Genomic DNA, 56,509 nt, shown 5'->3' with positions numbered 1-56,509 from the left:
GTCAGCCCGACAGGGTCCGGCGACCTCCCCGCATCCGCTGGCGGGGCGGTGGAGCGGCGGGCTTCGGCCGCTTGAGGTGGTAGCGGTGCAGTTCGTGGTTGCCGGGCAGCGACGGGTCCTCGCTCATCGCGACCAGCTCCCAGCCCTGGTCGCCGGCCCGGTTGAGGTGGGCCAGCGACGTGTCGCCGTACGGCGTCACGTCGACCATCGAGCCGTCCGGGCCGTACCAGACGAAGACGACCTCCCAGCCGAGGTCGTTGGTCGCCGCCTGGCGGCGGCGGACCAGCAGGGCGTACTCCCACTTGAGCATGGCGTCATTCTCACCCCGCGCCGGTCCGCGGGCCCGCATCAATCCTCGGCGATCCGCCCGGCGTCGACCCGCAGCCGTCGGTTGGTCTCGACGGCGGCCAGCATCCGCCGGTCGTGCGTGACCAGCAGCAGCGTTCCCGGGTAGCTGGCCAGCGCCGATTCGAGCTGTTCGATGGCGGGTAGGTCTAGGTGGTTGGTGGGCTCGTCCAGTACGAGCAGGTTGACCCCACGCCCCTGGAGCAGGGCCAGCGCCGCCCGGGTGCGCTCGCCGGGCGAGAGGGTCGCCGCCGGTCGGGGAACGTGTGCCGCGCGCAGGCCGAACTTGGCCAGCAGGGTCCGCGCGTCCGCTGGCGACATGTGCGGTACGGCGGCGTGGAACGCGTCGATCAGCGGCGCGTCGCCGAGGAACAACCCGCGGGCCTGATCCACCTCACCGACCACCACGCCCGGCCCGAGCGAGGCGGTCCCCTCGTCCACCGGCAGCCGCCCCAGCAGCGCGGCCAGCAGGGTGGACTTGCCGGAGCCGTTCGCCCCGGTCACCGCCACCCGGTCCGCCCAGTCGATCTGGAGGTCGACCGGCCCGAGCGTGAAGCCTCCCCGGCGTACCACCGCGTTGCGCAGCGTGGCCACGACGGCGCCGGCGCGGGGCGCGGCGGCGATCTCCATCCGCAGCTCCCACTCCTTGCGGGGCTCCTCGACCACCTCGAGTCGTTCGATCAGCCGCTCGGTCTGCTTCGCCTTGGCGGCCTGCTTCTCGGTGGCCTCGCTGCGGAACTTGCGGCCGATCTTGTCGTTGTCGGTGGCCTTGCGGCGGGCGTTCTTCACGCCCTTCTCCATCCAGCCGCGCTGGGTCCGGGCCCGCGCCTCCAGACCGGCCTTCGTCTCGGCGTACTCCTCGAAGTCGGCACGGGCGTGCCGCCGCGCCACCTCGCGCTCCTCCAGGTAGGCCGCGTAACCGCCGCCGTAGTGGTTGACCTGCTGCTGCGGCAGGTCCAGCTCCAGCACCCGGGTCACCGTGCGGGTCAGGAACTCCCGGTCGTGGCTGACCAGCACCGTGCCGGCCCGCAGCCCGGTGACGAACTCCTCCAGCCGCTCCAACCCGGCCAGGTCCAGGTCGTTGGTCGGCTCGTCGAGCAGGAAGACGTCGTACCGGCTGAGCAGCAGCGACGCCAACCCCGCCCGGGCCGCCTGGCCGCCGGAGAGCCCGGTCATCGGGTGGTCCAGGTCGACCGTGAGCCCCAGATCGGCGCTCACCTGGTCGGCCCGCTCGTCGAGGTCCGCGCCGCCCAGGGCGAGCCAGCGCTCCAGCGCGTCACCGTACGCGTCGTCGGCGCCCGCCGACCCGGCCGTCAGCGCCTCGGTCGCCGCGTCCAGCGCCGCCTGCGCGCCGGTCACCCCGGTCCGGCGGGCCAGGAACTCCCGTACCGTCTCGCCCGGCCGCCGCTCCGGCTCCTGCGGCAGGTGCCCGACGCTCGCGGTCGGCGGGCTGAGTCGCACGGTGCCGGCCTCGACCGGCAACAACCCGGCGAGGGTACGCAGCAGCGTCGACTTGCCGGCCCCGTTCGGCCCGACCAGGCCGACAACGTCGCCCGGGGCGACCACCAGGTCCAAGCCGGCGAAGAGTGCGCGGTCGCCGTGCCCGGCGGCCAGGTCCTTGACGATCATCGTGGCGCTCATCAGGACGGCAGCCTATCGGGCCGCCCGCATGAGACCGGCCGCGAGCGGGCAGACTCCATGACGTGGTGACCACACTGGCGATCGACTGCGGTGGCGGCGGCATCAAGGCGTCGGTGCTCGACGAGGCCGGCACGATGCGCGCCCGACCGCTGCGGGTGCCGACCCCGTACCCGTTGCCGCCCGCCCTGTTCGTGCGGACCCTGCTGGACCTCGGTGGGCGACTGCCCACGGCCGACCGGCTGACCGTCGGCGTCCCCGGGATGATCCGGCACGGCGTCGTGGTGGCCACCCCGCACTACGTCACCCGCAGCGGACCCCGGTCCCGGGTCGACCCGGACCTGCTGGCCGAGTGGTCCGGCTGGGACGCGCGGGGCGCGCTGGCCGACGCGTTCGGAGTGCCGGCGCTGGTGCTCAACGACGCCGAGGTGCACGGGGCGGGTGTGGTGGCCGGCACCGGCTGTGAACTGGTGTTGACGTTGGGGACGGGGTTGGGCAGCGCCCTCTTCGACGGCGGCGTCCTCGCGCCGCACCTGGAGCTGTCGCACGCGCCGGTGCGCTGGGGCACCACCTACGACACGTACGTGGGTGAGCCGGAGCGGCGGCGGCTCGGCGACGCCTTCTGGTCCCGTCGCATCCGGCAGGTGGTGGACGGGCTGCGTCCGGTGTTCCGGTGGGACCGGCTCTACCTGGGTGGGGGCAACTCCCGGCTGATCCGACCGGAGCAGCTCGCCCGCATGGGCGACGACGTGGTGGTGGTGCCGAACACGGCCGGCATCGTCGGCGGCGTCCGGGCCTGGGAACTGTCCGCCGGGCGTCGCGACGCGCGTACCTGACCCTATTTCGACCCGGGGAACAGTCGCCAAACGCCGAGTGTTGTGCCAGCGTCGGAACAGGTGACGGCGCGACCCGAGGAGGTGGGCAGATGGATCTTCTGGCGGACTACCGGCGGGCGACCATGTTCTTCGAAGCCGGTGACCCGAGCGGAGCGGCCCGACTGCTGGAGCCGATCGTGGACGCCGAGCCCGGCAACGCCGCCGTCCGGCAGCTGCTGGCCCGGGCGTACTTCCAGTCGGCCCAGCTCAACCGGGCCGAGGAGCAGTTGCGGGAACTGGTCGACCGGGACCCGAGCGACCACTACGCGCACCACGTGCTGGGCCGGACGTTGGAGCGGCTGAACCGGCACACCGACGCGCTGCGGCACCTGCGGATCGCCGCGGCGATGTACGCGGCCAACGACGACTACCGGATCGCCTTGCAGCGGGTGGAGACCCGCGTGGGCGGCACGCGCTGAGCGCAGAGCAGGCGGTGTACGAAGGGGCGGTCCCACGGGGCCGCCCCTTCGTCGTCGCGCGGGGCCTGCCGAAGCGGCGTGCCTAGGATGGCGGACATGGGACCTGACCGGCCGGGGGCTGCGGCATGAAGCTCAAGCTGGACCTGCACGACATCTTCAACAAGGGCCACGACATCGACCGCGCGCTGCGCGGGATCATGGACGAGGCGGTGGCGAAGAAGGCCACCCTCGTCGAGATCATCCCGGGCAAGGGTTCGGGGCAGCTCAAGAAGCGTGTGCTGCGGTTCCTCGACCAGAAGGACGTCAAGCAGCTCTACCACCGGGTCGAGAAGGACTCGAAGAACTTCGGCCGCCTCTTCGTCCACTTCCGCTGGAAGTAGTGACCAGACAGACCGGACGACCATGACGCATCGTCAGAGGTCCAGGACGCCGACTATCTGTCCGCCGCTTTGCTCGCCTGTCGGCCGGAAGCCCAATTTCAGGTAGAACTTCTCGGGCCCTCCTGCCCGGGACTCCCAGGTGACGTATGCCCGGGTGCCGCCTCTGGCGCGGATCTCGGCGCAGACGGCCTCTGCGGCGAACCGGCCGTAACCGCTCCCCTGTGCGTCGGCTGCGATGTTCAGCCGCCAGAGGCCGGAGCGCAGGTCATCGGGATTGTCGCCCCACGGTATGGCGAGGAAGGCCATGAGAAAGCCGACCAGCCGGTCGCCGTCGTAGATCAGCCTCGGCCAGGCGTGATCGGGGAAGACGTACGCCTCGGCCAGGGACTTGACCACCGGCTCGACCAGATCCTCCTGATCGGGGCGCACCGACACTTCGAGAGCCGCCTCGTAGTTCTCCGGGGTGATCTTCTCTAGCCGCATGCCGCGGACCATAGCGGGCGGATGTGGCCCCGGCGACCGGATTGTTCGCGGTCTGCTTCAAGATCGCCGTCTGATCAGCCGCCGGGCTGGCCGGTCGGCAGCGGTGGGCCTGCGGTGACGAACCGCCCCGTCGGTTTCAGGTTGGCGCAGAGCTTGCGGGGGAAGGCCGGAGCCGCCTTGAGGATCGCACCGCACCCGCCCGACGTGGTCCGGGTGACGGTCGACCATCCGGCCGGCTCGTTACGCAGGAAGTAGCGCCGTACGGCGGTGTTCACCTCGCACCCGGGGCGCGGCTCGACGCCGCACGCGGTCGGGTCATCGGCCACCGTCATGACCAGCCAACGTCCGTCGCAGGCTTCGACATGGCCAGGCGAATGGCGGGACACGTCCATCCCCTGTACGGCCGCACGCGTCCAGGTCGGGTCGCAGCGGTCCTCCGGTGGCTTGCAGCCAAGGTTCTTGTCACAAAGGCTGTACGCGCCGTTCTTCAGCGCCCACGTCTTCTGGTTGAGCGTCAGCAGGCGGTCGCCGATCGGCTCCGCCGACGTGAGGGTCACCTCGGCCGGCGCGAACGTCGGGCAGGCGCCGACCGTGGCCGCCTCGGCCGATTCCTGCTCGATGTTGGCGAAGATGACGCCGTTCTCCTCCTGGTGGTAGCCGACCCGGACATTGCGCGAGCAGCCGTCGCGGCCGGCGAGCGCCTTGACGTGCACGGTGACCGCCTGGGGGCCCGGGCCGGGCGTCACGCCGGTCACCTCGGCCTGGTAGGAGCCCCACACCGGGCGCGGTTTCGAGGCGCAGGCGGCGGCTCCCGGGACCACGGCGGTCAGCAGGGCGAGAATGATGACGAGCCGGCGCATGGATGGCATCTTGCACGTCCGCGCCCGATTTCGTGGTCCCGGTCGAGGGACGGAAACCCGATTCACGAATCGGTGGCCCGGCGGCACACATCGGCCGCCGGGCCACCGATTCGTCGTTCTCAGACCGGGTAGGTGCGGGCGACGGCCAGCATCTCCGAGCTGTGCGACCCGACGACGCCGACGGCCGGCGGCCGGGGCCGGAAGCCGGGCAGCGCGTCCAGCCCGTCGCTGGCGTCCATCGCCCGCAGCGCCACCTGTGCGGCGATCGGTCGCAGCGTCAGCGTGACCTCGACGCCCTCCGGCGGCGGGGCGTGGAAGACCAGACCGAACCCCCACCTGCCCGCGCGCGGCTGCACCGGCGCCGCCCGCCCGCCTACCTCGGCGCGCAGCACGGTGGCGGTCGTCGTGTCCACGTGCAGGGTGGCGAGGCGGACCGCCCGCTGTGGGGTGAGGCGCAGCCGCAGGGTGCGTTCACCGCCGGCGCTGGTGTCGGCCAGCACGTCGAGCTTCGGCGCCGGCAGGCTGGCCGCCTGGGCCGGGCCGACCCGCAGGTCACCGTCGCCGAGGCCGGGGAAGTCGTCCGCCACGCTGACCACCCCGTCCACGTAGCCGTCCGTCCACGGCTGCGGGTCGGTCTCGTGGCTCAGCCAGCGGGCCTGCCCGGTGCCGGCGTCCATGGCGTACATCAGGTGGGTGGGCGCGGGGTGGGCGGCGTCGAAACGGTCCACGGCCAGCCCGACCCCGGCGAGCACCACCGCCGCCACGGCGGCGGCACCGGCCGGCAGCGCCGCGCGTCGCCGGGCCCGCAGCGCCTGCAGGCCGCGCTGCCCGCCGGCCTGCGGGTGCAGCAGGTCGACCACCGGCAGCGCGGTCAGGCCGAGCAGCACCGCGACCAGCGCGGCCACCCCGCCCATCGCCATCCCCAGCGCGGGGAAGAGCAACACCACCGTCGGCAGGAGGATCAGCACGCCGACCGCGGCGGCGGCGGTCACCGCCACCACCGGCCACGGCCCGGTCTGCCGGGTACGGAGCGCGACCAGGCCGCCGAGGGCGCCGGCCAACGCCGGCAGGGTGGTCAGGTACGCCCCGCCGGGTACCGCCACGGCGAGCAGCACCCCGAGCAGCGCCAGCCAGGCCAGGCCGCCGACGGCCAGCGCGGCCGGGCCGATCCAACGGCGGGTCAGCGCGTACCAGCTGAACAGGATGGCGGCGGCGAGCGCCAACACGGCCATCCGGTACCAGACCGGGCGGTACGGGTCGAGCAGCTCCGCGTAGCCCGGCCGGATCGTGGTGATCGCCAACCAGAGCAGTTGGGCGGCGACCGGCGCGGCCACGATCGGCACGAGGGCGAGGCCGAAGCCGGCGAACAGGCGGCCCGTGCCGGCCCGTCCGCTGCGGCGGGTCAGCCACCCCAGAGCCGCCACCGCGAGCACCGCGAGCAGGGCCAGCGGCAGGGCGAGCCAGCCCGGGTAGCGGGCCAACCCGCCCGGCAGCGGGAAGTAGGTGGCGTCGTGCCCGGAGCGCAGGTCGGTCAGGTCGACCGCGCCGAACTCCCGGGCCAGCCCCAGCGCGTTGTCCCCGTGCTGCTGGAGGCTGCCCCGGTCCATCGCTGCCGGAACGTCCAGCGGCGTGTGGTAGATCGCGCCGCCGTCGATGTACGCCGAGTTCAACCCGACGAACTTCTGGTCGAGGAAGGCGGTGAAGTCGGTGTCGTTGGGCAGCGCCCGATAGATCTCCACCGCGAACGAGGTGCCCACCGGGTGGGGGGCGGCCCGGCCGAAGACGTCCACCAGCTTCGCGTTGTTCTTCGAGGTCTCGAACATGATCACCGGACCGGTGGAACCGCGCGCCTCCAGGTTGAGCACCACACCGCCGTCGGCGGCGAGCGGGTGGCTCGCGGCGAACGCCGCCGCGCCGCAGAGGCACGCCTCCTCGGCGTCGGTCAGCACGAAGACGACGTCGTTGCGGGGCCGGGGGCCGGTGGACAGCGCACGGGCCACCTCGAGGATGGCGGAGGTGCCGGCCGCGTCGTCGTTGCCACCCGGTCCGGTCTGCACCGAGTCGTAGTGGGCCACCAGGAACACCCGGCCCGTCGGATCCGTCCCGGGTAGCCGGGCCACCACGTTGCGGACCCGGGCGAAGGTCGCTCCGCCGGCCGCCCCGCTGAGCTGGCCGGCCTCCGGCGCGACGGTGTCCTGCACCTGCGTCTCCAAGCCCAGCCCGCGCAGCTTCTGCTCGACATGCGCACGAACCTGCTCGTTGGCGGGGCTCCCGGCGACGTGCGACCGGGCCGCGATCACCTGGACGTCCGCGTAGGCCCGGGCGGCGCTGAACTCGCCGGCCGGCGCGTCCGCCGGCCGTGGCGCCGGGGTCCGCAGGTCGAGCAGGCTGCCGGCGCCGACGGCCGCCAGCGCGACCAGCGCCGCCGCGGCGGCCGCAAGGCGCCGTCGCGGTCGGGTCAGCGCGCGGTCGGCAGGGGGTACGCCCGGAGGTGGCTTGCGCGGTACGTCCGCGGTAACGGCGGTGGGGGGTGCGCCCATCCGAACTCCTCGAAGGTAGTGGGGCCGACCGGCAGTGATCCTGCCCATCCACGCCCCGTGCCGCGGCCATCGTGTTGTGTGCGACCGTTGTCTAATACAGGATCAGCAGGGCACTCGGAAGGAGCCCGACATCACCAGCGAACTCCCGCGTCTCGCGGCGGTGACCCGGCCGCACCGGGGAGGCGGCCTGGCCGGCTCCCCTGTCGTGCCGTACCCGCACGGCGGGCTGGCGCGGCACGGCAACCTGCCGCCCGGCGAGCGGCTGCGGGTGCTGCTGGTGGAGGACGACGAGGGCGACGCCTTCCTGGTCGGTGAGCTGCTCGCCGAGACGAACTCGATGATCGATCTGGTGGTCGCCACCAGCCTCAGCGAGGCGCGGCAGCGCATCACCGGGGTCGACTGCGTCCTGCTCGACCTGGGCCTGCCGGACGCCCAGGGGCTGGACGGGCTGCGCCAGGTGCTGGAGATGTCCAGCGGTGCCGCCGTCTGCGTCCTGACCGGCCGCTCGGACGAGCACCTGGGCATCGTGGCGGTCGCCGAGGGCGCGCAGGACTACCTGGTCAAGGGTCAGGTCGACGGGGTGCTGCTGACCCGGGCGCTGCGCTACGCGGTCGAACGTAAGCGCGCGGACGAGAACGCCCGCCGGCTGCGCGAGGTCGAGCTACGCCAGGCCGAGTCGGCCCGCCTCGAACGCGGCCTGCTGCCGCAGCCGCTGATGACGACCGACCAGGTGGCGGTGCACACGTTCTACCGGCCGGGTCGGCACGCCGCGCTGATCGGCGGAGACTTCTTCGACGTGGTGCAGACCCGTCCGGACCGGCTCGACCTGATCGTCGGGGACGTCTGCGGGCACGGGGTGGACGAGGCCGCGCTCGGTGTGGAACTGCGGGTGGCCTGGCGGGCCCTCGTGCTCGCCGGAGTGCCGGACGACGAGGTGCTGCCCGCCCTGGAGCAGGTGCTGATGAGTGAGCGCCGCCTTCAGGAGATCTTCGCGACGGTGGCCACCACCCGACTCGACCTGGACGCCAACCGGGCTACCGTCCGACTCGCCGGGCATCCGCCGCCCCTGCTGCTCTCCGGCGGCCGGGTCGTCCCGGTGCCCGCCCCCGGCGGCCTGCTGCTGGGCGTACGACCCCGCCGGCCGATCGCCTTCGACCTGGAGTTCGACACCGATGACTGGTCCCTGCTGATGTACACCGACGGCCTGATCGAGGGACGGGTGGGCACGGGCAACGAACGGCTCGACGTGCCGGGCCTGAGTGGGCTGCTCGACGAGCCCGCTAACCGGGAGGTGTCGCTGCCCGAGCTGCCCGCCTGGTTGGTGGGCCGGGCCGAGCAGATCAACGGGGGTCCGCTCGCCGACGACGTGGCGATGCTGCTGGTCAGCCGCGGTGGTGGCCGGTGAAGCCGGTGATCGGCGGCTGGAGTCTGCGCCGCCGGGTCATCGCGCTGCTCACGGTCGTGGGTGTGTTGCTGATCGGTCTGGCCGTCGCGGAGGCGGCCATCGCCGCCCGTAACCGCACCCAGATCGACGCCATCCTGAACCAGACCGGGCCGCTGCGGGTGCAGTCGCAGGAACTGCTCAACGCGGTGCTCGACCAGGAGACGGCGGTTCGCGGGTACGCGGTCAGCGGTGACCCGGCCGACCTGGCTCCGTACGACGCGGGTCTTGAGCAGGAGAAGGCCACCGTCGCCGCGATGCGGACCCTGCTGGACGACTATCCGCAGATCGGTCAGGAGCTGCGGATCGTCGAGGAGCGGTCGGCGCAGTGGCGGGAGACCGTCGCCCAACCGGTGATCACGACGACGGAGCGGGAGGGCACCCGGGCCGGTCAGGCGTTGGTCACCGAACAGGCCCGGCAGCGGTTCGATGAGGTCCGGTCGGCGGTCGGCGACCTCCAGCAGGAGATCCTGGACGCCCGGGAGCAGGCCGCTGCGAATGTCCGCAGCAGCAGCAACGTCCTCGTCGTCCTGCTGATCATCGCGGCACTGGTGGTGGTCGTGGCCGGCGCGCTGCTGCTGCTCTCGCTGGACCGGATGGTGGTCCGGCCACTGACCGGGCTCGCCGACCAGGTCCGCGAGGTCGCCGAGGGCGACTACCAGCACCGCGTCACCACTCACGGCCCACCGGAGTTCGTCGGGCTGGCCGGGGACGTGGACGCGATGCGTCAGAAGATCGCCTCCGACCTGGCCGAGGTGCGGGAGGCCCGGGAACGCATCGAGTGGGTCAACAGCCAGCTCCAGAAGCAGGCCGAGGAGCTGACCCGGTCCAACCGTGACCTGGAGCAGTTCGCGTACGTGGCGTCCCACGACCTGCAGGAGCCGCTGCGCAAGGTGGCGAGCTTCTGCCAGTTGCTCCAACGCCGCTACGCGGGGCAGCTCGACGAGCGGGCCGACCAGTACATCGCCTTCGCGGTGGACGGCGCGCAGCGGATGCAGCGCCTGATCAACGACCTGCTCGCGTTCTCCCGGATCGGCCGGCTCACCACCGGCTTCGTGGACGTCGACCTCAACAAGGTGATGGGCGACGTGGCCGGCCAGACCGAGGCCGCCCGGCAGTACGCCGACGCGGAGCTGACCTGGACCGACCTGCCGGTGATCCGTGGCGAGGAGCCGCTGCTCACGAACCTGCTGGCCAACCTGGTCAGCAACTCGATCAAGTTCCGTCGTCCGGACGTGCCACCGAAGGTGCAGATCTCGGCTCGGCTGGTCGGGGCCGAGTGGGAGATCAGCTGCCAGGACAACGGCATCGGTATCGAGCCGGAGTTCGCCGACAAGATCTTCGTGATCTTCCAGCGGCTGCACTCGAAGGACGCGTACCCGGGCACGGGCATCGGGTTGGCGATCGTCAAGAAGATCGTGGAATATCACGGCGGTCGGGTGTGGGTGGACACCGACGTGCCGGAGGGCACCGCCATCCGGTTCACGCTTCCGGCGCGTCCCGAGGACGTGGAGGCGGCTGCCGCCAGCGAACCGGGTGAGGAGTCGCAGGAGGCCCCGGCGGACGACGCCACGCCCGCGGACGAGGCTTCTCCCGCGCCGCCGGAGCACTCCGCCGGGGCGGACCAGCCGGACCAGGCCGACGGACCGCCGCAAGGCGGTAGAACGGGTGACATGAGGGAGACGGTGGGATGACCGCGCCGGCGGACGGCAAGAGCCCGATCGAGGTCCTGCTCGTCGAGGACGACCCGGGTGACGTGCTGATGACCCAGGAGGCGTTCGAGGAGCACAAGCTGCGCAACCGGCTGACCGTCGTCTCCGACGGGGCCGAGGCGCTGGCCTACCTGCGGCGGGAGGGCCCGTACGCGGACGCGGTGGCGCCCGACCTGATCCTGCTCGACCTCAACCTGCCCCGCCGTGACGGCCGGGAGGTGCTGGAAGAGATCAAGAAGGACGAGGAGCTGCGCCGGATCCCGGTGGTCGTCCTCACCACCTCCCAGGCTGACGAGGACATCCTGCGCAGCTACCAGCTGCACGCCAACGCCTACGTGACCAAGCCGGTCGACTTCGAGCGCTTCATCTCGGTGGTCCGGCAGATCGACGAGTTCTTCGTCAGCGTGGTCAAGTTGCCGCCGCGTGGCTGACACCCTGCTCGACGATGTCGGCGACCTCCTGCGCGAGGCCGCGGACCAGGTCGTGCTGCCGCTGTTCCGCAAGCTCGACGACGACGACGTGTCGGAGAAGGCGCCCGGCGAGGTGGTCACCGTCGCCGATCGTCGTGCCGAGGAGTTGATCTCCGCTGGGCTGCGTCGGCTCCGGCCGGGTTCGCTGGTGGTGGGCGAGGAGGGCGTCGCCGACGATCCGGGGCTGCTGGGCCACCTGCGCGACGCCGGGGACGTGTGGCTGGTCGACCCGGTCGACGGCACCGCCAACTTCGCCGCCGGGCGTCGTCCGTTCGCCCTGATGGTCGCCCTGCTGACCGACGGGCAGCCGCAGGCGGGCTGGATCCTCGATCCGCTGGCGGAGACGCTCGCCGTCGGCCGCGCCGACGAGGGCACCCTGCTCAACGGTCAGCCGGTCGGCACCGCCGACGTCGTGCCGTCCGTGGGTGACATCCGCGGCGTGGCGATGACCCGGTTCCTGCCGCCGGAGGCCCGCGACCGGGTCCGTGCCGGTGGTCGCCGGCTCGGCGAACTGCTGCCCGGCCAGCACTGCGCCGGCCGGGAGTACCTGGACATCCTCACCGGCGAGCAGCAGTTCGCCCTCTTCTGGCGCACCCTGCCGTGGGACCATGCGCCGGGCACCCTGCTGGTGCGCGCGGCGGGTGGCGTGGCCCGTCGGTTCGACGGCGTCGACTACCACCCGGCCGACGAGGGTCGCGGGCTGCTCGTCGCGGCCAACGAACAGATCTGGGACGAGGTCCACGAGGCGCTGCTCAGCTCCTGAACCGAGGCTCTCGGGTGCGGCCCGCTACGGCGCTGGCACGCTGCGTCGACACCGGGGCCGGCGGGGGAGTCAGGGGACTGGTCACCGGCGCGCGTTCCGGTATCGTGACCGGCGGTCTCCGCCAGCAGGCCGCCGCCCGGCGCCGGCGGGGACGCCGCCGCGCAGCGTGTCACCCGGGGGCCGGCGGTCGACGGAAGGACGCTTTCGTGCCCAGGACCAGGCTCAGTCAGCCGCGCGTTCGCCGCGTGCTGCTTCCGCTGCTCGCCGCCCTGGCGCTGGTGCTCGCTCCAGGTGTGCCCGCGTCCGCGGAGCCGGACGAGGGCGGCACCAAGAAGCTGCGGGACGCGCTGGAGCTGACCGCCAAGGGCCACATCGAGGCCAAGGCCAAGCTGGACAACTCCAAGCGGCGGCAGACGGCGTTGAACGGCGAGCTGAAGACCGTCGAGGTTCGGCTGGTCGGGTTGACTGCCCAGGTCGGCGAGGTGGCCGCGCAGTCGTACCGGGCCGGCCGGCTCACCCCCACGGCGATGCTGCTCAACACCGCGACGCCGCAGGCGTTCCTGCAACGGGCGGCCGACCTGGACCTGATGGCCCAGCGGGACAGCAAGCGGTTGCGCGATCTCACCGAGGCCCGGCAGCAGGCCCAGCAGGCCAAGATCGCCATCGACGCCGAGGTCCGTGAGCAGCAGAAGCAGCTCGCCGTCATGGCCAAGAAGAAGAAGGAGGCCGAGGCGGCGCTGGCCGAGGTCAGCTCGGGCGGCAGCAACGGCTTCAGCGGCGGCAGCTCCACCTCGGCGAAGCCGGCGCCGCGCAACTCCGACGGGTCCTGGCCGTCAGAGTCCTGCTCCGTGAAGGACCCGACCACCTCGGGGTGCATCACTCCGCGCACCCTGCACGCCCTGAAGGAGACCCAGGCGGCCGGCTACAAGCGGCACGTCTCCTGCAAGCGCAGCGGTGGCGGCGGCGAGCATCCGAAGGGTCGGGCGTGCGACTTCTCGGCCGCCACGAACGGCTTCGAGGACAAGAACGCCACCGGCGGCGACAAGGCGTACGGGGACAGCCTGGCCGCCTGGCACGTCCGCAACGCCGAGCGGCTGGGTGTGCTCTACGTGATCTGGTACCGGCAGATCTGGCATCCCGGCACCGGGTGGCGTGCCTACAGCGGCAGCGGCAGCCCCGCCGCCTCGCACACAAACCATGTTCATCTCTCGATGTACTGACCCGGAGCGGCAGCTTCGCTGCGTACCATCGCGACGATGAGCTCTCCATCGTCCGACGTAGCGGCTCCCGAAGCTTCGCCCGTGCCGGTCACCGGCCGGGCGCTGCCCAACGGTCTGGCCGCCTTCCTGGTCTTCTTCTCCAGCGGCGCCGTACTGGTGCTGGAGACGGTCGCGCTGCGCCTGGTCGGCCCGTACGTCGGGGTGACCCTTCAGGTGACCAGCTCGGTCATCGGCATCGCGCTCGCCGCCATCGCGTACGGCGCGTGGTCCGGTGGCTGGCTGGCCGACCGGCGCGACCCGCGCGGCCTGCTGGCGCCCGCTCTGGTGCTGGCCGGGATCGCCACCGCGATCACCCTGCCGGTGGTGCGCTACGCCGGCGAGGTGCTCCGCGGCGGGGCGGCCAGCGCCATCCTGCTGTTGGTGGCGCTCGCCGTGTTCGTGCCGGCGGCGCTGCTGGCGGCGGTCACTCCGCTGGTGGTGAAGCTCCAGCTCGCCGACCTGCGCCGGACCGGTCAGGTGGTCGGCCGACTGTCCAGCATCGGCACCCTGGGCGGCATCACCGCCACCCTGCTCACCGGCTTCGTGCTGGTCGCCGCGCTGCCCAGCACGGTCATCCTGCTGGCGCTGGCGATCTCTCTCGGCCTGGTCGGGCTCGGTCTCGGCTGGTATCTGCGCCGGCAGGCGCGCACCGACCTGCCCGGTCCGGCTCGGACCCGAGCGGCGCTGGCCGTCCTCGGCCTGCTCGGGGCGGGGCTGAGCACCATCGCGCCGAACCCGTGTGACATCGAGACCGCGTACCACTGCGCCCGTGTCGTCACCGACCCGAACCGGCCGAGCGGCCGGACGCTGCTGCTCAACTCGGCTCACCACTCGTACGTCGACCTGGCCGACCCGAGACACCTGGAGTACGCGTACACGAAGTGGATCGGCGCGGTCGCCGACGTGGCCACCCCGGCCGGGCAGCGGCTGGACGCCCTGCACCTGGGCGGCGGCGGCTTCACCGTGCCGACGTACCTGACCGCCACCCGGCCGGGCACCGACAACCTGGTGTTCGAGATCGACGGTGGGCTGGTCGAGCTGGGCGAACGGGAACTCGGCGTACGCCCGGGTCAAGGGCTGCGGGCGGTGGTGGGTGACGCCCGGATGCTGGTCGCCGGTGAGCCGGCGGACAGCCGCGACCTGATCGTCGGCGACGCGTTCGGCCACCTGGTGGTGCCCTGGCACCTGGCGACCCGGGAGATGGCCGCCGAGATCCGGCGGGTGACCCGACCCGGCGGGGTGTACGTGCAGAACGTCATCGACTACCCGCCGCTGCGGTTCATCCGCGCCGAGCTGGCGACGGTCGCCGCCGAGTTCACGAACGTCGCGCTGATCGCCCCGCCGGAGGCGCTCGCCGAGCAGCGGGGCAGCAACTTCCTCATCGTCGCGTCCGACGCGCCGCTGCCGCTGGCCGCCATCCGCGCCCGCCTCGACGTGGTCGACGCGACCGTCAGCCTGCTCTCCGGCGCGGACCTCACCGATTTCGTCGGTACGGCGATGGTGCTGACCGACGACTACGCCCCGGTGGACCAACTGCTGGCGACCGCCTGATCGGGTGATATTCCTGACCGATTCCGATCCTTCAGGTGTAGCCCGGCCCGTGGTGGGCAACAACGGCCACCATGGGCGGTGGGGACCGTAATAGCGCGCAACTCCTCGACGAGCGGTATCGGCTCGTCGAGCAGCTCGGCGCGGGTGGCATGTCAGTGGTCTGGCGCGGTTACGACGAGGTGCTGGGCCGCCAGGTCGCGGTGAAGGTGCTGGCGTCACGGCTGGCCACCGACCGGGCCTTCCGGCACCGCATCCGCGTCGAGGCGCAGGCCGCCGCGCGGCTCTGCCATCCCAACATCACCAACGTGTACGACTACGGCGAGTCCCACCAGGTCGGCCTGACCGTGCCGTACGTCGTGATGGAACTGGTCGACGGCGGTTCACTGGCGACCCGGCTCGGCCGCGAGGTACGGCTGCCGTGGCGCGAGGCGGTGACGATCGGCGCGGAGGTCAGCTCGGCGCTGGCCACCGCGCACAGCCGCGGGGTCGTGCACCGCGACGTCACCCCGGGCAACGTGATGCTCACCTCGACCGGGGTGAAGGTCGTCGACTTCGGGATCTCCGCGCTGGTGGGGGAGAGCGAGAAGGGGCCGGACGGCGCGTTGCTGGGCACGCCCGCGTACCTCGCGCCGGAGCGGCTGGACAACGGCCAGGTGTCCCCGGCCACCGATGTATACGCCGTAGGGCTGCTGCTCTACCGGATGCTCACCGGTCGGTTGCCGTGGGAGGCGACCACGACCACCCAGATGCTGCGGGCGCACATGTACAGCGACCCGGAGCCGATGCCCCCGGTGCCGGGGCTGCCCGACGAGGTGACCGACCTGGTGCGGCGCTGCCTCGCCAAGCGCCCCGCCGACCGGCCGACCACCGCCGAGCTGGCCCGGACCCTCGCCGAGGCGGCCGGCATGCTGGCGGCGGTACCGGTCTCTCCGGCGGGCGGTCCGCTGGACGCGGCCGCGCTGGCCAATGCCGGCACCACGATCCTGCCCTGGTCGGCGGAGACGGACGCCCTTCCGCTGTCGCGGACCCGGCGTGGCCGCATCCGGCAGGCGAACCGGCGACGGCGGGTGGAGGCGGGGGTGGCCGCCGTCGGGTTGATCGCGGTCACCGGGGCGATGTGGGGGCTCACCTCCCGCAGCCCGGCCAGCGGCCAGGACCGGCCCACCACGGAGGCGCGGATGGGTCTGCCGGAGAAGGCGCCCTGCGAGGTGGCGTACGCGCTGCGCACCGACTCCGGCAAGGACTTCACGGCCGAGCTGACCCTGACCAACACCGGCGACCGGGCGCTGAGCGACTGGACGATGAGCTTCACGTTCCCCGGCCAGCAGAAGGTGACCAAGGCCGAACCCGCCCCGGCGCAGCAGCAGGGCGGGGCGGTGCAGATCCGCCCGGCGGCGCAGGCGAAGACGCTGGCGCCCGGCGCGGCCGAGAAGCTGACCCTGGCCGGCACGTACACCGGGGCGAACCCGCTGCCGGTGGAGTTCCGACTCGGCGACGCGACCTGCGGGGTACGCGTCTCCGGGGTGGCCGGGTCGACCCCGTCCACCGCCCCGGCCGTCAAGGTCGCCCCGACCAAGGCCGCACCGAAGAAGACGACGAAGACCACCACCAAGGTCGCCCCCAAGGCGCCCACGCCGCCGAAGGCACCCGAGAAGGCGCCGAAGCCGAACAAGGGCAAGGGGCCGGGTGGTCCGGGAAAAGGGTGAAAGCGCCTGAGGGGCACGCGCACCACCCGAAGTGACCTGTCAGCGCCGCCCCGCGAACCGCTGCACCTGGTCGATCCCGCCCTCCACGACCAGCACTCCGCCGTCCACGAGCGCCGTGTCGTCCGAGGCGTACCGGAAACGCTCGCCCGGCACCTTCGCGCCGATCACCCGGACCCCGTCGCGCTCGTGCGGACGCAGGTCGTGCAGCGTACGACCGACCAGGGACGGCGGAACCCGGACGGTGGCGATCGCGAAGTCGTCGTCGAACTCGATGAAGTCGAGCAGCCGACTGACGATCAGGTGCGCCACCCGGTCACCGGTCTCCGCCTCCGGAAAGATCACGTGGTGCGCGCCCACCGACGACAGGATCTTGGCGTGCTTCTGCGACGTGGCACGGGCCCAGATCTGCGGCAGACCCAGCTCGACCAGCGCCAGCACGGTGAGCACGCTCGCCTCGACCGACGCACCGATGGCCACCACCGCCCGACCGAAGCTTGCGACGCCGAGTTGCCGCAACGCGCCCTCCTCGGTGGCGTCCGCCTGCACCACCCGGTCGAGCTGGGCCGAGAAGCGCTGCACCTGGTCCGGATTGCGATCGACGGCCAGCACCTCGCGGCCCATCCGGGCGAGTGACCCGGCCAGGTGGCAGCCGAACCGGCCCAGCCCGATCACGACGACGCCACCGCCGTCCGCTCGTCTCGTCGACACCTCGGCCTCCTCGTCGTTAGCCGACAATCGGCTGTTCCTGGGGATAGCGGTAGAGCCTGCGGCGGGTGTTCAGGGCGATCGCCGACCCGAGGGTGAGCGGCCCGACCCGACCGATGAACATCAACACCGTCAGCACCACCTGACCACTGCTCGGAAGGTCGCCGGCCAGGCCGATGGTCAGCCCGGTGGTGCTGAACGCGGACGTGACCTCGAACAGCACCGCGACGAACCGCACGCCCTCGGTGAGCAGCAGCAGGAGCATCGTCCCGGCCGTGACCAGCGCGACGCTCAGCAGAGCGACGGTGACGGCCTGCCGTTGGCTGGCGGTGGCCACCCGACGGTGCCCGACCGTCACGTCGGGCTCTCCGCGCAGCTCCGCCCAGATGGTGAACGCCAGCAGGAAGAACGTGGACACCTTGATGCCGCCGGCCGTGCTGGCGCTCCCGCCACCGATGAACATCAACACGATCAGCAGCGGATAGCTCTCCTCCTGGAGATCGCCGATGTTCAGCACACTGAACCCGCCGGTCCGGCTCAGCGCGATCTGCGTGAACGACGCGAGCGTCTTTCCGGCGGCGTCGTACGGGCCAATGGTGCTGTCGTTGGTCCACTCGGCGGCGAGCAGGCCGACGAAGCCGAGCAGCAGCAGCGCCACGCTGCCCCAGATGGTCAGCTTGGTCGCGACCGCCCACCCCGCCGGCCTGCGCCACTCGCGCACCGCCTCGAACAGGGCGGGGAACCCGAGACCGCCGACGATGGCGCCGAACGCCAACGGCAGCGACACCCAGGGGTCGCGGTCGAAGGCCAGCAGGCCGTCCGAGTAGAGCGCGAACCCACCGTTGTTGAACGCCTGGACGGCGTGGAAGACACCGGACCAGAGGGCCCGGCCGGGCGGGTAGTCGTACGCCCACCAGAGGCGGCCGGCGACGAGCGCCGTCATCACCGCCTCGCAGGCGAAGACCGTCACCGCGATCCGGCTCAGCAGCCGGGTCACGTCGGCAACGCCGAACTCCGCCGTCTCGGCCTGCACCAGCAGCCGGTTACGCAGGCCGAGCTGGCGGGAGACCACGAGGATGACAAGCGCCGCGACGGTGAGGATGCCGAGACCGCCGAGCTGGGTGAGCAGGGTGATCACCAGCAGGCCCCAGCCGGACCAGTAGTTGGGGGTGTCGGTGACCGCCATCCCGGTGACGGAGACCGCCGAGGTGGCGGTGAACAACGCCGTGACCAGCGGCGGCCGCTGGTGCTGGACGGTCGACCAGCGCGTCATCAGCAGCCCGGCGCCGAGCAGGATCGGCACCAGGAACCCCAGCGGCACAAGCCGCACGGGGTTGCGGAGTAACCGACGCACCAGACAATCTTCCTTTTCCGTACGGTCGCTGGAGTCGGAACGCCCATTCCGGAGATTCACCTGCCGGCCAGACATCGACCAACTCCCGGCCAATCGCACCCGGTCTGCTGTCTGCGACCCCCTCGACGACAGGAGACGGCGTTGCGACGTACCCTCTCGACCCTCGGTGTGGCCGGCGCGCTGCTCGCCGCCGCCGTGGCCGTGCCCACCGTGGCCGCGGCCGGCCCTTCGCCGGACGCGGACCGCGCCCGGACCACCGACCGGCCGATCGTCATCGGTCACCGCGGGGCCAGCGGTTACCGGCCGGAGCACACCCTTGAGGCGTACCGGCTGGCGATCCGGATGGGCGCCGACTACATCGAGCCGGACCTGGTGTCCACCTCCGACGGTGTGCTGGTGGCCCGGCACGAGAACGAGATCTCCGGCACCACCGACGTCGCGGCCCACTCCGAGTTCGCGGCCCGCAAGGCGACGAAGACCATCGACGGCGTCACGGTGACCGGCTGGTTCACCGAGGACTTCACCCTCGCCGAGCTGAAGACGCTGCGGGCAAAGGAGCGACTGCCGCAGGTACGCGTCGCGAACACCGCCTTCGACGGCCGCTTCGAGGTGCCCACCCTCCAGGAGGTCATCGACCTGGCCCGGACCGAGGGGCGGGCACGGGGCCGCACCATCGGCATCTACCCGGAGACCAAGCACCCGAGCTACTTCACGTCCATCGGCAAGCCGCTGGAGGAGCCGCTGCTCGCGGTGCTGCGGCGCAACAAGCTGGACCGGAAGAACTCGCCGGTCTTCATCCAGTCGTTCGAGACGGCCAACCTGCGCCGGCTGAGCCGACTCACCGACGTGGAGCTGATCCAGCTCCTCGACGCCACCGGTCGCCCGTACGACTTCACCGCCGCCGGTGACACCCGCACCTACCAGGACCTCGCCACGGCCGCCGGCCTGAAGTGGATCGCCGGGTACGCCGACGGCATCGGCGCGAACAAGAACCTGATCGTGCCGCGCGACGCCGCCGGTAACCTGCTCGCCCCGACGAACGTGGTCCGCGACGCGCACCGCGAGCGGCTGCTCGTGCACTCCTGGACGTTCCGCGCGGAGAACCAGTTCCTCCCCGTGGACTTCCGCATCGGCACCGACCCGAACGCGCGCGGCGACATCACGGCCGAGTACGAACTCTTCTTCGACCTCGGTCTGGACGGCGTCTTCAGCGACCACCCGGACACCGCAGTCGCCGCCCGCGCCGGCCGCTGACCTCCGCTGGGCACTGACCCCGCCCACCGAACCTCGACCCGGCCGTCGACCCGCGCCGGGTCGACCACCGGGCCGATCACGCCCGGCCCACCCGCTGGCCCGTCGTCCGCCACCCGGACGCCGGGCCAGCGGCGTCTCCGGTGATATGAGGCAGCAACTTCCCTGTTGTTGCTGCTTCCGCCTGCGCTGAGACAGCAACAACAGGGAAGTTGTGCGGATCTTCGCTTGCTCAGTCGGCACGGCGGTCAGACAAGCTGTCATGGTTCGGGAGTCTTCGACGAGTAGGGATGGAGAACCTCATGGGCCAACACGCCGCGCAACCCTTCCCATGCGTACGGTTGTTCGACAGTATTGTCCCGTCGAGCGGAAGGAGCGGTGCATGGCGGACAAAAGCGCCATCGAGTGGACGGAAGCAACCTGGAATCCCACCACGGGTTGTGACCGCATCTCGTCAGGCTGCGACAACTGCTATGCGATGACTCTCGCCAAGCGCTTGAAAGCCATGCGCTCGGCCAAGTATCAGACCGACGGGGACCCGCGCACTTCCGGCCCCGGGTTCGGCGTAGCCCTGCACCCCGATGCGCTTGATATTCCACGCCGCTGGCGTGATCCACGGACCGTTTTCGTCAACTCCATGTCGGATCTGTTCCACGCCCGGGTTCCACTCACCTACGTGCAGCAGGTCTTCGCTGTGATGCGCGAGACCCCCAGACACACCTTCCAGGTGCTCACCAAGCGCGCCTCCAGGCTGGCGAAGGTTGCCCATCAGATCGACTGGCCGGCGAACGTCTGGATGGGCGTGAGCGTCGAGGATCACGCTCAGCGGGAACGGGTCGCCCAGCTCCGCGAGGTGCCGGCTGCGGTACGTTTCATCTCAGCCGAGCCGCTGCTGGGGCCACTGGTCGACCTTGACCTCGACGGCATCGACTGGCTTATCGCGGGGGGCGAGTCGGGGCAGGGCTGCCGCCCGATGGACCCGGCGTGGGTGCGTGACCTCCGGGATCAGTGCGCCTCTGCTGGCACCGCCTTTTTCTTCAAGCAGTGGGGCGGACGTACGCCGAAGGTTGGCGGCCGGCACCTCGACGGTCGGACGTGGGACGAGATGCCCACACCCCGCCTGCCCGCCGCCGCATAGTCGCAGATGATCGACCCCCGTCGTGCGCCATCTCAAAGCCGTCGAATGGGGTCCTTCCAGAATTCTCCGACGCCGGTGTGGTCAATCAGACCCTGACGGTGCAAGGACTTGACCGCGTGCCGCGCATGACGCGTCCACGCCTGGCCAAGGACGCCCCGGTATACCTCGGGCACCCGCTCCGCCAGCTGGACCGGGTTCGACTCCGCAAGCAGTCGAACGATGTTCTGCTCAACAACTCCTGCGACGCGCGGCAACGCGCCGTTCACATGTGCTGGACGATCGAACGGCAGTGACCCGAAGAGGGTCTCCTGGCCCATCTGGCTTTCGTAGCGGGCTTCCTCTAAGTCCACGCCGGCTTGCCCCACGGCGTCGGCGAAGTGCCAAGCGCCTTCGGTGTGTCTTGTGAACAGCATCAGGACATACTTCGGCGAGAGTTCCGGGCGCGGTCGGACCGGCATCGTGATTGCGCTGTAGGCCGTTCCTGTGGTCAAGCGCTTCTCGTACTCTGCGCCCACTTTGAGGGCCATCTCAGTCGCGGTCTCCCCGTCCCCGTCCCCGTTGACCCGGGCAAAGTGTTCTTGCCACGAGTCATCACCGAGAAATCTTGTGAGGTGGTCGGCCGTCTTCTGTTCCGCAGGGGGCAACTTGCCGTCCCGGGACCGCGCTACCTGGACCGCTCGTCCCATCCTCGCGATGGCCGAGATGCTGAAGTGAAGGAGAACCTCCGTCGGTGGCGAAGGGGGCCGACCGAGAAGCCCTGAGCGTACGAGTCCGAAATCGAGTGCCAGGCCAAAGGGGTCGAGGAAGGCAAAGAGGGAAGCCTGACGAGCAATCGATAGAACCTCCGGTAGATGGTCTGCCACGTCGCCCTGCCGGAGGATGCGCCTCGTTGAGCCACCCCGCTGCTCCAGGACCCGTTGCAGGTTCGCAAAGTGGGAAGGGTCCTTCTCGACGAAGAAGAGCAAGACGTTCCGAAAGCCTTGGACCGTGTCGGCGCACCTGGACAGCAGCAGCGGCGATCCTTCCTCGCCTTCCTCCTCATACTCGCCTCGTCCCGCGTAGCCATCGAGGAAGACGACTGGTTTCGCCTGGCCGGTCTTCGAAGCGAAGACGACCGGATAGCGCTTCAGGATGCCGTGCTTGAGCACTGCTGCGGCTTTCCGGGAACGGAAGAATTCGTCATTGGCCGACACCGCGTCTCCTGACTCGCGTCACCAGTGGTGATGTGAAGGTAGCGGAGAGTGGCTCTGGGTGTCGTCCTAGTGCTAGGGCTATAACGAACCTTCAGAGTCGGCGGACCCTTCACCAGGGGTGATGACAAACGGATCGTGGTTGCGGTGGTGGTGAATGTCCTCGATCTGACAGTTCGGCGGTCAGCGGCCGGGGTGCTTGGCTACGTAGGTGCCACGCCCGGGCTGGCCGGTGATCAGCTCACGGTCATGCAGCAGTGAGAGCGCTCGCGACGCGGTGTTCATGTGCACGGCGTAGCTCTCGGCGAGTTCCCGAGTGGAGGGCAGCTTGTCGCCCGGCTTCAGCTCGCCGCTCTTGATCTTCGCGGCGATCTCGTTGGCGATGCGCCGGTAGGGCGCTTCTGCTGTGGGCATGGTGAGGACTCCGGTTGGTTCGGCTCCTCGATCATGCCGGCCTACACCAATATCTGCAACAAGCTGCAATGTCGCTGCTGCGAACCGTCGACCTACACAAGTATTTGGGGTAGGTTGCTGGGTGTCCGGCTCCGGTTGGTTCGGCAAACCCCTCGGAGTTCGGGCCACTGGTTGGCTCCGCGTTCGTACCGCCGCTGTCGAGAGCTGCGGGCGTGGGGCCGGGCGGTCCGGTGCGCGTCCCCTACCCGCGCGCCGGGCCGCCCTCCAGGTCGACTGATCGAGGGTGAGCATGACGAGGGAACGCTTCGTGGTGCACCTGCCGGTGGTGGCGGCTGATCTGCCGGCGGCGTTGCGTTTCGCGCGGGCGATAACGCGCGCGCTGGGCTTCCTCGCCGACGTGGACCGGGCCGAGACGACGGTGTCGGAGGAGGACGCTCAGTGCGTACGACATCGGGTCTTCTGTGACCACCTGCTCGGCGGCCGGCGGCGGTGCCCGCGCCCGGCGGACCACGCCGGGCCGTGCGGCTGACGGCGGATGGCTCGGGGCGACACACCTGTCGATCCGTCGGTGGCGCTTCGGGCCATCGGGAGGTCCGGGTCGAGGGTGGTAGTGCGGCCCGTTGTAACCCCGGGCCACCCCCCTCGCGTTACTTGTGTGTTTCCGCCACATAGCCCGTGGGTGACGTCACTTCTAGCGTGAGCCGACAACCAAGCATCCTGTCCTCACCTGGAGTCGCGATGACGGTCCGGCACACGCGGCGGGCGTTCCTCTCCGCCGCCACGATGATGGCCGCGGCGCTGGCCGCCACGGCCTGCGGTAGCCCGCAGGACACCGCCACCGGCGGCGGCGACAGTGCCGCCCCGGTCAAGGTCGGCCTGGTGTACTCCCAGTCGGGAGCCCTGGCCAGCTATGGAAAGCAGTACATCGAGGGGTTCAAGGCGGGGCTCGACTTCGCTACCAAGGGCACCGGCAAGGTCGGTGACCGGAAGATCGAGTTGACCGAGGTCGACGACGCCGGTGACCCGGCCAAGGCGGTCTCCGCCGCGAAGGACCTGATCGGCAAGGGCACGAAGATCATTGCCGGCTCGACGGCGTCCGGGGTGGCGTTGCAGGTCGCGCCGATCGCGGCGCAGAACAAGGTTCTCTTCATCTCCGGCCCGGCCGCAACCGACGCGGTGACCGGGGCGAACAAGTACACGTTCCGGTCCGGTCGGCAGTCCTACCAGGACGTGGTGACGGCCAAGTCCTTCATCGGCGACCCGACCGGCAAGAAGGTCGTCGTCTTCGCCCAGGACGGCGCGTTCGGCGACGCCAACGAGGCCGCCGTCAAGACCGTCATCGGCGGCGCGGGCGCCACCGTGAGCAGCGTGCGGGCACCGGCCAGCGCCACCGAGTTCACGCCGTTCGCCAGCCAGATCAAGGCCGCCAAGCCGGACCTGCTCTTCGTCGCCTGGGCCGGCACCACCGCCCCGGCCATGTGGCAGACCCTCGACCAGCAGGGCGTCCTGTCGTCCACCACGGTCGTCACCGGCCTGGACATCCGCGCCTCCTGGCCCACCTTCGGGGCGGCCGGCGCGAAGATCTCCTTCCTGTCGCACTACTTCGACGGCGCGTCCGACACCGAGGCCAGCAAGGCGCTCAAGGCCAAGGTGAACACCATCGACCTGTTCCACCCGGACGGCTTCGCCGCCGCCCAGATGGTGGTGCGGGCCGTGCAGGAGGGCGGCGACGACGTCGACAAGATGGTCAAGGCCCTGGAGGACTGGAGCTTCGACGGTGTCAAGGGCAAGATGACCATCCGCGCCGCCGACCACGCGCTGCTCCAGCCGATGTTCCAGGCCAAGCTGACCGGCAGCGGCACCGACTTCACGGCCACCGCTCAGAAGAGCCTCACCGGCGACGAGACCGCGCCACCGGCCGTGGCCATGAAGGGCTGAGAAATGCTCGCCACCCGCGGTCTGACCTGGCGGATCGGTGAGGTCGCCATCGTCGACAGCGTCTACCTCGACCTGGCGCCGGGAGAGTTCCTGGGCGTGATCGGGCCGAACGGCGCCGGCAAGACCTCACTGTTCAACCTGATCACCGGCCTGCGCCGGGCCACGGAGGGCCGGATCACCCTGGACGGGCAGGACATCGGAGCGCTCCCGCCGCACCGGCGGGCCCGCCTCGGTCTGGGCCGTACCTTCCAGGCGTCCTCGGTCTTCGGCTCGCTCAGCGTGCGGGAGAACGTCCGGCTCGCCGTGCAGGCCCACCGCGGGGGCTCGATGGCGCTGTGGCGGCGGGCGACGGCCGACCGGCAGGTCGCCGCCGCCGCCGACGCGGCGCTCGACCGGGTCGGCCTCGCCCACCGGGGTACGGCGCTCGCCGGCACCCTGGCCCACGGCGAGAAACGCAAGTTGGAGATCGCCCTGCTGCTCGCCGGTGAACCCCGGGTGATGCTGCTCGACGAGCCGATGGCCGGGGTCAGCGCCGAGGACGTGCCCGAGCTGGTGACGGTCATCAAGTCGTTGACCGGCGACAGCGGCCGCTCGGTGCTGATGGTCGAGCACCACATGGACGTCATCCTGGAGCTGGCCGACCGGATCGCCGTCATGCACCACGGCGCGCTGTTGGCCTGCGACACCCCGGAGACGGTGATGGCCAACCCCACCGTGCAAGAGGCGTACCTCGGGGAGGCGCTCTGATGGACCCGATCCTCACCGTGGAGGACCTGTCGGTCCGGATCTCCGGGCTGCACATCCTCCAGGGCGTGTCCTTCACGGTCGCACCGACCGGCGTGACCGTCCTGCTCGGGCGCAACGGCGTCGGCAAGACCACCACGCTGCGCGCGATCGTCGGCCTCACCCCGCCCGCCGGGGAGGCCCGCGGCACCATCCGGATGGGCGCGCAGAGCCTGCTGGCCCGGCCCACCCACCGGCTGGTCCGTGGTGGGCTCGGCTACGTACCGGAGGACCGGTGCGTGTTCGCCGGCCTCACCGTCGCCGAGAACCTGCGGCTCGCCGAACGGCGTGGCACCACCCCGGCGTACGACAAGGTCTTTGCGCTCTTCCCGGAGCTGGACCGGCGCGGACGCCAACGGGCGGGCTCGCTCTCCGGCGGGCAGCAGCAGATGCTCGCGATCGGGCGGGTGCTGCTCAACGACAACCGGCTGTTGCTGGTCGACGAGCCGACCAAGGGGTTGGCGCCGAAGGTGGTGGCCGAGGTGGCCGAGGTGCTGGAGCGGGTCGCGGAGTCGGTGCCGGTGCTGCTGGTCGAGCAGAACCTGGCCGTCGTCCGCCGACTCGCCCGCGACGCCGTGGTGCTCTCCGCCGGCCGGGTCGCCTGGACCGGCGACGCGCAGGACCTGCTGCTGGAGACCGCGCTGACGAAGTCGCTGCTGGGTGTCGGCGCGGAGGTGAAGGCGTGAGCACCGTGATCCTGTTGGCGTTGACCGGGCTGGGCCTGGCGGCGCTGTACTTCCTGGTGGCGTCCGGCCTGTCGCTGGTCTTCGGCCTGGCCGACGTGCTCAACTTCGCGCACGGGCTGTTCCTCGGCGTCGGCGCGTACGGCACCTGGTGGGCGGCGGGCAACCTGCCGGGCGCCGGCCCGGACGGGTTCGGCTTCGTGCTCGCGGTCGCGTTCGGGGTGGCCGCCGGCACGCTGGTGGCGATCCTGGTCGAGCTGGTGCTGATCAGGCCGCTCTACTCCCGCACCATCGAGCAGGTGCTGGTCACCGTCGGCCTGTCGCTGGCCGGGGTGGCGCTGCTCCAGGCCACCTGGGGCGCGGACGCCCGACCGTTCCCGCGCCCGGACTGGACCCGGCAGGTGACCGGGATCCTCGGCGCGCAGGTGCCCAACGGCGGCCTGCTGCTGATCGTCGCGGCGGTGCTGGTGCTCGGCGCGATCCTGGCGTTCCTGCGTTGGACCCGGTACGGCCTGGTGATCCGGGCCGGGGTGGAGAACCGGGAGATGGTGACCGCGCTCGGCATCGACGTCCGCAAGGCGTTCACCCTGGTCTTCGCGATCGGCGGGGCGGCTGCGGCGCTCGCCGGAGCACTGGGCGGGGTCTACTTCGGCACCGTCTCACCCGGTCAGGGCGGCTCACTGCTGATCTTCGCGTTCATCGTGGTGGTGATCGGCGGGATGGGCTCGGTGGTCGGCTCCGCGTACGCGGCGGTCGTGGTCGGGCTGGTGCAGCAGTTCGTCAACTACTACGGCACGTCCGGGCTCGGCGACATCTGCGTGGTCGGGCTGCTGGCCGTGGTGCTGCTGCTGCGCCCGCAGGGCATCGCCGGAAAGGTGGCAACGGCATGACGCTTCTTCAGGCAACACCGACGCCGACGCCCACCGTGTCGAAACCCGGCCGTGCCCACCGGGTCCGCCCGTTCCTGCCGCTCGTCGCGCTCGTCGTGCTGGCGATCCTGCCGTACTCGACGATCCCCCTGCCGGGGATCTTCGAAGGGCCGGTCAACTCGCCGGGCACCCTGCAACTACTCGCCATCTGCCTGATCTTCGGCGGGCTGGCCGCCGGGTACGACCTGCTCTTCGGCCGGACCGGGATGCTCTCGTTCGGGCACGCGCTCTACTTCGCGGCCGGCGTGTACGGCACCGACATCCTCGTCACCCGGGCCGGACTGCCGCTGTGGCAGGCGGCGCTGCTGACGATCACCGGCGGCACGATCCTCGCCGCGCTGCTCGGCGCGGTGGCGCTGCGGACCGTGGGCATCGCGTTCGCCATGGTCACGTTGGCCTTCGCCCAGGTCGGGGCGATCCTGGTGGCCCGGGACTTCGGCGGGCTCACCGGCGGTGAGGAGGGCCTGCCGCTGGACGTGTCCGGGCTGCCGGCCGGACTGGTCGGGGTGACCAACACGGTCAACCTGTACTGGCTGGCGCTCGCGTACCTGACCCTGGTGGTCTTCGTGGTGCACCGGGTCAGCGCGTCCCCGACCGGTCGGGTGCTCGCCGGGCTGCGTGACGACGAGCGGCGGATCGGTGTCCTCGGGCTGGACCCGTACCGCTACAAGCTGGTGGCGTTCACCCTTGCCGGCGGTCTGGCGTCGGCCGGCGGGGTGGTCTACGTGCTGATCGTCGGCGGCGCGTCGCCGCACATCACGTCCTCGGAGCTGACCCTGTCACTGCTCGTCATGGTGGTGCTCGGTGGACCGGGCACCCGGTGGGGGCCGGTGCTCGGCGGTGTCCTCTACATGTACCTGGACCACCGGCTCACCGCCTTCGGCACCAGCGACGCGGTGGACAACCTGCCGGCGGTCCTGAGCCGTCCGCTCAGCCAGCCCCTGTTCGTCCTCGGCACGGTCTTCATCCTGGCGGTCTACTTCTTCCCCGGCGGCCTGACCAGCCTGGCCCCCCGCCTCGCTCACCTGACCCGAACCCTCCGCCGCTGATCCCCGGTGATCATGGAGTTATCGTCACGACACGCCGTGCCGGATGGCGATAACTTCATGATCGACGGGGTTCTCGGCTGGGGAGGTAGGTAGATGGAATCGCGGCTTGCGGTGGTCAGCGGGGGTGGAACCGGGATCGGGGCTGCCGTTGCTTCCGCGCTCGTGCGGGACGGGTACGACGTTCTCGTCGTCGGGCGGCGGGCGGACGTGTTGGCGGCGGCGGCCGAGCGCATCGGCGTCGAATGTGGACGGACGGGTGCCGTCACCCCGGTGACCGCGGACCTGACCGACCCGGAGCAGCTCGATCGGGTCCTGGCCGCGGTCGACGGTCGGCCGGTCGACGTGGTGGTCAACAACGCCGGCGGCTACCTGGCGGGGGAGACCGACACGCTGGCCGGGACCGCCGCGTACTGGCGGGCCAACCTGGACGCCAACGTGCTCACCGCAGTGCTGTTGACCGAGGCGCTCCGGCCCCTCCTGCGGCGGCCCGGCGGCCGGGTGATCATGGTCAGCTCGATCTCCGCCCAGCGGGGTGGCGGTGGCCCGTACTCGGCGGGCAAGGCGGCCCTGCACGGTTGGGCGTACGACCTGGCGGCGCAGCTCGGCCCGGAACAGATCACGGTCAACGTGGTGAGCCCGGGCTACGTGGCCGAGACCGAGTTCTTCGGCGACCGGATGACCCCGGAGGGGCACGCCACGCGGGTCGCGGCGACGCTCGTCAAGCGGGCCGGGCTGCCCGACGACATCGCCGAGGCGGTCCGCTACCTCGCCAGCCCGGCCGCCGGCTACGTCACCGGCCAGGTCCTCGGCGTCAACGGTGGCTCAGTCCTCGGCCGCTGACCCCACCCGTGTTGACCAAGAGGTTCGCGTCAGAATTCGGCCGAATCCTGACGCGAACCTCTTGATCAACCTGCGGTGAGGGGAGGGTGGGGGCGGCCCCCCGTGCGGCCGCCGCCTGTCGTGGATCAGCCGTTCAGGAGGTCGTACGCCATGGCCGGGGCCTTCACGGCGGCGGCGCCGGTCGGCGCGGTGATCTTCGGCGCGCTGCCGTAGTCGGCGTACTTGACGACGTAGTCGTACGCCTTGGTCTTGCCGGCGGCCGGCATCTTCAGCGTCAACGACGCCAGGTGCTTGTCCGCGCCGACCACGGCCGTGAACGGCACCTTCTTGCCCGCCTCGCCGAGGGCCGCCGCCTCGCCGTCCTCCAGCGCCTTCGCCGCCTCCCCGGCGCTCACGTCGATGAAGCCGACGTACTGGCCGGGGCTCTTCTCCTCGACCTCGGTGGCCGCCTGGATCAGCGGACCCGCGTTGCCCTGGTCCACACCGTCGTACGTCGGGATGCTCGCGGCGTCGGTCAGCTTCGTGCGGTCCAGCTTCATCCACTTGTCCGGGAACTTCGGCAGGCCGGGGCGGCCGCTGAACTTCGCCTTCACCCAGTTCTGGTCCTTGATCACCAGGAACGACATCTTCACCACGACGCCGTCGTCCGGCGGCATGACCATGTTGAGTTCGAACGCGTTCGCCGCCGGGTCGATCCGGCCGTCGATCGTGCTCGAGGCGTCCTTGCCACTGAACCGGAACGCCCCCTCTTTGCCATCCGGGACGGCGGCCAGGAGCGCGTCCTTCGGGCTGGCGGACGGGCTGCTCTGTGGCGCCGAGGTGGGTTCGCTCTGCGTCCCGCAACCCGCGAGCAGGGTGGTCGCGGCCAGCACGGCGGCGACCGTACCGACCGTCCGTCGAATGGTGCCGGCGGTGCCCGTTGCCTGTGTCATCACATGTCTCTTTCTCGCTGCGTGGCTTCTGCCGACGAGAATGCTGCCGGCCGGCACGGCGGTTCGGCTGCCGATATGCTGCCGTCCGGCTGCCGGGCACTGCCGTCCGGCGGTCCCGGGGGTGTCAGGAGCGAGAACGCGCATGTCAGGCCAACTGCGTTTCGAGATTCTCGGGCCTCAGCGGGCCTGGTACGCCGACCGGGAGATCGACCTCGGTCCGGCCAAGCAGCGGGCGGTGCTCGCCGTACTGCTGCTCGCCACCGGCCGCCCGGTGTCCACCGGGCAGATCGTCGACGCGGTCTGGCCGGAGGATCCGCCCGCGAACGGTCCCAACGTCGTGCAGAAGTACGTGGCCGGGCTGCGCCGGGTGCTGGAACCGGACCGGTCTCCCCGTACGCCGGGACAGGTGCTCAGCCTGACCGACGCCGGCTATTCGCTGCGGGTGGACCCCGAGGCGGTGGACGCGGTCCGCTTCGAACGGGGCGTGCAGGCCGCCCGTCAGCGACACACGGGCGGGCGTACGGACGAGGCACTGGCCGAACTGGCCGCCGCCCTGGACCTGTGGCAGGGGGAGCCGTTCACCGGCTTCGCCGGGCCGATCTTCGAGGCGGCCCGGCAGCGGCTGGTGGAGTTACGGGCCGTGGCGTTGGAGACCCGGTCCGAGTTGACGCTGGACCTCGGGCGGCACCGCGAGACGGTCGGTGAGCTGGTGGAGTTGGTGGCCGAGTTCCCCGTCCGGGAACGGCTGCGATACCAACTCGTGCTCGCGCTCTACCGCAGCGGGCGGCAGGCGGAGGCGCTCGCCGCCTACCGGGAGTTCGGCGACCTGCTCCGCGAGGAGTACGGCATCGAGCCGGGCGAGGCGTTGCAGGAACTGCACCGGCGCATCCTGCGCTCCGACCCGACCCTGACGGCACCGCAGCCCGTCGCCACCCCGGCACCGCAGCGCATCGTCGAACCGGCACCGCAGCCCGTTGCCGCACCGGCGGCGCCGCGCAGTGCCGGACCGCAGGCACCGCGACCGGCTGCCACGGTGCCCGAACCGCGGGTGCCGCCAGCGGTGACGATGCCCGGACCGGCACCGTCGGTGGTCGCGCCCGTCGGTCCCCTGGTACCGGCATCGCCAGCCGCCGTTTCCGGGCCGCCTCCCCCCGCGCTCCTGCCGCTGCCACCTCCGGCGGCCCCCACGAAGCCCGCTCGGCGGGAGACGCCGCGTTGGGCGAGCAGGACGGTCACGATCCTCGGGACGGTGCTCGTCCTGCTCTCGTTCGGTTGCCTGACCTGGCTGGTGATCCTGGCCTACGCGGGCTGGCGGCGGAGCTGGCGTCTCGCGGTCGCCGGTCTCGTCTACCTGGCGCTGGTCGTCGTCGAGGTGGTCATGCTCGACGTCGAGAGTCCGGACGCCGAGGTACCCGGACCGCAGGCGGTGACCTTCCTCGGCCTCGCCCTCATCACCTGGCTCGCCGGGGCGGCGCACGTGGTGCTGCTCAGCCGTGGACTCTGGGCGGCGATCACCGGACGACCGGACAGCGCCCGGGGTCGTGCCGACGAGGAGCGGCGCATCCGCCGGGAGCACGCCCGCTACCTGCTCTATCACTACCCGGCAGCCCGTACCGAGTTGGGACTCGGCCGACCCGACCTGCCCGGCACCTTCGACGACGGCGGCCTGGTCGACGTCAACGCGGTCCCGGAGCAGGTGCTCACGGCCCTACCCGGCCTGACGGCCGAGCAGGGCCGGCAGATCGTGGTGGACCGCTGGCTGCGTGGCCCGTACGCCTCGATGGAAGAGTTCGCGTCGCGCTGCCTGCTGCCTCCCAGCGCGACCGAGCCCCTTCGCGACCTGTTGCTCTTCCTGCCCCCGGCGTCCCGGCCCAACGAGGCGCGCACAGGCGGATCGTGACCGGAACCTCCCGCGCGGGCCGGGGTTCTGACGGACCGCGCTGGTAGAAATGCCGGATGGGCGACGAGCGGGTGGCGGTACGGGAGCGGGCCGAGGCGGTGCTGCGTCGGCTGGCCGGTGAGCACGCCCGGCTGCGCGAGGACCAGTGGCGGGCCATCGAGGCGTTGGTCGTCGACCGGCGTCGGGTGCTGTGCGTGCAGCGCACCGGTTGGGGCAAGTCGGCGGTCTACTTCGTGGCCACCGCGCTGCTCCGCGCCCGCGAGGAGGGCGGCGAGCACGGGCCGACCGTCATCGTGTCGCCGCTGCTGGCTCTCATGCGCAACCAGGTGGAGGCGGCGGCCCGCGCCGGCATCCGGGCGCGCACCATCAACTCGGCCAACCTCGACGAGTGGGACGAGATCACCGCCGAGATCCAGGCCGGGGCGGTGGACGTCCTCCTGATCAGCCCGGAACGACTCAACAACCCGGACTTCCGCGACGGCGTGCTGCCGAAGCTCGCCGCGACGACCGGTCTGCTGGTGGTCGACGAGGCGCACTGCGTTTCCGACTGGGGGCACGACTTCCGGCCGGACTACCGGCGGCTGCGGACCTTCCTCGCCGAACTGCCCGAGCGCACGCCCGTGCTGGCCACCACCGCCACCGCCAACGCACGCGTCACCCAGGACGTCGCCGAGCAGTTGGGCGACGCACTCGTCCTGCGCGGCACGCTCGACCGTGAGTCGCTGCGGCTCGGCGTGCTCGACCTGCCCAGCCCCGCGCACCGACTGGCCTGGCTCGCCGACCACCTGGACGAGCTGCCCGGCTCCGGCATCGTCTACACGCTGACCGTCGCGGCGGCGGGGGAGACCACCGAGTTCCTGCGCTCGCGGGGCTATCCGGTCGCGTCGTACACCGGCCAGGCCGACGACGCCGACCGACGCGCCGCCGAACAGGACCTGCTCGACAACAAGATCAAGGCGTTGGTCGCCACCAGCGCGCTCGGCATGGGGTTCGACAAACCCGACCTGGGCTTCGTCGTCCACCTCGGCGCGCCGCCGTCGCCGATCGCGTACTACCAACAGGTCGGCCGCGCCGGCCGCGCCGTCGAACACGCCGAGGTGCTGCTGCTGCCCGGCGTCGAGGACGCCGCCATCTGGCGTTACTTCGCCTCGCTGGCGTTCCCGCCGGAGCAGCAGGTCCGTGCGGTGCTGGCCGCCCTGCACACCGACCGGCCGCTCTCCACCCAGGCCCTCGAACCGCTCGTCGACCTGCGCCGGGCCCGCCTGGAGCTGATGCTCAAGGTGCTCGACGTGGACGGCGCCGTCCGCCGGGTGCGCGGTGGCTGGCTCGCCACGGGCGAGCCCTGGGTCTACGACGAGGCCCGGTTGCGCCGCGTCGCCCAGGCGCGCACCGTCGAGCAGGAGGCCATGCGGGAGTACGCGTCGACGGGCGACTGCCGGATGCGATACCTACGGGAGCGCCTGGACGACACCGGGGCGACCGACTGCGGCCGGTGCGACAGGTGCGCCGGCCCACTGTTCGCCGCGGACACCTCGACGTCCGCGCTCGCCGCCGCACAGACGTTCCTGGGCCGCCCGGGTGTCGAGATCGCCCCCAAGAAGCTCTGGCCCACCGGGTTGGAGGCGGTCGGCGTACCCCTCAAGGGCCGGATCGCCCCGGCGGACCAGGCGCTGCCCGGCCGCGCGGTCGGCCGCCTCTCCGACCTGGGGTGGGGCGGTCGGCTGCGGGACGTGGTCGGGCCGGAGGCGTCCGACGCTCCGGTGCCCGACGACGTGGCCGGCGCGGTGGTGGAGGTGCTGAAGGCCTGGGCGCACGGCGACGACCCGTGGCCCCGCCGCCCGGTGGCGGTGGTCGCCGTCTCCTCCCGACGTCGTCCCCGGCTGGTCGGCTCGCTGGCCGAGCGGATCGCCGCCGTGGGCCGGCTGCCGCTGCTCGGCGCGGTCACCGCGACCGGCCCGGACGGCCCCGGCGGGCCGCGCGGCAACAGCGCCCAGCGGGTACGCGCACTGCACGACGCCTTCTCCGTGCCGCCCGAGCTGGCCGACGCGCTGGCCGCGCTGGACGGGCCGGTGCTGCTCGTCGACGACCTGGTCGACTCGGGCTGGACGATGGCGATGGTGACCCGGGAACTCCGGCGGGCCGGCGCTCCCGACGTGCTCCCGCTCGCGCTCGCCGTGGCCGGCTGAGTCGTCCATGAGCGCCGGTCGACGGCGGCGGGCGGAAAGTTCCCGGGCCGGGCGGATTGCGACGGCCGCCACGCTGTCCCGGCGTCGGCCGGAACCGGCCGGACACGACGGTACGGTGGCGGGATGAGCGGGACTCCGGCGGTGCCTGACCAGGCGGGCACGGTCGTGTCGGACGGGAGCCCGGTCGCCTCGGCCCAGGCCGGCGCGGCGTCGTCGGACGCAAGCGAGGTTTCTCCGGAGCGGGCTGGCGCGGCGTCGTCGGGCGCAAGCGCCGTCCCCCCGGTAGGAGCTGGCGCGACCGCGCCGGACCGCAGCGCCGCCGCGCCGGACCGGGCTGCCGTGCCCTCGTCCGACGGGCCGGTCGCCGCGGCCGTGGATGTTGCGGGTGCGCCCGACCGGAGCACGGTCCGGATGGCGTTGGTGGTGGGCGGTCTGGTGCTCGCCGTCCTGCTCGGCTTCGGCCTTGGTCGCCTGAACGGCGGCACCAGTGCCAGCGGCGGCCCGATCGGCGGTGCGGCGCTGACCCCCGACCACACCCACCCGGCGGGCACCGCGCCCCACGACCACGGCTCGGTCGCGGGCACCGACCAGGGCCCGGCCACCGAGCCCGGCGGTCTGTCGGTCAGCTCGGGCGGATACACGCTGGTGCCACTGGGCACCGAGTTCCCGGCCGGCCGCCCGGAGCAACTGCGCTTCCAGGTACGTGACGCGCAACGTCGACCGGTCACCCGCTTCGCCGTCGTGCACGACAAGCCGATGCACGTCATCGTGGTCCGCCGGGACCTGACCGGCTACCAGCACCTGCACCCGACCATGACGCCGGACGGCACCTGGTCGGTGCCGATGACCCTCCCGCAGCCCGGTGTCTGGCGGGCGTACGCGGACTTCACCGTGGTCGCCGACAACGGCGGCCAGAGCGCGGTGACCCTCGGCGTGGACCTGGTCGTGCCGGGCGCGTACCAGCCGCGTCCGCTGCCCGCGCCGGTGACCTCGACGACGGTGGACGGGTTCACGGTCGGCTACCAGGGCAGTCCGCAGGCCGGGGTGACGGTGCCGCTGACCTTCCGGATCAACGGCCCGAGCGGTGGCGCGGCGCTGGAGCGCTACCTCGGCGCGTACGGGCACCTGGTGGCACTGCGCGAAGGCGACCTCGGTTACCTGCACGTACATCCCGAACCGGACTTGGTCGACGGCCAGGTCAAGTTCTGGCTGACCATCCCCAACCCCGGCCGTTACCGCCTCTACCTGGACTTCCAGGTAGCCGCCAAGGTCCACACCGCCGAACTGACCCTGACCATCCCCTAACCCCGCCCACCCCGGCCCCGCCCCGCCCCGCCCCGCCCCGCCCGCACTGCGTTGATCATGAAGTTATTGCCGCTCGCGTCGGCGTGTCGTGGCAATAACCTCATGATCAACGCGGAGATGGGGGGCCGGGCCGGGCCGGGCCGTGGGAGGGGGGAGGGGGTGGGGGTTGTTAGCCGGCTCGGCGGGTGGGGCGGCGGGCCAGGTAGCGGAGGAGGTCGCGGATGTGGTGCTTCTCCTCGGCGGGCACGGCGGGGTCGGCCAGCCGGTCCAGGATGGCGCGGACGTCGGAGTCGACCGGGCCGTCGTCACTACGCCGTCGCGGCGTCGGGCCCGCGTCGGGCAGTCCGAGCGCCCGGAACGCGGCCGCCACCGGCAGATCCAGCGCGGCGCAGAAGCCGCGTACCTTGGCCAGTTCCGGATAGTCCTGCCAGTCGCCGGCGAGCCAACGGAACACGGTCGAGCGGCCCACGCCCGTGTGCGCGGCGAGATCGGTCACGGTCCAGCCGCGCTCTTCGCGGGCGTCGTCGATGGCCCGCCGGACGAAGCGGGCGAACGCCATCTGCGGTGTTACGTCTGCGGAACCCATCCGGTATGTCTTTCCCTCCCGGCCGAGCACTGGGAAGATGCGCCTTCGAGCGTAGTACGCCGAGGATCGGAAACCACTGACTGACCGCACAAACTGTCCCATGGATGAGACTCAACCTCGGGCAGTATCCAGACGGCCACCGAGCGATCATCATCGTTCTTCTACTAAGCTCGGTGCCCGTCCCGGCACGGCGCACACGCGCCTGCCGTGTTCGCCCGGACCACCGCCGAGGAGCACCATGGCCGAATCGCGCCGTCCGCAGCCGTACCAGCCCGGTGCGGTGAGCCTCTTCTTCGTCGTCAAGGCCGGCGTCTTCGCCGCCGGGTTCTGGACCTGGCTGCTGATCCTGGTGCTCCGCACCGACGCGGCGACCGGTGCCCAGGTGCTGGCCGCCACCGGCGCGATCACCACCACGCTGGTCGCCGTGGTGCTGGGCACCCGGATGGCGCTACAGCAGAACGCGGCCGTCCGGCACGCCGAGACGAAGAAGCTGCTCGTCGACATCTCCTGGAACGCGTTCACGGCCGCCGGCAACGCCGAAAGCTCGGGAAAGGTCGTGCCCTTCCCGAGCAGCCCGGTCGACGACGACCGCGCGACGCGTAACGGCGGGGACCGGGTGTCGGTCTTCGACCGGCCCGGAAGCCGGGACCGGGGCAGCAACGCCGACCGCCGACGCTAGGGCCTGTTCCGTGAGGGCTGGCCGGGTTGGTCGCCGGCCCCCGCATCGTCGGCCAGCAGGACCTCCAGCCGGGGCGTGACCTGCCACTGGTCGACCAGTTCGCGGTACTCCGCGTGCCGGGGGTCGGCGACACCGGTGTGACGGGCGCGGATCAGCAGGTTGCGGGGGGTGTGTTGGGAGTCGACGAACTCCACCACCTCGGCCCGGTAACCGTGCGTCCGCAGCAGGCCGGCGCGCAGCGCGTCGGTGAGCACGTCGGCGAAGCGCTCGCGCAGGATGCCCTGCCGGGTCAGCAACTCGTACGGCGCGGGGGTGGGCTGCGCGCGTAGCTGCTTGGCCAGGTCGTGGTGACAGCAGGGCGCGGCGAGTACCCAGCGGGCCTGCCAGCGCACCGCGCGGGCCAGCGCCTCGTCGGTGGCGGTGTCGCAGGCGTGCAGTGCCAGCACCAGGTCCGGGGCGGGTTCGACGACGGCCTCGGCGATCGTGCCGGCGACGAAGCTGACCCTGTCGGCCCAGCCCAGTCGCTGCGCCAGCTCGGTGTTACGCCGACGCTGGTCCTCCCGCACGTCCACGCCGACCAGCTCGACGTCGAGCCCTCGACCCGTCAGGTAGCGGTAGGCGGCGAAGGTCAGGTAGGCGTTGCCGCAGCCGAGGTCGACCACCCGCAGCGGACCGGTCAGGTCGTCGGGCAGGGTCGCGGCCAGCGCCCGCAGGAACGCGTCGACCTGGCGGCGTTTCGCCGCCGAGCCGCCGATCTCGGCGAAGATCGGGTCTCCGGGGTCGAGCAGGTACTCCTTCGCCCGGTCGTTCCCACCCGGCTTCGTCGCCGGTCGGGTCGTCGCCGCGCGGTGTACCTGCGCCTCGCCGGACTTGGTCACCCGGAGTTGGAGGGTCGCGTCGGCGGTCTCCACGTGCCAGTTGCCGAAGGGCTCGGCCAGGAGCTCGTCGACCGCCGCGTCGGCCTCGGGACCGGGAGCGACATTACGGGTGTACGGGCGTACGCCGTCGGAGGTGGTGACCTGAAGCCGGGGCCCGGCCTTGAGCGTCACCGGCCGCAGTTCGGCCCGCTCGACCGTGGGGCGACGGCCGCGACGGCGTCCGGCGGCGACCGCCCGGGTCAGCGCGGGGTCGAGCAGCAGCGCCCGAACCTCGGTCAGGGCGGCGTCAAGTGGTTGCGGCATCGTTCCATCTTTGGCAGGTGGGGTGGGAAGAAGGGAACATCCCCCGCACCGCGCGAGGCGGTGCGGGGGATGTCGGATGTAACTCGCTGGGTCAGTCCGCGGTCGCCTCGGCCGGCGTACCCCCGCCGGAACCGCCACCACGACGGCGTCGGCGGCGGCGCGGCTTCGACGGCTCGCCCTCGGCGTCGGCCGGCTCGGCCGGCGAGGCGTCTGCGGTGATCACGGCGGTCGGCTCACCGGACACCGTCTCGCCGGCCCGGCGGCGACGCCGGCGGCGCGGGGTGCGGGTGGCCTCGTCGCCGGTGGCGTCCGTGGACGTCTCGGCGGCCGGCGTGTCGGCGTCGCCCCGGTCGCGGCGGCCATCGCCCCGGCCGCGGCGCTCGCCACGACCTTCACCGCGTCGACCACCCCGGCCACCGCCGTCGCCCCGGCGCGAGCGGGTGGTGCCGCCGAGGTCTTCCTCGATCTCGGCGGCCAGCCCGGCGCGGGTCCGCTCGGCGGTGGGCAGCGTGCCGCTGACCTCGGTGGAGATGTGCAGGTCGGTGTAGAGGTGCGGGGAGGTGTGGTACGTCTCCGGCGGCTCGGGCATCTCCAGACCTAGGGTCTTGTCGATGATGCGCCAGCGCGGCATGTCGTCCCAGTCGACGAAGGTCACCGCGACGCCGGTCGCCCCGGCCCGGCCGGTACGGCCGATGCGGTGGGTGTAGGTGTCCTGGTCTTCCGGGCAGTCGTAGTTGATCACGTGGGTGACGCCGGTGACGTCCAGGCCCCGGGCCGCGACGTCGGTGGCGACCAGGATGTCGATCTTGCCGGCGCGGAAGGCCCGCAGAGCCCGCTCGCGGGCGCCCTGGCCGAGGTCGCCGTGGACGGCGGCGACCGCGAACCCGCGGAAGTCGAGATCCTCGGCGACCCGGTCGGCGGCCCGCTTGGTACGGGTGAAGATCATGGTCAGCCCACGACCCTCGGCCTGGAGAATGCGCGCCACCACCTCGAGCTTGTTCATCGAGTGGGTGCGGTAGACCAGTTGCTGGGTCTGCGGCGACGGCCCGGTCTCGGCGGTGTGCCCGGCGTGGATCGTCATCGGCTGGCGCAGGAAGCGCCGGGACAGCGTGACGATCGGGTCCGGCATGGTCGCCGAGAAGAGCATCGTCTGCCGGTCTTCCGGAAGCATCGCCAGGATCTTCTCGACGTCGTCGAGGAAGCCCAGGTCGAGCATGCGGTCGGCCTCGTCCAGGACGAGCGCGCGCACCCGGTCGAGGCGGAGGTGCTTCTGCTTCTGCAGGTCCATCAGTCGGCCGGGCGTGCCGACCAGGATCTCGACGCCCTTGCGCAGCGCGTCGATCTGCGGTTCGTACGCCACGCCGCCGTAGATCGGCAGCACCCGGACACCGCGCGTACGGCCGGCGGCGGCCAGGTCCTTGGCGACCTGGATGCCCAGCTCGCGGGTCGGGACGACGACGAGCGCCTGGGGGACGCCGTCGCCACCCTCGTTCGGCGCGAAGACCCGCTCCAGCAGTGGCACGCCGAAGCCGAGGGTCTTGCCGGTGCCGGTGGGCGCCTGACCGATGAGGTCGACGCCGCGCAGCGCGATCGGGATCGCGTACTCCTGGATGGCGAACGCGCGGGTGATGCCGGCCGCGGCCAGCGACTCGACGGTCTCGTCGCGGGCGCCGAGTGCGGCGAAGGTGGGTGCCTCCGGTCGGACCGGGGCGGTGGGGGCCAGTTCCTGGCCGTCCATCAGATCTTGAGTCAGCTCGCTCATCTGGATGTGGGGGTGCCCTCTCGTGGGTGCGCCCCGTCATGTCCTCAGGGCGCGGTCGGTATGACGCGGGCCACACGGTCGGGGGCAGACTGCCGAGCCGGACCGGGCCGCACGCGCACCGCGGGCTGGACTTCGATCAGATCGGCGCCCACGGCAACTGCTCTATGCTACCCGAACAGGCAAGCGCACGTCCCGATTCCCGGTCGGCCAGCCGCCACGCGGGGCGACCGAATGTGAGCTGCCTCACACGCGATAGCCTGCGCTCGTGTCCACCGCCGGTTCCGCCGTCCCCGATCTGCTGGGCCTGGTCGCCTTCGGCGAACTGCTCGCCTTCGAACGCATGGCCATCGACGCGCGGCTCGCCCCGGACCTGCGCCGCCGCGTCGCGCTGAACCAGATGGCCGCGGCCGAGATCGACAACTACCGCCGGCTCGCCGACCGGCTCGCCGCGCTCGGTGTGCCGCCGGAGGAGGCGATGGCACCCTACGTGCGACCGCTACAGGCGTACCACGACTCCACCGAGCCGCGGGACTGGGCCGAGGTCGTCACCAAGGCGTACGTGGGCGACGCCATCACCGACGACTTCATCCGGGAGATCGGCGACGCGCTGGACGGACCCGACCGGACGCTGGTGCTCGACGTGCTGCACGACTCCCGGTACGCGGAATTCGCCGCCGCCGAGATCCGGCTGGCGGTCGCCGACGACCCACGGGTGGCCGGCCGGCTCTCCATGTGGGCCCGGCGGCTGGTCGGCGAGGCGCTGTCCCAGGCCGGCCGCGTCGCCGCCGAACGCGCCACGCTGACCGCGCTGATCACGCAGGCCGAGCGGATGGACGTGCCGGAACTCTTCGCGCGGCTCACCGCCGCGCACACCACGCGAATGGCCGCCGTCGGACTGAACAACTGAACGGGGTCACGCGGTACCGGCCCGCGGCAGGTGGCGCGACGCCGACCTGCCGCGACGGCCGGACCGGTCAGCGGACGGTGAAACCGACCGCTCGGGGGGACGCCTCAGCGATCTCGACGTAGGCGACCTTCTCGACCGGAACGATGACCCGCCGGCCCTTCTCGTCGGTCAGGGAGAGCGTGCCGCCGTTGCCGGCGAAGGCGTCGGTCACGATCTGCTCGATCTCGGCCGGCGACTGCGCGCTGTCCAGAACCAGCTCGCGCGGCGCGTACTGCACGCCGATCTTGACCTCCACTGTGCCTCCTCAACTGGGCGATAACCGCCCTGCGAAGGCTATCCGATCACGGGGGCAGCGGTCAGGCTGACTCACCTTGCAGCGGGAAGCTCGCGATGCCCCGCCAGGACAGCGCCGCGACCAGTGCCTCGGCCTCCGCCTTCGGCACCTGCCGGCCGCCGGCCAGCCAGAACTGCGCGGCCGACTCCGCCGCGCCGACCAGCCCGGAGGCCAGCAACTCGGCGTGTGACCGGCTCACGCCCGTGTCGGAGATGATGGTGTCGGTGATCGCCGCGATGCAGCCCTGCTCGACCCGCTCGACCCGCTGCCGCACCGCCGGGTCGTTGCGCAGGTCCGATTCGTAGACGAGCCGGAACGCCTCGCTCTCGTGATCGACGAAGTCGAAGTAGGCGCGGACCGACGCGCTGACCCGTTCCTTGTTGTCGCTGGTGCCCCGCATCGCCTCGTGCACCTGAGCGACGATGGCGTCGCAGTGGGTGTCCAAGAGCGCCAGGTAGAGGTCCATCTTGCCGGGGAAGTGTTGGTAGAGCACCGGCTTGGAGACCCCGGCCCGCTCGGCGATGTCGTCCATCGCCGCAGCGTGGTAGCCCTGCGCGACGAACACCTCCTGGGCCGCCGCGAGCAGCTGCTTACGGCGCGCGGAGCGGGGCAGGCGGGTGGGCCTGCCAGCGGTCTGTGCGCCGTTCCCCACAGCCGTCATGGGATCCTCCGAGTTCTTCGTACGAGCCGCCATTTTCCCCCCAGACCGGGGCGGCCCCCGACCCCGTCGTGGAATTGGCCCGCCGCTGTAACTTATCGCCACTCTCCCCACACGGTAGCCTCAGCGAGGGCGACCAAGGAGCGCGCGGTGAGTGAAACAGGGCAACCCGGAGCCGCCACCCCGGGAGAGCACGGTGACGGAGCGGGTCAGCACGACGACCCGGGTCGTTCCGGCAACGGGTGGGCGCCCTCGACGGGCGGGTGGTCACCGTCCGGCGAGAGCGAAGCGGCCGGGGAGCAGGCGCCACGATGGCAGCCCGACCCGGCGTCCGGCTGGCGCACCACCTCCACGAGGCACGGGGACCTGCCCGCGCCGCTGCCCGGGTTGACCGGTGCCGCCGAGCGGCCGGCCCGGGTCAACGGCCACCACACGAATGGCGTCCACCAGGCAGACGCTGACGGTGACGGCGTGGTCGACGGCGCCCCGCACGGGGACGCCATGATCAACGGCGCGGATGCGTCCGGTCGTCAGACACCGGTGAGCGCGCCACCGGGGCGGATCGTCGAAGACCGGCCCGACCTGGGCACCGGCCGCCTGGTGGTGCCCGCCCAGCGCCCCGCGCCGCCCGCCGACCAGGGGTCAGGCGAGGCCGAGAGCGGCCGTGCCCGGCACCTGACCGCCGACCCCACCACGCCGCGTGGTGCCCGCTGGGCCGAACCCGGTGTGCCCGGCACCGCACCCATCCAGGTGCCGCCGGTCGGCACGGCGGCCTCGGGCTTCGAGGTGCCACCCGGACTCCACGCGCCGACCGGCGACCGCTCGACGGTCGACGACCGGGAGGCCCGGTCGCGCGCCCGGCGGGATGCGCTCGCACCGGAGGCGTCGGCCGAGTCGGGACACGGCGACGATTCCGAGCCGGAACGCCCCGTCGCCGACACCCGCCGCGTGGGCGAGTCCTCCGCCATCGAGCCGGACTGGTCCGGGCCCAGCTGGAACCGCCCGAGCTGGGGCAGCGGGTGGGCGCCACCCTGGTCCCGGCAGGACGACGAACCGTCCGACCGACCCACGCGGGACGAGTCGGGGCCGGGTTGGGTCGCCGAGCCCAGCGTGCCGTACGAGCCGGTGCGGGCCGAGCAGACTCGTCCGTACGAGCCACTCGCCGCCGAGCCTCCCCGCGCGTACGACATCGCCACCGAGGCGCAGGGGGCAACCGATCGCGGCCGGCCCTCGCGCCCGTCCTGGGCCGGCGAACGTCCGGCCACGACCAGCGTGCCGCCGGAGGCCTCCCGCTCCGAGCCGGCCGAACGCCCGTCCTGGGCCGGCGGGCCGGCGTCCGAGCCGGCCGCTGCGGACCGTCCGTCCTGGGGCGTGCCGGGATCGAGCAACGCGCCGACCGACCCGCCGCCCCGCGCAGACCTCACCCCGACCAGCGGACCCGGGACGCCGACGTCCGCCGCGTCGGCGCGTGACGAGCGTCCGTCCTGGGCTGGCGGTTCCGTGCCGACCAGTGGTCCGCCGGCGGTGGAACGTCCGTCCTGGGCCGGGGGTTCCGTGCCGACCAGCGCCGGTCAGGCGGAGCCGACCAGTGGTCCGCCGGCTGCTGACCGCCCGTCCTGGGCCGCTCCGGCATCGGCCCTTCCGCCGCCGCGTCCCTCCTGGGCCGGCGAGTCGGATCCGGCTCCGACCAGCCTCGGGGCGGCACGCCCGTCCCGGCCCGCTGCTGAGGCCTCCGAGGGCACGCCTGCGCGCCCAACCTGGGCCGGCCCCCCGCCGGTGGAACCGTCGGCGCCGGTCGATCCGCCGCCGGCGCCCGCCGGTCCACCGGCGGCGGTGGTGGATGCGCCGTCGCAGAGCACGCCGTCAGCGACGACGCCCGTCCGCCCGCCGGCCGAGCGTCCGTCATGGGCAGCAAGCTCGTCGACGCCTGCGGCGAGCGCGGCGGCCGATCGCCCGTCGTGGGCGGCGAGCTCGTCGACGCCTGCGGCCGATCGCCCGTCGTGGGCGGCGAGCTCGTCGACGCCTGCGGCGAGCGCGGCCGCCGAGCGACCGGACTGGTCCGAGGGGCGCATCCCGGCGGCCTCGCCGTCCGATCGCCCGTCCTGGCCGGTCAGCCGGCCGGCGAGCGCTGCTCGCGGGAGCGACGCGGAGGAGCCGGGCAAGCCGGTCCGGCCAACCGCGCCGTTCCGGCTCCGGCCGCCGAGCCCCGAGCCACCCGAGCCGTCGACCGTCGGGCCGGCCTCCACCGGCTCGACGGCAACCGGTCCGGCCTCGGCCACCGGGCCGGGGCGACACGACCGGCCGTCATCCGCATCCGCCCCTTCCTACGCGGCCCGCCGATCCGCCCCGGAACCGGCGTCGCCGGCCGACGCCGCCGCCAGCGGTCGACGGCCCGACACGCCGGCGGTACTGCCGCAGCGCGTCCCTGCGCAACCGGACGTGCCCGTTGTGCCGGAGCCGCCAGCTGTGGAACCACCCGCCGAAACCCCCGAACTCGCGCGCATCGCCACCCACCTGCGCCGTGACGACGAGCCCGCTCCGTTGCGGGAGCGTCCCGAGGGATTCGACGTCAACGCCATCCTGGACGCCGTCCGGGAGGTGGCCGGCGTCCGGGACGCGGCGCTGCGTCGTACCCCGGCGGGCGCGCACAGCCTTCGGCTGGACCTGGCCGACGGCGCGGATCCCGCCGAGGTGAGCCGACAGGTCGCCCGGCTGCTCCAGGAACGGATGGGCCTCGCCGCCGCCCCGCAGAACGTGCCCGGCCTGCCGACCACGCCGCCCGCACCGGTCCGCCGCCGCGCCACCGAGCCGCGATCCGCCGAGCCCCGGTCGGGTGGCGCGAAACCTGCGAACGCGCGATCCGCCGAGGCCCGTCCGGCCGAGCCACGCAACAACGGTGCGGAAGCGCGTGTCGCCGAGGGCGGCCCGGCGGCTGCCGAGCAGCGGACCAGCCCGGACGCCGCGCTCCGGCGGCGGACGGGCGCCCCGCACCGGGGCCGCGCCACGGTCGAGGAGCCCGGCTCGGTCTCGGGTGTGCCCGCCGGCGGAGCCACCGGCAGCCCGGCGACGGTCGGTACGTCGTACTCCGGTGGCCAGGTGACCACGACGGAGTCGGCGCCGTCGCGACCGCTGGACACGGGCGGTGCGCCGGGGCCACGCGTGGTCATCGACCACGTGCAGGTCAGCACCTTCGGCCTGGACGCCAACGTGGAGGTACGGCTGCTGGCCGGCGACGGCACCGCCGCCGGGTACGCGACCGGACCGGCGGTGGACGGTTACGTGCTGCGGCTCTGCGCGGTGGCTGCCGCCGCGGCCGTCGACGAGTTGCTGCGCGGGACCGAGAACGCCGAGCGTGGCCGCTGCTTCGTCGAACACGCGGCGGTGGTGCCGTTCGGCAACTGCGAGGTGGCCACCGTGGTGGTGCTGCTGGTCTGCGACGGCTGGGTCGAGCAGCTCGCCGGCTCGGCACTGGTGGCCGGCGATCCGCGGCAGGCGGTGGTTCGAGCCACGCTCGCGGCGGTCAACCGTCGGCTGGAGGCGCTGCTGTCCTAAGGGCCTGTTTCATAAGAACTGGCCGGCCTGCGGCGGGCCCGGACGCCACCGCGCCTTGCCGGATCGCCGCCCGGACTCCGCCTCGGCTCGACCGCCCTTATAAAACAGGCCCTAAGTGCCGGTTCGGTGCGAGGCAGACTGGAGGCATGAAGCGTGCCACCCTCTGGCCGGACCATCTCCTTCCCGACGCCGGTGTGCCGCCACCGTGGCCGGGTCGGGAGGTCCGCCTCGACGGCCAGGTCACGTACGTTCGGGACACCCCCGCGACGACGGCGGACGCGGAGCCGGCGCTGTTCGTGCACGGGCTGGGCGGCTCGTCGCAGAACTGGACGGACCTGGCCGGGCTGCTCAGCGACCGGTTGGACAGCCAGGCCATCGACCTGCCCGGGTTCGGCCGCAGCGAGCCGGGCCGGCGCTACACGATCCCGGCCTTCGCCGACCTGGTCATCCGGTGGATCGAGCACTCCGGGCGGGGACCGGTCCACCTGTTCGGCAACTCGCTGGGTGGCGCGGTCTCGGTCCAGGTGGCGGGGCTGCGGCCGGACCTGGTCCGCACCCTCACCCTGATCTCTCCGGCGCTGCCTTTCCTGGACTTCCGGCGGTCGTTGCAGGGCAGGATGCTGCCGGTGCTGGCCATTCCGGGGGGCGAGCGGCTGGTTGCCCGGCATCTCACCCAGCTCGCGCCCGAGGTGATGGCCGAGCAGGTGCTGGAGGCGTGCGTCGCCGACCTCAGCCGGATCTGCGATCAGCGCCGGGCCGAGGCGTTGGAGGAGATCCGGGTGCGGTACGAGGCGGCGCACTACGCGGCCGCGTACGTCCGGACGTTCCGGGGTCTGGTCTCCAGCTTCCTGCGGGCGTACCTGCCAGGGTCGGGCTCGCTGTGGCGGCTCGCCGGGGCGGTCCGTGCGCCGACGCTCGTGGTGGGGGGTCGGCAGGATCGGCTGGTCGACGTCCGGGTGGCGCCGCAGACCGCCCGGGTCATCCCAGACAGCCGCCTGTTGATGCTCGACGGCGTCGGTCACGTGGCGCAGTTGGAGGTGCCCCGCCTGGTCGCCCGCGCGGTGGTGGGTCTGCTCACCGAAAAGGGGGACGCCGCCCGGCGGTCCGATCTGGCAGGCTGACCCGGATGTTCAGATCCGCTCCCCGCCACCGACGCTTCGCCCTGATCGCCCAGTTGGTCGCGGTGGTGCTGGCGATCGGCGCGGCGGTGACCGTGGTCGCCGAGGAGCGGCACGAGCCGTCCGACCGGCTGACCGCCGACGAGGCCGCTGCGCCGCTGGTGGCAGGGCCGCCCTCGGCGTCGCCGAGTTCGTCGCCGAGCGCGCGGGTGGCGGCGTCGCCGAGCGCGCCGCCGCTGCTGCGGATGCCCGGTGCGGTCCCGAGCGCGGGGTCCGGGCGGTTCGACCACGACGACCGCTCCGGGCCGGTCCTGGGCCGCGCGGGTGAGCTGCGTCGTTACCGGGTAGCGGTCGAGTCGGGCAGCAACGAGGACGCGGCCGCGTTCGCGCAGGCCGTCCAGGTGGCGCTCACCGGGCCGGGTAGCTGGGTCGACAGCGGTCGGCTGCGGTTGCAGCAGGTGCCCGGGGATGCTCCCCGGGACTTCACCGTCTATCTGGCGACGGCCCGTACGGCGGGCCGGATGTGCGCTGCGGGTGGGGTGGACATCCGGGTCGACGGGCGGCCGTACACCTCCTGCCGCGCGCCGGGTCAGGTGATCGTCAACCTGGACCGGTGGCGGTTGTCGGTGCCGCACTACGTCTCGGCGCGCGTGCCGCTGTCGGTGTACCGGACGTACGTGGTCAACCACGAGGTCGGTCACCAGCTCGGGCACCATCACGAGCGCTGCCCGGGGGCGGGGCGTCCGGCGCCGGTGATGATGCAGCAGACCCTCTTCCTCAACGGGTGCCGGGCCAATCCGTGGCCGTACGTCGACGGTCGGCGCTACGCCGGGCCGGCACTCTGAGCCGACCACTTAGCCGTATTGCGGTAATAGACGGCAAAAGCGGAGAATTGCCCGAATAATCTGGCAGGCTTGGCGTCATGACGCCGTCGTCCCCTTACGGCCCGCCCGAGCCGTCCGACCCCTCGGCAGGGTCGGCGGACGAGGGCGCGCGTCCCAGTCTCGTGCGGATGCGCCGACGCCGACGCCGCAGTCTGCTGCTCGGTGTGCTCGTCCTCGCCACCGCCGTCGGCGTGACCGTGGCGCGCGGGGGTGAACCGCCGGTCGACGCGCCGCCCACCCCGACGCCGGGCGGCATGGGCGTGGGCGGCGGGGCGGCCCATCCGGCACCCAGCGACTATCCGTCGGTCGGCGCGGGACGGTTCGCCGCCGCCGACGGGGAAACCGCGGTGCACGGCGAGGACGGACCGCTACGCCGGTACCGCGTCGTGGTCGAGCGCGACAGCGGCCAGGACGTCGACGCGTTCGCGGCACGGGTGGACGAGGTGCTGGCCGACCCGCGTAGCTGGATCGCCTCCGGCGAGCTGCGCGTGCAGCGGGTGGCCGACGCGCGGGCCGCCGACTTCACCATCTACCTAGCCACCCCGGTCACGTCGGAGCGGATGTGCGCCGAGGGCGGCCTGTCCACCGAGCGCTACACGTCCTGCCGGCTGCCCGGCCGGGTCATCATCAACCTGGCCCGCTGGCAGGAGGCGGTGCCCGACTACGGCGCACCGCTGCAGACGTACCGCACCTACGTGATCAACCACGAGGTCGGCCACGAACTCGGCGCGGAGCACGAGGCGTGCCCCGGCCCGGGCGAGCCCGCCCCGGTGATGCAGCAGCAGACGTACGGGCTGCAGGGCTGCGTGGCCAACGCCTGGCCCTACCTCGACGGCCGTCGCTACGCCGGTGACGTCGTCCCCTGAGTTATTCCCGCTCCCGCATGGCGGACCACGTGTCCTCCCTCATGGCCGAGCGGGGCCCCGGCGAGCAACAATGGCGCGGTTCACACCGCCGATCCCGGGGAGTCCACCGTGTCGTTGCCCCCGCTCGTCGAGCCCGCCGCCGAGCTGACCGTTGACGAGATCCGCCGCTACTCGCGCCACCTGATCATCCCGGACGTCGGGGTGGCCGGGCAGAAGCGGCTGAAGAACGCCCGGGTGCTCTGTGTCGGCGCCGGTGGCCTCGGCTCACCCGCCCTGCTGTACCTCGCCGCGGCGGGGGTCGGCACCCTCGGCATCATCGACTTCGACACCGTCGACGAGTCCAACCTCCAGCGCCAGGTCATCCACGGCGTGTCCGACGTCGGCCGGTCCAAGGCCGAGTCCGCCGCCGCGTCGATCCGCGAGATCAACCCGCTGGTCAACGTGGAGATCCACAACACCGCGTTGGACCGGGAGAACGTCCGCGAGATCTTCGCCCAGTACGACCTGATCGTCGACGGCACCGACAACTTCGCCACCCGCTACATGGTCAACGACGCGGCGGTGCTGCTCGGCAAGCCGTACGTCTGGGGTTCGATCTACCGGTTCGACGGGCAGGCGTCGGTGTTCTGGGCCGAGCACGGGCCCTGCTACCGCTGCCTCTACCCGGAGCCGCCGCCGCCCGGCATGGTCCCCTCCTGCGCCGAGGGTGGCGTGCTCGGCGTGCTCTGCGCGTCGATCGGGTCGATCCAGGTGAACGAGGCGATCAAGCTGCTCACCGGCATCGGCGAGCCGCTGGTGGGCCGGCTCATGGTCTACGACGCCCTGGAGATGGAGTACCGCAAGATCAAGGTCCGGAAGGACCCGAACTGCGTGCTCTGCGGCGAGAACCCGAGCGTCACCGACCTGCTGGAAGACTACGAGGACTTCTGCGGCGCGGTCTCGGTTGAGGCCCAGGAGGCGACGCTCGACTCGACCATCACCGCGCTGGAGCTCAAGGAGTGGCAGGACGCCGGCAAGGACATCTTCCTCGTCGACGTGCGGGAGCCGGCCGAGTACGAGATCGTGCGGATCCCGGGTGCCACCCTGATCCCCAAGGGCGACATCATCTCCGGCGAGGCCCTCGCCAAGCTCCCGCAGGACAAGCAGATCGTGCTGCACTGCAAGTCCGGCGTCCGCTCCGCCGAGGCGCTCGCCGCGCTGAAGTCGGCCGGGTTCCGTGACGCCGTGCACGTGCAGGGCGGCGTGCTCTCCTGGATCAAGCAGATCGACCCGTCGCTGCCCGCGTACTGACCGGTGGAGCCGGGGCGGCCCTGTCGTCCCGGCTCCGACCCGGCGCGCGTCGATCGACGCGGATAGCTCCAACCGAAGCGACGCAGCCATCTCCAGCTGGCCGATTCCCCGAGGCGGGATCGCGTCTGCGCAGGTAGCGTCTCCGCCGTGGTCGACTTGGAAGCCGCGATCGGGTTCGTCGTGGCGCACGGGGACGCGGTGGAACGCGCCCGCCTCTCCTGGCTGCGCAACGGCACGCCCGCCGCGCCCGAGCTGTTGGACGCGGCCGAGGTCGGCCAGTCGCCCGACGGTGGCTGGCCGGCGACCTGGGGCGGTGAGGTCGCCTCGGTCGACGCCACCTGTTTCCGCCTCAGCGAGCTGGACGACCTCGGCGCGCTTGGTCGTCCCGCCGCCCGCCGGGCGCTGGACTGGTTGGCGTCCCGGCAGCAGCCCGACGGTGGCTGGGACGAGGACCTCTCCCTGGCCGGCTCGGCACCCGAGTGGGCCCGACCCGGTGACCCCGAGGCCAAACTCTTCCTCACCGCAAACGCCGGCTTCTGGCTCACCGTCGCCGGTCTGGACGCCCGCGCCTCGGGTCCGCTCGATCACCGGGTCGGTGGGGCGTACGCCGGTGTGGTGCAGGCCGCGGCCCAGTCGATCGTCGCCCGGCTGCGCCCGGACGGGAGTTGGCCGTCGTTCCTCGCCGCCGGCTGGCTGAGCGCGGCCGTCCTGCACCGCCAGGACATGTTCCAGGAGTCGGCGCGGATCCAGGTGGTGCTCGCCGAACGGATGGCCACCATGTCGGCGGGCGACGTGGCGTGGCTGGCGGCCACGCTGCGCCGGGTCGGCATCGACTCCCACGACTGGGTCATGGTGCGCGCCCTGCGGCGGCTCGCCGAGACCCAGCGCAGCGACGGTGGGTGGGAGAGCGACGACGGCCACCAGTTCGACGTGCACTCCACGCTGTCCGCGATCCGGGCCTGCCGCCCGGCCGGCTAGCGCACGTGCCCGTCGCCGGTGACGACGTACTTGGTGCTGGTCAGCTCGGGTAGGCCCATCGGCCCCCGGGCGTGCAGCTTCTGCGTGGAGATGCCGATCTCCGCGCCGAAGCCGAACTCGCCACCGTCGGTGAACCGGGTCGACGCGTTCACCATCACCGCCGCCGCGTCCACCCGGGCGACGAACTCGCGGGCGGCGGTCGTCGAGTCGGTGATGATCGCCTCGGTGTGCCCGGTGCCGAAGCGGCGGATGTGCGCGACCGCCGCGTCCAGCGAGTCGACCACCGCCACCGAGATGTCCGCCGACAGGTATTCCGTGCCGTAGTCCTCCTCGGTGGCCGGGACCACGGCGGCCGAGTGGGCGGCCACCTCGGGGGAGCCGTGCACGGTCACCCCGGCCTCGGCGAACGCGGCCAGCATCGGCGGCAGGAACGCGTCGGCGACGTCCGCGTGGACCAGCAGCGACTCGGCGGTGTTGCAGGTGGACAGGCGCTGCGTCTTGGCGTTCAACGTCACCGCGACGGCCTTGGCCAGGTCGGCGGCGGCGTCGACGTAGACGTGGCAGTTGCCCACCCCGGTCTCGATCACCGGCACCGTCGACTCCTCGACCACGGTGCGGATCAGCGACGCGCCACCGCGCGGGATGAGCACGTCGACCAACCCGCGGGCACGCATCAGCTCCTTGACCGAGTCGCGGGAGCTGGCGTCGAGCAGCTGCACCGCGTCGGCCGGCAGACCGGCCTCGGCGACCGCGTCGCGCAGCACCGCGACCAGCGCGGCGTTCGAGTGCGCGGCCGACGACGACCCGCGCAGCAGCGTTGCGTTGCCGGACTTGAGGCAGATGCCGGCCGCGTCCACCGTCACGTTGGGTCGCGCCTCATAGATGATGCCGACCACCCCGAACGGCACCCGGATCTGCCGCAGCTCCAGGCCGTTGGGCAGGGTCGACCCACGGACCACCTCGCCGACCGGGTCGGGCAGCGCGGCCATCTCGCGCAGCGCCCCGGCGATGCCGGCCACCCGGCCCTCGTCGAGGGCGAGCCGGTCCAGCACGGCCGCGCTCAGCCCGGCCTCGCGCCCGGCCGCCAGGTCCGCCTCGTTCGCGGCGAGGACCTCCGGGGTACGCGCCACCAGCGCGTCGGCCATCGCGACCAGCGCGGCGTCCTTGACGGTACGGGTGGCCACGGCCAACTCGGCGGCGGCGTCCCGCGCCCGTCGCGCCTGTTCGGCGACGCTCATGCCGTCACTCCGCTTCGGTGCGTGTGGGCATGAGGCACCGACGCCCTGCGTTGATGATTCGCTCGCTGACGCTCGCTCATGCCAGTACTCCTCACAGCAGTACGAGGTCGTCGCGGTGGACGACCTCCCGTTCGTACGCCGGGCCGAGCGCCGCGGCGAGTTCGGAGGTGGAGCGGCCGAGCAGCCCAGGCAGCTCCACCGCGTCGTAGTTCACCAGGCCACGGGCGACCGGTGCGCCGGCCGTGTCGACCAGGTCCACGGGGTCGCCAGCGGTGAAGGTGCCGTCCACGGCGGTGATGCCGGCCGGCAGCAGCGACTTGCGCCGCCCCACGACGGCGGCCACCGCGCCCGGGTCCAGGTGCAGGCGGCCCCGGGGCGAGGTGGCGTGGGCCAGCCAGAACAGCCGGGCGGTCGGCCGTTGCCGCTGCGGGTGGAACAGCGTGCCGACCGGTTCGCCGGTCAGCGCCGGCGCGGCCAGGTCGGCGGAGGTGAGCACCACGGGGATGCCGAAGCCGGTGGCGATCCTGGCCGCCTCGACCTTTGTCACCATGCCGCCGGTGCCGACGCCGGACCGGCCGGCGCCGCCGATGGTGATGCCGGCGAGGTCCTCCTCGCCGCGCACCTCGGCGATCCGTACCGACTGTGGACGGCTCGGGTCGCCGGTCCAGAGCGCGTCCACGTCGGAGAGGAGCACCAGCAGGTCGGCGTGCACCAGGGCGGCCACCAGGGCGGCCAGCCGGTCGTTGTCGCCGAACCGGATCTCCTCGGTGGCGACCGTGTCGTTCTCGTTGACGATCGGCACGGCCCGCAGGTCGAGCAGTTTGCGCAGGGTGCGGTACGCGTTGCGGTAGTGCGCCCGTCGGGTCACGTCGTCGACGGTGAGCAGCACCTGCCCGACGGTGCGACCGTGCCGGGCGAAGCTGGTCGCGTACCTGCCGATCAGCAGGCCCTGGCCGACGCTGGCGGCGGCCTGCTGGGTGGCCAGGTCGCGCGGACGGCGGGTCAGGCCGAGCGGGGCGAGGCCGGCGGCGATCGCGCCGGAGGAGACCAGCACGACCTCGCGTCCCTCGGCGCCGAGTCGGCCCAGGGTGTCGACGAGCGCGTCGACCCGCTCGTCGGCCAGCCCGCCGGTCGCGGTGGTCAACGAGGAGGAACCGATCTTGACGACGATCCGCCGAGCGGCCATGACTGCGTCGCGCACCCGCCCATTCTGCGTGGTCACGCCCGCGCGTTCCGGTGGCGTTCCCATATGGTGGCCGATTGTGACTCCTGACGAGTACGTCGAGGCGGTGCTGGACCTGGTGGAGCGGATTCCGGAGGGTCGGGTGATGTCGTACGGCGCGGTCGCCGACGCGCTGGCCGAACGCTCGGGTCGCTCCTCGGCGCGACTGGTGGGTGCCATCATGGCCCGGCACGGTGGCTCGGTGCCCTGGCATCGGGTGGTGACCGCGGGCGGCCGGCTGCCACCGGGGCACGAGCGCGAGGCGAGGGCCCGACTGCGGGCCGAAGGGGTGCCGTTGCGCGGCGCGGGGGTGGACATCGCGGCGGCCGGTTGGTCGCCCGGAGAGGGGATGTGACCCCCGCCATAACGTGAGTAACATTCGGCCCCATGAACCAGCCGCCGGGTGCTGCCGGCCTGCCCGCCACCGGTCGGCTGCCCCGCCCGGTGCACGTCGGATACGCGCTCGGCTCGCTGGCCACCGGCGCGTTCGGCACCGTGCCCGGCCTGCTGTTGCTGCCCTACCTGACCGACACGCTCGGCGTCGCCGCCGGGGTGGCCGCCCTCCTGGTGCTGCTGCCGAAAGCGTGGGACGTGCTGGTGAACCCGGTCGCCGGCCGGATCTCCGATCGCACCCGGTCACGCTGGGGCGCACGCCGCCCGTACCTGCTCGTGGCCGGTCTCGCGCTCGCCGTGCTCTTCGCGGCCATCTTCGCGGCGCCGTTCGACAACGGGCCGGCCGCCGCCACGTACGTGGCGCTCGCCTTCCTGGCCACGGCCACCGCGTTCGCCTTCTTCCAGGTCCCGTACATGGCGATGCCCGCCGAGATGACCGACGACCACACCGAACGCACCCGGCTGATGACCTGGCGGATCGCCCTGCTGGCGCTGGCCATCCTGATCTCCGGCGCGGTCGCTCCGCTGGTGGTGACGGCCGGCGGCGACGGGGTACCCGGGCACCGCTGGATGGGCCTGTTCGTGGCGGCGCTCATCGCCGTCGGCGCGCTCGGCGCGTTCCTCGGCACCCGGTCCGCACCCGCTGGTGCGGTCGGCGTCAGCGAACCGTCACTGCGTGCGCAGCTCGCCGTGGCCGGGGCCAACCGACCGTTCCGGGCGTTGCTGATCTGCTTCGTGGTGCAGTCCGTGGGGGTGGCGACCATCCTCGCCGGGGTCAACTACTTCGCGGGGCAGATCCTGCGCGACGACCGGAACGGGCCGACGCTGCTCTTCGCCTGTTTCGTCGGGCCGGCCCTGCTGGTGATGCCGCTCTGGGCCCGGGTCGGCGCGCGGCTGGGCAAGCGAGCCGCCCTGGTCGTCGCCGGACTGATCCTCGCCGCCGGGGCGTTCGCCCTGGTCGCCGCCCCGGTGCTGCCGCCGGTCGTGGTCTACCTGGTGGTCGCGGTGCTCGGCGTCGGTTACGCCGGGCAACAGGTGTTCGCGCTGGCCATGCTCCCCGACTGCATCGCGTACGAGACGGCACGCACCGGTCGACGGCAGGCGGGCGTGTTCACCGGCCTGTGGACCGCCGGGGAGACCTTGGGCCTGGCGCTCGGCCCCGGCATCTACGGGCTCGTGCTGCAAGTGTCCGGCTACGTCTCCTCCGACACCGGAACGGCCGCCGTCCAGTCCGACACGGCGAGGCTCGGCGTCCTGCTCGGCTTCACCCTGATCCCGGCTCTCCTGATCGCTCCCCCCATCCTCCTGCTTCGCCACTACACCCTCCCCACCCCCACCCCCGGGGTCGATCCCCGGGTCGATCAGGGAGTCGTGGTGGGGGACGAAAGCCGTTGACCGTCACGAGAAGGGCACCACAACTCCATGATCGACGAGAGCAGGGTTGCCGCCGGCGCGCTGTCCCGGGACGGGGTCGGCGCCGAACAGGTGCTCGACGAGGTGCGGCGGCTGCGCGCGGCGGACCGGCCCACCCACGGCGGGCGGCTGTTCGCCTACGTCTACGACCCGGCGGTGCCGGGGCTCGATGACCTCGCCGCCGCCGCCCACTCCGCGAGCGCCCACGTCAACGGGCTCGACCCGACCGCGTTCCCATCCCTGCTGGCCATGGAGAACGCGCTCGTCGGCGCGGCCGGCCGGGTGCTCGGTGGCGGCCCGGGCACCACCGCGCCGGACGTGGTCGGCAGCGTCACCAGCGGCGGCACCGAGTCGCTGATCCTCGCCGTCAAGGCGGCCCGGGACGCCCGCCCGGAGATCGCCGAGCCCCGGATCGTCGTGCCGTCGACGGCGCACGCCGCGTTCGCCAAGGCGGCGCACTACCTGCGGGTGGCGCTGGACGTGGTGCCGGTCCCGCCGGACACACTGCGGCCCGAACCCGCCGCGATGGCCGCCGCGATCGGACCGGACACGGTACTGGTCGCCTGCTCCGCGCCCTCGTACGCGCACGGGGTGGTGGATCCGGTCGCCGAGATCGCCGCCGTCGCCGCCGAGGCCGGAGTGCGCTGCCACGTCGACGCCTGCTTCGGCGGTTGGGCCCTGCCGTACCTGCGTCGCCTCGGCGAGCCGGTGCCGGCGTTCGACTTCACCGTCCCCGGCGTCACGTCCATCTCGGTCGACCTGCACAAGTACGCGTACGCGCCGAAGGGCGTGTCGGTGCTGCTGCACCGGGACGCCGCCGGACGCGCGCCGCAGTACTTCGCGTACGCCGACTGGCCCGGCTACACGATGATCAACCCGGTGATCGCCTCGACCCGCTCGGGCGGACCGATCGCCGCCGCGTACGCCACCCTGCGACACCTCGGCGACGCCGGCTACCTGCGGTTGGCCGCCACCACCCGGGACGCGGTCGCGGCCCTGGCCGACGCGGTCCGCGCCGTCGACGGGCTACGGCTGATGGCCGAGCCGGAGTCCACGGTGGTCTGCTTCACCGCCACCGAGGGCGGCCCCGACCTCTTCGTCCTGGTCGACGAGTTGACCGCCCGTGGCTGGCACACCCAGCCCCAGCTGTCGTACGCCGATCTGCCGGCCAGTGTGCATCTCACGGTGACCGCCTCGGTCGCACCCCGGGTGGCCGAGTTCGGCCCGGATCTGGTTGCCGCGGTGACGGCGGCCCTCGCGAGCGGCCCGGTGCGGTTGCCCGCCGAGCTGGCGTCCCTGCTCGGCGCTCTCACCCCCGAGGCCCTGACGCCGGATGTGGTGGCTGGACTGGCCGCCGGGCTGGGCCTGGGCGGTGGCGGCGACACCACCGGTCCGCTGCCGGACCGGATGGCGGTCGTGAACACGCTGCTCGACGCCGCCCCGCCGGCGCTGCGCGAGAGGCTGCTGGTCGAGTTCGTCGGGCTCCTGCAACGCCCCGACTGGGGTTCGGGCGAGTGAACGCCGGTGCCCCACCCCCGTTCGGGGTGGGGCACCGGACGTGACCTCACCGGTAGGTGATCACCACCGTGTTGTCGGGGTCGTAGACCTCCTCCACGAAGTCGAAGCTCGCGTTCATCGGGCGGGCGTCCACGTCTGCCTTCCCGGTGCCGACCGTGACGCCCGAGGCGACCCGGAAGCCCAGCGTGAGCCGGACCTCCTTGCCGGCCCCGAGCTGGTTCAGGTCGCAGGTCACCGGCGACCCAGTCTTCGCCGGGTCGTCGCGGCAGGCCGCCCAGCCGGCGCCGTCCGGACGGACCGCCTCCGGCAGGCCGAGCCGCAGGGCCACGTAGGCGGCGGGTTCGTTGCCCCCGTTGCGGACGCGCACGGTGATCGTGCCGGTGCGGGAGCCGTCGGGCGCGTCGGTCAGCACCAGGTTCGTGGCGCTGACGACGAGGTTGACGTCGTGCGGGTTCGGCCCGAAGCTCGTCGGGCCGGAGACCTGCGCGAAGGACCCGCCCTTGAAGCGGTAGCCCCGCCACTGTCGCTGTGACCACTCAGCGGGCCAGCCACCACCGGGCGCGATGTCGCCGACCTGCACCCGTACCGTGCCGTCGTCCACCACGTCGAGGGCGAACAGCCACTGCGGCTCGTCGTTGCTCGTCGCGACCACCCGGCCCAGCGTGACGATCCTGCCCTGCTGGTCGCGGTCGAAGGCGACCACCTGCATGGGCCCGCCACTGCCGCGCACGCACTGCACCAGGGCCACCGCCTCCTGGACGCCGTCCCCGTCGACGTCCCCCTGGTCGAACGCCAGCAGCCAGTTGGCCCCCTCGCGGTCGTTCCCGCTGAGCCGGATGCCCGAGGTGGCGCAGCCCGAGCCGGCGCGCCACGCCGGCAGGGTCACCGACG

General features: G+C 72.4%; 51 protein-coding genes (1 of these 51 running past the window's edge). 33 read left to right on the top strand and 18 right to left on the bottom strand.

The window, feature by feature from the left end; all coding sequences use genetic code 11:
• Nucleotide 1 precedes the first annotated feature (1 nt).
• Both ACN269_RS16825 and ACN269_RS16820 read right to left on the bottom strand, forming a co-directional pair.
• Nucleotides 2-349: a hypothetical protein gene (locus ACN269_RS16825; RefSeq protein ID WP_421473319.1), complete on the bottom strand. Its 348-nt coding sequence runs from the start codon at nucleotides 347-349 to the stop codon at nucleotides 2-4.
• Nucleotides 349-1,986, bottom strand: a complete 1,638-nt coding sequence (locus tag ACN269_RS16820; RefSeq protein WP_421473318.1) for an ABC-F family ATP-binding cassette domain-containing protein — start codon at nucleotides 1,984-1,986, stop codon at nucleotides 349-351. Before ACN269_RS16820 ends, ACN269_RS16825 begins: the two co-directional genes overlap by 1 nt.
• A gap of 62 nt (nucleotides 1,987-2,048) precedes the next feature.
• Here ACN269_RS16820 and ACN269_RS16815 point away from each other — a divergent pair, with 62 nt between their 5' ends.
• From ACN269_RS16815 to ACN269_RS16805, 3 genes are all read left to right on the top strand, one after another.
• A complete protein-coding gene (locus ACN269_RS16815; protein WP_421473317.1) occupies nucleotides 2,049-2,819 on the top strand; it encodes an ROK family protein in 771 nt (256 codons plus the stop codon).
• An 89-nt stretch (nucleotides 2,820-2,908) separates the two neighbouring features.
• Nucleotides 2,909-3,277, top strand: a complete 369-nt coding sequence (locus ACN269_RS16810; protein ID WP_421473316.1) for a tetratricopeptide repeat protein — start codon at nucleotides 2,909-2,911, stop codon at nucleotides 3,275-3,277.
• A 125-nt stretch (nucleotides 3,278-3,402) separates the two neighbouring features.
• On the top strand, nucleotides 3,403-3,657 hold the full coding sequence (locus ACN269_RS16805) for a Smr/MutS family protein (protein ID WP_013736060.1): 255 nt from the start codon (nucleotides 3,403-3,405) through the stop codon (nucleotides 3,655-3,657).
• A 33-nt stretch (nucleotides 3,658-3,690) separates the two neighbouring features.
• Here ACN269_RS16805 and ACN269_RS16800 read toward each other — a convergent pair whose 3' ends face one another.
• From ACN269_RS16800 to ACN269_RS16790, 3 genes are all read right to left on the bottom strand, one after another.
• A complete protein-coding gene (locus ACN269_RS16800; RefSeq protein ID WP_421473315.1) occupies nucleotides 3,691-4,140 on the bottom strand; it encodes a GNAT family N-acetyltransferase in 450 nt (149 codons plus the stop codon).
• A 74-nt stretch (nucleotides 4,141-4,214) separates the two neighbouring features.
• On the bottom strand, nucleotides 4,215-5,000 hold the full coding sequence (locus ACN269_RS16795; protein ID WP_421473314.1) for a hypothetical protein: 786 nt from the start codon (nucleotides 4,998-5,000) through the stop codon (nucleotides 4,215-4,217).
• Nucleotides 5,001-5,119: 119 nt separating this feature from the next.
• Nucleotides 5,120-7,540 (bottom strand): M28 family peptidase, encoded by a 2,421-nt coding sequence (locus ACN269_RS16790; protein ID WP_421473313.1) that lies wholly within the window; start codon nucleotides 7,538-7,540, stop codon nucleotides 5,120-5,122.
• Between the two features lie 205 nt (nucleotides 7,541-7,745).
• Here ACN269_RS16790 and ACN269_RS16785 point away from each other — a divergent pair, with 205 nt between their 5' ends.
• The 7 genes from ACN269_RS16785 to ACN269_RS16755 all read left to right on the top strand — a co-directional run bounded on the left by ACN269_RS16785 (nucleotide 7,746) and on the right by ACN269_RS16755 (nucleotide 16,442).
• Complete coding sequence (locus ACN269_RS16785) at nucleotides 7,746-8,945, top strand: PP2C family protein-serine/threonine phosphatase (protein ID WP_421473312.1); 1,200 nt, start codon at nucleotides 7,746-7,748, stop codon at nucleotides 8,943-8,945.
• On the top strand, nucleotides 8,942-10,675 hold the full coding sequence (locus ACN269_RS16780) for an ATP-binding protein (RefSeq protein WP_421473311.1): 1,734 nt from the start codon (nucleotides 8,942-8,944) through the stop codon (nucleotides 10,673-10,675). Before ACN269_RS16785 ends, ACN269_RS16780 begins: the two co-directional genes overlap by 4 nt.
• Nucleotides 10,672-11,124, top strand: a complete 453-nt coding sequence (locus tag ACN269_RS16775) for a response regulator (RefSeq protein ID WP_421473310.1) — start codon at nucleotides 10,672-10,674, stop codon at nucleotides 11,122-11,124. The genes ACN269_RS16780 and ACN269_RS16775 overlap by 4 nt, the downstream gene beginning before the upstream one ends.
• Complete coding sequence (locus ACN269_RS16770; RefSeq protein ID WP_421473309.1) at nucleotides 11,117-11,926, top strand: inositol monophosphatase family protein; 810 nt, start codon at nucleotides 11,117-11,119, stop codon at nucleotides 11,924-11,926. Before ACN269_RS16775 ends, ACN269_RS16770 begins: the two co-directional genes overlap by 8 nt.
• Nucleotides 11,927-12,171: 245 nt before the next feature.
• Nucleotides 12,172-13,146, top strand: coding sequence for a coiled-coil domain-containing protein (locus tag ACN269_RS16765; protein ID WP_421476376.1), 975 nt, complete (start codon nucleotides 12,172-12,174; stop codon nucleotides 13,144-13,146).
• A 36-nt stretch (nucleotides 13,147-13,182) separates the two neighbouring features.
• On the top strand, nucleotides 13,183-14,736 hold the full coding sequence (locus ACN269_RS16760; protein ID WP_421473308.1) for a fused MFS/spermidine synthase: 1,554 nt from the start codon (nucleotides 13,183-13,185) through the stop codon (nucleotides 14,734-14,736).
• Between the two features lie 71 nt (nucleotides 14,737-14,807).
• Entirely contained in the window at nucleotides 14,808-16,442 is a 1,635-nt protein-coding gene (locus ACN269_RS16755; protein ID WP_421473307.1) for a protein kinase domain-containing protein, read from the top strand.
• A gap of 39 nt (nucleotides 16,443-16,481) precedes the next feature.
• Here ACN269_RS16755 and ACN269_RS16750 read toward each other — a convergent pair whose 3' ends face one another.
• Nucleotides 16,482-17,150, bottom strand: a complete 669-nt coding sequence (locus ACN269_RS16750) for a potassium channel family protein (RefSeq protein ID WP_421473306.1) — start codon at nucleotides 17,148-17,150, stop codon at nucleotides 16,482-16,484.
• Between the two features lie 16 nt (nucleotides 17,151-17,166).
• Nucleotides 17,167-18,501, bottom strand: a complete 1,335-nt coding sequence (locus ACN269_RS16745; RefSeq protein ID WP_421473305.1) for a TrkH family potassium uptake protein — start codon at nucleotides 18,499-18,501, stop codon at nucleotides 17,167-17,169.
• 141 nt (nucleotides 18,502-18,642) lie between these two features.
• On the opposite strand from ACN269_RS16745, the gene ACN269_RS16740 reads away from it, so the two are divergent.
• Both ACN269_RS16740 and ACN269_RS16735 read left to right on the top strand, forming a co-directional pair.
• Nucleotides 18,643-19,755: a glycerophosphodiester phosphodiesterase gene (locus tag ACN269_RS16740; RefSeq protein WP_421473304.1), complete on the top strand. Its 1,113-nt coding sequence runs from the start codon at nucleotides 18,643-18,645 to the stop codon at nucleotides 19,753-19,755.
• Nucleotides 19,756-20,134: 379 nt separating this feature from the next.
• Nucleotides 20,135-20,890 carry a DUF5131 family protein gene (locus ACN269_RS16735; RefSeq protein WP_421473303.1) on the top strand — a complete coding sequence of 252 codons (756 nt, stop codon included), beginning with the start codon at nucleotides 20,135-20,137 and terminating at the stop codon, nucleotides 20,888-20,890.
• A gap of 32 nt (nucleotides 20,891-20,922) precedes the next feature.
• Here ACN269_RS16735 and tcmP read toward each other — a convergent pair whose 3' ends face one another.
• Both tcmP and ACN269_RS16725 read right to left on the bottom strand, forming a co-directional pair.
• The gene (tcmP, locus tag ACN269_RS16730) at nucleotides 20,923-22,083 is read right to left on the bottom strand and encodes a three-Cys-motif partner protein TcmP (RefSeq protein ID WP_421473302.1); all 1,161 of its coding nucleotides are present in this window, start codon (nucleotides 22,081-22,083) and stop codon (nucleotides 20,923-20,925) included.
• A 180-nt stretch (nucleotides 22,084-22,263) separates the two neighbouring features.
• Nucleotides 22,264-22,494 (bottom strand): GntR family transcriptional regulator, encoded by a 231-nt coding sequence (locus ACN269_RS16725; protein WP_421473301.1) that lies wholly within the window; start codon nucleotides 22,492-22,494, stop codon nucleotides 22,264-22,266.
• A 289-nt stretch (nucleotides 22,495-22,783) separates the two neighbouring features.
• Between ACN269_RS16725 and ACN269_RS16720 the strand changes: the two genes are divergently transcribed.
• The 7 genes from ACN269_RS16720 to ACN269_RS16690 all read left to right on the top strand — a co-directional run bounded on the left by ACN269_RS16720 (nucleotide 22,784) and on the right by ACN269_RS16690 (nucleotide 28,716).
• Entirely contained in the window at nucleotides 22,784-23,023 is a 240-nt protein-coding gene (locus tag ACN269_RS16720; protein ID WP_355053529.1) for a hypothetical protein, read from the top strand.
• A 209-nt stretch (nucleotides 23,024-23,232) separates the two neighbouring features.
• The gene (locus ACN269_RS16715; protein ID WP_421473300.1) at nucleotides 23,233-24,432 is read left to right on the top strand and encodes a substrate-binding domain-containing protein; all 1,200 of its coding nucleotides are present in this window, start codon (nucleotides 23,233-23,235) and stop codon (nucleotides 24,430-24,432) included.
• 3 nt (nucleotides 24,433-24,435) lie between these two features.
• The gene (locus ACN269_RS16710) at nucleotides 24,436-25,179 is read left to right on the top strand and encodes an ABC transporter ATP-binding protein (protein WP_421473299.1); all 744 of its coding nucleotides are present in this window, start codon (nucleotides 24,436-24,438) and stop codon (nucleotides 25,177-25,179) included.
• Nucleotides 25,179-25,901 (top strand): ABC transporter ATP-binding protein, encoded by a 723-nt coding sequence (locus ACN269_RS16705; RefSeq protein WP_421473298.1) that lies wholly within the window; start codon nucleotides 25,179-25,181, stop codon nucleotides 25,899-25,901. Before ACN269_RS16710 ends, ACN269_RS16705 begins: the two co-directional genes overlap by 1 nt.
• Entirely contained in the window at nucleotides 25,898-26,788 is an 891-nt protein-coding gene (locus tag ACN269_RS16700; RefSeq protein WP_421473297.1) for a branched-chain amino acid ABC transporter permease, read from the top strand. Before ACN269_RS16705 ends, ACN269_RS16700 begins: the two co-directional genes overlap by 4 nt.
• A complete protein-coding gene (locus ACN269_RS16695; protein WP_421473296.1) occupies nucleotides 26,785-27,876 on the top strand; it encodes a branched-chain amino acid ABC transporter permease in 1,092 nt (363 codons plus the stop codon). Before ACN269_RS16700 ends, ACN269_RS16695 begins: the two co-directional genes overlap by 4 nt.
• Nucleotides 27,877-27,969: 93 nt before the next feature.
• Nucleotides 27,970-28,716 (top strand): SDR family NAD(P)-dependent oxidoreductase, encoded by a 747-nt coding sequence (locus ACN269_RS16690; protein ID WP_421473295.1) that lies wholly within the window; start codon nucleotides 27,970-27,972, stop codon nucleotides 28,714-28,716.
• Between the two features lie 125 nt (nucleotides 28,717-28,841).
• Here the strand turns inward: ACN269_RS16690 and ACN269_RS16685 are convergent, their stop codons facing one another.
• On the bottom strand, nucleotides 28,842-29,648 hold the full coding sequence (locus ACN269_RS16685) for a hypothetical protein (RefSeq protein ID WP_421473294.1): 807 nt from the start codon (nucleotides 29,646-29,648) through the stop codon (nucleotides 28,842-28,844).
• Between the two features lie 142 nt (nucleotides 29,649-29,790).
• Between ACN269_RS16685 and ACN269_RS16680 the strand changes: the two genes are divergently transcribed.
• From ACN269_RS16680 to ACN269_RS16670, 3 genes are all read left to right on the top strand, one after another.
• Nucleotides 29,791-31,548 (top strand): BTAD domain-containing putative transcriptional regulator, encoded by a 1,758-nt coding sequence (locus ACN269_RS16680; protein ID WP_421473293.1) that lies wholly within the window; start codon nucleotides 29,791-29,793, stop codon nucleotides 31,546-31,548.
• Nucleotides 31,549-31,604: 56 nt separating this feature from the next.
• Entirely contained in the window at nucleotides 31,605-33,734 is a 2,130-nt protein-coding gene (locus ACN269_RS16675; protein ID WP_421473292.1) for a DEAD/DEAH box helicase, read from the top strand.
• A 123-nt stretch (nucleotides 33,735-33,857) separates the two neighbouring features.
• Nucleotides 33,858-35,039 carry a hypothetical protein gene (locus ACN269_RS16670; protein ID WP_421473291.1) on the top strand — a complete coding sequence of 394 codons (1,182 nt, stop codon included), beginning with the start codon at nucleotides 33,858-33,860 and terminating at the stop codon, nucleotides 35,037-35,039.
• A gap of 169 nt (nucleotides 35,040-35,208) precedes the next feature.
• On the opposite strand, the gene ACN269_RS16665 is transcribed toward ACN269_RS16670, so the two are convergent.
• A complete protein-coding gene (locus ACN269_RS16665) occupies nucleotides 35,209-35,625 on the bottom strand; it encodes a helix-turn-helix domain-containing protein (protein WP_421473290.1) in 417 nt (138 codons plus the stop codon).
• A 238-nt stretch (nucleotides 35,626-35,863) separates the two neighbouring features.
• Here ACN269_RS16665 and ACN269_RS16660 point away from each other — a divergent pair, with 238 nt between their 5' ends.
• Nucleotides 35,864-36,304 (top strand): hypothetical protein, encoded by a 441-nt coding sequence (locus ACN269_RS16660; protein WP_421473289.1) that lies wholly within the window; start codon nucleotides 35,864-35,866, stop codon nucleotides 36,302-36,304.
• Here ACN269_RS16660 and ACN269_RS16655 read toward each other — a convergent pair.
• On the bottom strand, nucleotides 36,301-37,485 hold the full coding sequence (locus ACN269_RS16655) for a class I SAM-dependent methyltransferase (protein ID WP_421473288.1): 1,185 nt from the start codon (nucleotides 37,483-37,485) through the stop codon (nucleotides 36,301-36,303). The genes ACN269_RS16660 and ACN269_RS16655 overlap by 4 nt on opposite strands.
• Before the next feature lie 91 nt (nucleotides 37,486-37,576).
• Nucleotides 37,577-39,247: a DEAD/DEAH box helicase gene (locus ACN269_RS16650; protein ID WP_421473287.1), complete on the bottom strand. Its 1,671-nt coding sequence runs from the start codon at nucleotides 39,245-39,247 to the stop codon at nucleotides 37,577-37,579.
• 265 nt (nucleotides 39,248-39,512) lie between these two features.
• Between ACN269_RS16650 and ACN269_RS16645 the strand changes: the two genes are divergently transcribed.
• A complete protein-coding gene (locus ACN269_RS16645) occupies nucleotides 39,513-40,154 on the top strand; it encodes a ferritin-like fold-containing protein (protein ID WP_421473286.1) in 642 nt (213 codons plus the stop codon).
• A gap of 67 nt (nucleotides 40,155-40,221) precedes the next feature.
• Here the strand turns inward: ACN269_RS16645 and ACN269_RS16640 are convergent, their stop codons facing one another.
• The gene (locus tag ACN269_RS16640) at nucleotides 40,222-40,449 is read right to left on the bottom strand and encodes a DUF3107 domain-containing protein (protein ID WP_030329796.1); all 228 of its coding nucleotides are present in this window, start codon (nucleotides 40,447-40,449) and stop codon (nucleotides 40,222-40,224) included.
• A gap of 61 nt (nucleotides 40,450-40,510) precedes the next feature.
• Nucleotides 40,511-41,149, bottom strand: coding sequence for a TetR/AcrR family transcriptional regulator (locus ACN269_RS16635; protein WP_396799799.1), 639 nt, complete (start codon nucleotides 41,147-41,149; stop codon nucleotides 40,511-40,513).
• A gap of 147 nt (nucleotides 41,150-41,296) precedes the next feature.
• On the opposite strand from ACN269_RS16635, the gene ACN269_RS16630 reads away from it, so the two are divergent.
• The 6 genes from ACN269_RS16630 (at nucleotide 41,297) to ACN269_RS16605 (ending at nucleotide 49,834) form a co-directional block, all read left to right on the top strand.
• Nucleotides 41,297-44,698: a hypothetical protein gene (locus tag ACN269_RS16630; RefSeq protein WP_421473285.1), complete on the top strand. Its 3,402-nt coding sequence runs from the start codon at nucleotides 41,297-41,299 to the stop codon at nucleotides 44,696-44,698.
• A 146-nt stretch (nucleotides 44,699-44,844) separates the two neighbouring features.
• Nucleotides 44,845-45,819, top strand: coding sequence for an alpha/beta fold hydrolase (locus tag ACN269_RS16625; RefSeq protein ID WP_421473284.1), 975 nt, complete (start codon nucleotides 44,845-44,847; stop codon nucleotides 45,817-45,819).
• 5 nt (nucleotides 45,820-45,824) lie between these two features.
• Nucleotides 45,825-46,661 (top strand): DUF3152 domain-containing protein, encoded by an 837-nt coding sequence (locus ACN269_RS16620; protein WP_421473283.1) that lies wholly within the window; start codon nucleotides 45,825-45,827, stop codon nucleotides 46,659-46,661.
• 77 nt (nucleotides 46,662-46,738) lie between these two features.
• Nucleotides 46,739-47,566 (top strand): DUF3152 domain-containing protein, encoded by an 828-nt coding sequence (locus tag ACN269_RS16615; protein ID WP_421473282.1) that lies wholly within the window; start codon nucleotides 46,739-46,741, stop codon nucleotides 47,564-47,566.
• A 108-nt stretch (nucleotides 47,567-47,674) separates the two neighbouring features.
• Entirely contained in the window at nucleotides 47,675-48,856 is a 1,182-nt protein-coding gene (gene moeZ / locus ACN269_RS16610; protein WP_421473281.1) for an adenylyltransferase/sulfurtransferase MoeZ, read from the top strand.
• 96 nt (nucleotides 48,857-48,952) lie between these two features.
• Nucleotides 48,953-49,834: a prenyltransferase/squalene oxidase repeat-containing protein gene (locus ACN269_RS16605; protein ID WP_421476374.1), complete on the top strand. Its 882-nt coding sequence runs from the start codon at nucleotides 48,953-48,955 to the stop codon at nucleotides 49,832-49,834.
• Here ACN269_RS16605 and ACN269_RS16600 read toward each other — a convergent pair.
• A complete protein-coding gene (locus tag ACN269_RS16600; RefSeq protein ID WP_421473280.1) occupies nucleotides 49,831-51,072 on the bottom strand; it encodes a glutamate-5-semialdehyde dehydrogenase in 1,242 nt (413 codons plus the stop codon). The two genes, ACN269_RS16605 and ACN269_RS16600, sit on opposite strands and share 4 nt — an antisense overlap.
• A 91-nt stretch (nucleotides 51,073-51,163) precedes the next feature.
• Nucleotides 51,164-52,321 carry a glutamate 5-kinase gene (gene proB / locus ACN269_RS16595; RefSeq protein ID WP_421473279.1) on the bottom strand — a complete coding sequence of 386 codons (1,158 nt, stop codon included), beginning with the start codon at nucleotides 52,319-52,321 and terminating at the stop codon, nucleotides 51,164-51,166.
• Nucleotides 52,322-52,334: 13 nt separating this feature from the next.
• Between proB and ACN269_RS16590 the strand changes: the two genes are divergently transcribed.
• From ACN269_RS16590 to ACN269_RS16580, 3 genes are read left to right on the top strand one after another with little or no spacing between them, the layout of a single operon-like run.
• Complete coding sequence (locus ACN269_RS16590) at nucleotides 52,335-52,649, top strand: MGMT family protein (protein WP_421473278.1); 315 nt, start codon at nucleotides 52,335-52,337, stop codon at nucleotides 52,647-52,649.
• Nucleotides 52,650-52,681: 32 nt separating this feature from the next.
• Nucleotides 52,682-54,082: an MFS transporter gene (locus ACN269_RS16585; protein ID WP_421473277.1), complete on the top strand. Its 1,401-nt coding sequence runs from the start codon at nucleotides 52,682-52,684 to the stop codon at nucleotides 54,080-54,082.
• Between the two features lie 27 nt (nucleotides 54,083-54,109).
• The gene (locus ACN269_RS16580) at nucleotides 54,110-55,618 is read left to right on the top strand and encodes a pyridoxal phosphate-dependent decarboxylase family protein (protein WP_421473276.1); all 1,509 of its coding nucleotides are present in this window, start codon (nucleotides 54,110-54,112) and stop codon (nucleotides 55,616-55,618) included.
• 46 nt (nucleotides 55,619-55,664) lie between these two features.
• On the opposite strand, the gene ACN269_RS16575 is transcribed toward ACN269_RS16580, so the two are convergent.
• Nucleotides 55,665-56,509: the 3' portion of a hypothetical protein gene (locus tag ACN269_RS16575; RefSeq protein WP_421473275.1), read on the bottom strand. It continues 361 nt past the right edge of the window; only the last 845 of its 1,206 coding nucleotides appear in the window; its start codon lies beyond the right edge, outside the window — the gene reads right to left on this strand; the stop codon is at nucleotides 55,665-55,667.

Source organism: Micromonospora sp. WMMD736, from assembly GCF_049179015.1.
Taxonomy (GTDB): Bacteria; Actinomycetota; Actinomycetes; order Mycobacteriales; family Micromonosporaceae; genus Micromonospora.
The sequence above is the reverse complement of the archived record's forward strand: the minus strand, read 5'-3'. Positions and strand labels throughout refer to the sequence as shown.

Bases quoted from the DNA above. Each gene is read 5' to 3' on its own strand.
- ACN269_RS16825 (WP_421473319.1), bottom strand. From the start codon at position 349: ATGCGGGCCCGCGGACCGGCGCGGGGTGAGAATGACGCCATGCTCAAG.
- ACN269_RS16820 (WP_421473318.1), bottom strand. From the start codon at position 1,986: ATGAGCGCCACGATGATCGTCAAGGACCTGGCCGCCGGGCACGGCGAC.
- ACN269_RS16810 (WP_421473316.1), top strand. From the start codon at position 2,909: ATGGATCTTCTGGCGGACTACCGGCGGGCGACCATGTTCTTCGAAGCC.
- ACN269_RS16805 (WP_013736060.1), top strand. From the start codon at position 3,403: ATGAAGCTCAAGCTGGACCTGCACGACATCTTCAACAAGGGCCACGAC.
- ACN269_RS16800 (WP_421473315.1), bottom strand. From the start codon at position 4,140: ATGCGGCTAGAGAAGATCACCCCGGAGAACTACGAGGCGGCTCTCGAA.
- ACN269_RS16795 (WP_421473314.1), bottom strand. From the start codon at position 5,000: ATGCGCCGGCTCGTCATCATTCTCGCCCTGCTGACCGCCGTGGTCCCG.
- ACN269_RS16790 (WP_421473313.1), bottom strand. From the start codon at position 7,540: ATGGGCGCACCCCCCACCGCCGTTACCGCGGACGTACCGCGCAAGCCA.
- ACN269_RS16775 (WP_421473310.1), top strand. From the start codon at position 10,672: ATGACCGCGCCGGCGGACGGCAAGAGCCCGATCGAGGTCCTGCTCGTC.
- ACN269_RS16760 (WP_421473308.1), top strand. From the start codon at position 13,183: ATGAGCTCTCCATCGTCCGACGTAGCGGCTCCCGAAGCTTCGCCCGTG.
- ACN269_RS16755 (WP_421473307.1), top strand. From the start codon at position 14,808: ATGGGCGGTGGGGACCGTAATAGCGCGCAACTCCTCGACGAGCGGTAT.
- ACN269_RS16735 (WP_421473303.1), top strand. From the start codon at position 20,135: ATGGCGGACAAAAGCGCCATCGAGTGGACGGAAGCAACCTGGAATCCC.
- ACN269_RS16725 (WP_421473301.1), bottom strand. From the start codon at position 22,494: ATGCCCACAGCAGAAGCGCCCTACCGGCGCATCGCCAACGAGATCGCC.
- ACN269_RS16720 (WP_355053529.1), top strand. From the start codon at position 22,784: ATGACGAGGGAACGCTTCGTGGTGCACCTGCCGGTGGTGGCGGCTGAT.
- ACN269_RS16715 (WP_421473300.1), top strand. From the start codon at position 23,233: ATGACGGTCCGGCACACGCGGCGGGCGTTCCTCTCCGCCGCCACGATG.
- ACN269_RS16710 (WP_421473299.1), top strand. From the start codon at position 24,436: ATGCTCGCCACCCGCGGTCTGACCTGGCGGATCGGTGAGGTCGCCATC.
- ACN269_RS16705 (WP_421473298.1), top strand. From the start codon at position 25,179: ATGGACCCGATCCTCACCGTGGAGGACCTGTCGGTCCGGATCTCCGGG.
- ACN269_RS16695 (WP_421473296.1), top strand. From the start codon at position 26,785: ATGACGCTTCTTCAGGCAACACCGACGCCGACGCCCACCGTGTCGAAA.
- ACN269_RS16690 (WP_421473295.1), top strand. From the start codon at position 27,970: ATGGAATCGCGGCTTGCGGTGGTCAGCGGGGGTGGAACCGGGATCGGG.
- ACN269_RS16685 (WP_421473294.1), bottom strand. From the start codon at position 29,648: ATGACACAGGCAACGGGCACCGCCGGCACCATTCGACGGACGGTCGGT.
- ACN269_RS16680 (WP_421473293.1), top strand. From the start codon at position 29,791: ATGTCAGGCCAACTGCGTTTCGAGATTCTCGGGCCTCAGCGGGCCTGG.
- ACN269_RS16675 (WP_421473292.1), top strand. From the start codon at position 31,605: ATGGGCGACGAGCGGGTGGCGGTACGGGAGCGGGCCGAGGCGGTGCTG.
- ACN269_RS16670 (WP_421473291.1), top strand. From the start codon at position 33,858: ATGAGCGGGACTCCGGCGGTGCCTGACCAGGCGGGCACGGTCGTGTCG.
- ACN269_RS16665 (WP_421473290.1), bottom strand. From the start codon at position 35,625: ATGGGTTCCGCAGACGTAACACCGCAGATGGCGTTCGCCCGCTTCGTC.
- ACN269_RS16660 (WP_421473289.1), top strand. From the start codon at position 35,864: ATGGCCGAATCGCGCCGTCCGCAGCCGTACCAGCCCGGTGCGGTGAGC.
- ACN269_RS16655 (WP_421473288.1), bottom strand. From the start codon at position 37,485: ATGCCGCAACCACTTGACGCCGCCCTGACCGAGGTTCGGGCGCTGCTG.
- ACN269_RS16650 (WP_421473287.1), bottom strand. From the start codon at position 39,247: ATGAGCGAGCTGACTCAAGATCTGATGGACGGCCAGGAACTGGCCCCC.
- ACN269_RS16635 (WP_396799799.1), bottom strand. From the start codon at position 41,149: ATGACGGCTGTGGGGAACGGCGCACAGACCGCTGGCAGGCCCACCCGC.
- ACN269_RS16625 (WP_421473284.1), top strand. From the start codon at position 44,845: ATGAAGCGTGCCACCCTCTGGCCGGACCATCTCCTTCCCGACGCCGGT.
- ACN269_RS16620 (WP_421473283.1), top strand. From the start codon at position 45,825: ATGTTCAGATCCGCTCCCCGCCACCGACGCTTCGCCCTGATCGCCCAG.
- ACN269_RS16615 (WP_421473282.1), top strand. From the start codon at position 46,739: ATGACGCCGTCGTCCCCTTACGGCCCGCCCGAGCCGTCCGACCCCTCG.
- ACN269_RS16600 (WP_421473280.1), bottom strand. From the start codon at position 51,072: ATGAGCGTCGCCGAACAGGCGCGACGGGCGCGGGACGCCGCCGCCGAG.
- proB (WP_421473279.1), bottom strand. From the start codon at position 52,321: ATGGGAACGCCACCGGAACGCGCGGGCGTGACCACGCAGAATGGGCGG.
- ACN269_RS16585 (WP_421473277.1), top strand. From the start codon at position 52,682: ATGAACCAGCCGCCGGGTGCTGCCGGCCTGCCCGCCACCGGTCGGCTG.
- ACN269_RS16580 (WP_421473276.1), top strand. From the start codon at position 54,110: ATGATCGACGAGAGCAGGGTTGCCGCCGGCGCGCTGTCCCGGGACGGG.